The sequence below is a fragment of the Prevotella bivia DSM 20514 genome, assembly GCF_000262545.1.
Lineage (GTDB): Bacteria > Bacteroidota > Bacteroidia > Bacteroidales > Bacteroidaceae > Prevotella > Prevotella bivia.
Genome location: NZ_JH660660.1, coordinates 1,089,030 through 1,146,700, shown reverse-complemented (window position 1 = coordinate 1,146,700; position 57,671 = coordinate 1,089,030). Strand labels below are relative to the sequence as shown.

Genomic DNA, 57,671 nt, shown 5'->3' with positions numbered 1-57,671 from the left:
CATTCTTTGGTAAGGTCTTTACTGCTACTGCTGAACGAGCTGGGAAAGGCTCACTAAAAAACTGAGCATAAACTTCATTCATTGCAGCAAAGTTATCCATATCTGATAAATAAACCGTTGTCTTTGCTACATTAGATAACTCTAATCCTGCCGAACGAAGTACTTCTTGAGCATTGAGAATTGATTGGCGAGTCTGTTCCTTTACGCCACCTTCAGCAAAAACACCAGTAGCGGGATCAATAGGCAACTGACCACTACAAAAAACAAAACCATTCACTTCAATAGCTTGACTGTAAGGTCCTACTGCTGCAGGAGCCTTGTCTGTGTGTAATACTTTCATATTTAAATTTTAATTGTTAATGATAGAGCAAAGTTACAAAACATTTTTTAATACCCACTATCTTCCAATTCTTTTATCAGGAAGCAAGGAAAATTCTTAGAAAAACTGTAACTTTGCACTTTAACAAAACATATTCCACATAAGCAATATGAAAGAACTAGCACTCAAATACGGATGCAACCCAAATCAGAAGCCTTCCCGCATCTATATGGAAGAAGGCGAACTACCTATCGAAGTACTTAACGGTCGCCCTGGCTACATTAATTTGCTCGACGCCCTTAATAGTTGGCAACTCGTTAAAGAGTTGAAGGCAGCTACAGGCTTACCTGCAGCAGCTTCATTTAAACATGTTAGCCCTGCAGGAGCTGCTGTTGGACTACCATTGTCCGACACATTAAAGAAGATTTACTTTGTTGATGATGTCAACTTTGAGCTAACACCATTGGCTAATGCCTATGCACGTGCTCGTGGAGCCGATCGTATGTGTTCATACGGCGACTTCTGTGCATTAAGTGATACCTGCGATGAGGCTACAGCATTATTGATTAAACGTGAGGTTAGTGATGGTGTTATTGCACCCGACTATACCCCAGAAGCGTTGAAAATTCTTCAGGACAAGCGTAAGGGAACTTATAATGTCCTCAAGATAGATCCTAACTTCATACCTGCACCTATTGAGTGCAAACAAGTATTTGGTGTAACCTTTGAACAAGGTAGAAATGAGGTGAAGCTAGACGACCCCACCCTCTTCGAGAACATTCCTACCAAGGCAAAGAATCTCACTCCAGAAGCCATCCGCAACCTTATTATCGCGCTAATCACACTGAAATATACCCAAAGTAATTCTGTGTGCTATGTGAAGGACGGTCAGGCTATCGGCATTGGTGCTGGTCAGCAAAGTCGTATACACTGTACACGTCTCGCAGGAAACAAGGCTGATGAATGGTGGTTACGCCAATGTCCAAAGGTAATAAACTTACCTTTCAAAGAAAGTATCCGCCGTGCCGATCGTGATAACACTATCAATGTTTATATCTCAGATGAGTACGAGGATGTATTGGCTGATGGTGTTTGGCAGAACCTTTTTACAGAGAAACCAGCCCCATTAACACGTGAAGAGCGTAAGGAATGGATTGCAAAAAACACAGGAGTAGCTCTCGGATCGGATGCTTTCTTCCCATTTGGCGACAACATCGAACGCGCACGCAAGAGTGGCGTAGAGTTTATCGCACAAGCTGGTGGCAGTGTTCGTGATGACAATGTTATCGATACTTGCAATAAGTATGGTATCACTATGGCATTTACGGGTGTGAGATTATTCCATCATTAAAAATAATATGAGCGAAATAGACGAAATAATTGAAGGCGGAATGGTATTCCGCAAAGCTTCAAAACCAAAGGATGACGATGGCAAAATAAGAACAAAAGCAAAGAAAAAGAAGTATATCACAGGTGCGCATGGCTCTGATAGTGCTAAGCAAAAGGCTAAGTATCGACAAGCGAGGGCTAATCGACACAGATAAACTTTCTTTATAATCACAAAGATAAAGAAGAGGACTGCACAGCGCGAAAGCCTGCTTGCCCTCTTCTTTATTGTATACCTTAATTCCGCAGTATTTTTTCTTGTGAGAAAATTTTATATGTTGAGGTGTCTTTTGGGGACTCTATATGTTGATGTGAGGTGCTTTGGTGTTTCTTGGGTCTTTTCTAAGCATAAAATCCCCCACCCAAACCAATGGGGAATATTAAAACCACAAAGAAGTGATGTTTATTCAATGAAGACCTCAAAGTAGTAGGTTTTATTTGTATACAGGTTCAGAACGTGCTGCCTTCCCGTTCTCACCCATTTTGCTGGCACGCTGACAAAATGGAGGATAAAGGCTTTCAGCCTGCTTGTCTTTTTCAATGGCTTGACCTTTTCGCTGATATGACGGACGAGATAGAGATAGAAGTTCTTCAGCATGGCGGTAACCATCATGAAAACCATGTTCTCAGCCATAAAGGAAAAGGGCAGATGTGCCCAGCCGAAGTCATTGTTCTGTATGTCGAAGTTCTTTTCACCCGCTCCACGTTCATTATAAAACGTAATGATGTCCTTCTCGGTAGACACCCAGTCGTTGGTGAGGATACAGCGGTATGTGTATATTACTCCGAACATATCCGTCTGCTCACTGCCATCCTTGCCTTTCAAAGGACTACGCTGTACGACGAGCCTGTATGACTTTCCTTCTATCAAGCTGTCTATGCTGACGGATGTGACATCGCATTTCTCATAGCCAACCTCAACGTCTTTCCATTCCTTCAACTGTTGGAAATTCTCGTAGCGACTGCCGCAGTTGGCAGCACGAATGTAGAACGTGTTGCAGCGCTGCTCTACGGTTTGGATGATTTCCTTTGAGAACGACCCGCAGTCAGCACGGAAACGCTCTATTACCACACCAAGTTCTGAGGTTACACGGTCCATAATGCGACGGAGCGTGTCCTCCTGATGGAATTTCACATTGGTGTTTCCGTCACGGTTCTCACCTCCGACTATGATTCCCCCAATGGAAGCCCAACCAGGAAAATAGCCAAGGTCCTGCTTATAAGAATACTTAGCATCGAACTTGTGGGCTGGAACGAACTGGTGGTCAAAGTCCAGGTCAACATGGCTGCCCACCTTTATAAGCCCCATTCTCCGTATCATCCGTAATAGTAAGGTGTTCAGCTTCTCTGCCGTGTTGAAACTATACGACTTGTCGGAGGTTTCGCTCTTATAAATAATGTTCTCTTCAGCAAGCTCCTTTAGTCCGCGCCCCACAGTGTCGGCACCGGGTAACAGCGTATCAGGTCTCTGCTTGAACTGCCCTATAAGTGCATTGATGTCCTCAAGGCATTCTCCACCACAAAGGTAGCTGAAGAAGAGAGAGCCGAAAATACTTCCATGGCTGAATGCCTTGCCGCTACTTCCACGTTTGCCCAATACGGATTCGGTAAGTTTTTCAAAGCCCAACTTTGAGAAAACGTCCATAATGTGATAAATTCCACCGAAAGAAGTGATATTCTCGTTTTTAATTGCTACCTTTGTCATGTCAGATATTTGCTTACTTGTTATGTTTACAGCACTAAGATAGGTGAAATTTCTGACATATCCAAGTGTTTTGAGAACTTTGTTTCTCAGGCACTTGGAGTTCTTACAAGAATTTATGCTGCGGAATTAAGGGTATATACAAAGTATGACTAACAAGACAAGACTCATCTTAAAAGAAAACGAAGGTATCCCACGTTCGCTACTCATTATGATGGCAATAGTGGCAGGTATCACAGTAGGTAATCTTTATTACAACCAACCCTTATTAGAAATTATAAAGAACGACCTACATACAAGCGAAATCCTAACTAATCTTATCACTGTTATTACGCAGATAGGCTACGCGCTAGGATTGTGCTTTATTGTTCCTATGGGAGATATGTTTAGTCGAAGGACGATTATCACCGTTTGTCTTATCACAGCTACTATTATGTGCCTAACTATTAGTTTTGCCACACATATTTATATAATGTGGGGAGCATCTATTGTTTTAGGTATAGTGTCTATAGTACCGCAACTATTTATCCCCCTTGCAGGACAGTATTCACGCCCTGCACATAAGAGTAGAAATATGGGAGTTGTCCTTTCAGGACTTCTAACAGGTATCCTTGCCTCGCGCGTAATAAGCGGATTTGTGGGTCAATGGCTTTCATGGCGTGCTATGTTTCTAATAGCAGCAGGATTGATGGTGGTATGCTTATGGGCAACGCTCCACTTTCTTCCTTTTACGCAGTGCAACTTTGAGAGGAATTACAAAAATCTCATGTTGTCGGTTGTAAGTATCTTTAGGAAAAGCCCACAAATCCGTTACAATTCTGTCCGTGCAGCATTAGCCTTTGGGGCAATGCTTACCCTATGGTCGTGCCTAGCCTTTCACCTAGCTAATGCGCCCTTCTATGCGAGTAGTAATATGGTGGGAATACTCGGACTGTGTGGTGTAACAGGTGCAGTAGCTGCTAGTGGCGTGGGAAAACTTATTCCTCGCGTTGGTGTGCAGAAGTTTTCTGTTCTAGGAGCGATATTACAACTCTGTGCATGGGCAGTAGCTTACTATTTTGGTGATACTTATATAGGACTCATCGTTGCCATTATTATATGCGACCTCGGAACACAATGTATTCAATTGAGTAACCAAGGGGCTTGTATTCAGGATATACCCAATGCAGCTAACCGTGTGAATACTATCTTTATGACCATCTATTTCATTGGCGGATCATTAGGAACATTCTTTGCAGGATTAGGTTGGAAACACGCAGAATGGACTGGGATTTGCCTTATGGGTAGCATCTTCACTATGCTCTCATTACTTATGTCTGGAATAATAGATTGGAGAAAGAAAAGATAATAAAAAAGAAAGGAGCCTTATCGCCCCTTTCATCGAATAATAATCCCCGTGTAAATAGTGCCAAAAGTATCCTTTAGTCGGCGAGCAGAGAAGTAATCTTTGTGCTGATCAAAGGTACAGATGCCTGACTGGTGTATATTTTCTTTCTTCACACCAAGAGCTAATAATTCTAGTTCGTTAGCAAGGGGTAGATTGATATGCCACTTTTCATAGCGTTGAGCTATCTTTTCCATTTCAAATTGAGCTTCCATAAAGCTATCGTACACCTCTTGTCCTACCTCAAAGTTTCTCAAAGATATACAAGGACCAATAACAGCCTTCAAATCTTCAGGTTTTGTTCCATACACATGCGTAAGCTTTTGCACCGTCGCTCTTACGATACGTTTCACGGTTCCTTTCCATCCCGCATGAATAGCAGCAGTGCATTGATGTATCGGATCGTAGAGTAACACAGGAACACAATCGGCAGTAAACACGCCTATGCAAGCATTCTTGAGATTGGTAATCAATGCGTCCGAACCCTCAAGCATCTCTTTTTGCTTATCAATAGGCAAAGAGAAGAACGCTTCTGTTATCTGCCTATTCTCCGTTTCGTGTACTTGATGCTGACGAACAATACGATTGGCAGGGATATTTAGCTCGTTGGCTAGTGCATTAAGATTAGTCTCAACCGCAGCAGGATCATCTCCACGATGTGTATTAATATTGAGTTCGCCTAAACTTCCCTTACTTTCGCCACCATGTCGCGTAGTAGTAAAGGCAGTAATGCCGTCAGCAATATTATAATAATGTAAAATAGGTTTACTCATCGGTATATTCATAATCCTCTAAGTCGTCTACCTCATCAAGCTCGTCATCACCCACCTCTTCTATTTCTTCAAAGTCGGCACCCTCTGCGCGTAGTTCCTGCACAAAGCGAGACATATCCTTATCACGGTGAACAAGCGTATCTTCTGAAGTGATTTCACGAAGCTTATTGCTTTCCGAGTTAAGCTCACGCCATAATACATCTTTCAAATCATCAATACCGAAGCCAGTAACCGACGAAATAAATACGACAGGTAAGTCATCGGGTAAAGTTTCTTTGAGCATTTCTATCAATTCTTCATCCAACAAATCGCATTTTGTAATCGCCAAGACACGATGTTTATCAATCATTTCAGGATTAAACTGCTTTAGCTCATTGAGTAAGATTTCGTACTCCTTCTTAATATCATCAGTATCACCTGGAACCATAAAAAGCAACAAAGAGTTGCGCTCTATGTGGCGAAGAAAACGCAAACCAAGTCCTCTACCCTCACTAGCTCCCTCAATAATACCTGGAATATCTGCCATTACGAAGCTCTGATTATCACGATAGCTTACGATACCGAGTGATGGCTCCATTGTGGTAAACGGATAATTAGCTATCTTTGGCTTGGCAGAAGAGAGCGCAGAAAGCAACGTAGATTTACCAGCATTAGGGAAACCCACTAACCCCACATCAGCCAAGAGCTTCAATTCCATAATAACCGTCATTTCTTGCATTGGCTCACCTGGCTGTGCATAACGTGGAGCCTGATTGGTAGAAGTGCGGAATTGGAAGTTACCTAATCCTCCACGACCACCCTTCAACAATGGTACCACTTGTCCATCGTGCATCACATCACAAACAAACTTACCCGTCTCGGCATCATATACCACTGTTCCACAAGGCACATCAATATATACATCCTTACCATCAGTACCATGACACTTATCACGTCCACCATTACCTCCATGCTCTGCATAGACATGGCGCTGGAACTTTAGGTGAAGCAAAGTCCAATAATTGTGATTACCACGCAGAAAGACACTACCACCTTTACCACCATCGCCACCATCAGGACCACCATTAGGGTTATATTTTACATGGCGTAGGTGCATAGAGCCTCTACCACCCTTACCTGAGCGGCAATATATTTTTACGTAATCTACAAAGTTTGAATCAGCCATTATATATTGGGAGTTAAAGTAGTTATTGCAAGCTAAGCTTGCTAGGGATTTAAAAAAGGGGAATTATATTCCAAATATGGGATACCAAAAATGAAAATACTTAAAACGAATTAGAGGAGTTAAAGAGTTTTTGAGCGTTTCACCAAATATTACATTTGGTTTTACTACCCTAACTCTCCTTTAACTCCTCTAACTACTATACTATTTATAGAGCGTCAATAACTTCTACAATACGACCAAAAATCTCATCAACAGTGCCTAAGCCCTCTACATGATGATGAATACCTTCCTTCTCATACCAATCGATAAGAGGTGATGTTTGTGTATTGTAAACGTTCAAACGCTTTTTAATTGTTTCTTCATTATCGTCAGAACGACCGCTCTGCTGTCCACGAAGGATCAAACGCTTCATCAATTCTTCTTCTGGAACAAACAATTCTATCATAGCAGCAATCTTATGACTGCGCTCTGATAGCATATTCTTCAAAGCCTCAGCTTGTGGAATCGTACGTGGGAAACCGTCAAAGATAACCCCCTTATGCTCCTTACCAAAAGTATCATAAACACTTGCTAGGATATTCACCATTAGCTCATCAGGGATCAACTGTCCGTTATCAATATAACCTTTAGCAGTCTTACCAAGTTCTGTTCCATTTTTAATCTCACTGCGAAGCACGTCGCCTGTAGAAATATGACCGAAACCATACTTTTCAATCATCTTGTCGCTCTGAGTACCTTTACCTGCACCCGGAGCACCAAAAATTACAATATTCTTCATTATTCTTGTACTAATGTATATATATCTCTTAAACTTCTTCCTTGCTGATCATAGTCAAGCCCATAACCCACGATAAAGTCGTTAGGAATTTCCATTGCAACATACTCTACATTCAATGGCACAGCGAGCTTACCCGGCTTCAAAAGCAAGGTGCAAATATGCAAACTGCGGGGATTACGAGTTCCTAAAGTTTCTAGCATACGCTTCATAGTTGAGCCTGTATCTACAATATCTTCTACTATGATAACATCACGACCGCTAATATCTTCGTTTAAGCCTATTACTTCTTTAATCTCACCAGTAGAAGTAGTTCCCTCATAAGAAGCAAGCTTAACAAATGATATTTCGCTAGGAATATTGATGAAACGCATTAAATCGGCAGCAAAGATAAATGAGCCATTTAATACTGCAAGAAAAAGCGGATTCTTACCAGCCATATCTTTATTAATCTGCTCAGCAACACGCTTTACTCTCTCTAGTATTTCAGCTTCTGGAATAGAAGTCTCAAATGTTTTATCTAAAATGGTTACTCGACTCATTTTTCTTAATTCTTTATTTTCCGCAAAATTACGAAAATAATAGCAAACTATCCCATTAGAATACATTATTTTAGCAAATCTAAACCCTTACTAAAGCTTTCTTTTTCCCAAATATAGACAACTTAGCATAAGGAAATAGCGTAATTTTATTTACATAATTGCGCAATATTTTTCGAATATTCAAAAGCCAAAACTCAAACTCGCGTTCAAATACTCCAACGATCGTATTAAAAGGAGAATACCCTCTCCGTCAATTTATGCTTGCAACCTTTGGAAACTCCAAATCTATTATTTATCTTTGTGTTTGACAAATATGTTACGAACAAGAGCTATGACGAATGAAAGAAAAATAGATAGAAAGAGTTTCGTAAAATACTCTATTAACAGGAATTTCATAGCTTAAGAAAGGTTATTACATAGAGATTTAGCAATGAAAATTTTTACAAGTTCCCAGATACACGAGCTGGATAGATACACTATAGAAAAAGAAAATATTAAGTCGATCGACCTTATGGAACGAGCGGCTAAAGCTGTTACGCATGCCATTACAGAACGCTGGAGTAGCCTTACGCCCATTGTGGTTTTTGCTGGTCATGGCAATAATGGCGGCGATGCATTGGCAGTGGCTCGCATGCTAGCAAACGAAGGCTATAAGGTTAAGACCTTTCTTTTTAATATTAGCGATAAGCTGTCTGATGATTGCAATACTAACAAGCAACGTTTGCTAGAAAGTAAGGCTTCTAAAGGTTTTATAGAGGTAACTACTCAGTTTGATCCACCAGAACTTACCGAGGACACTTTGGTAGTGGATGGCTTATTTGGCACTGGACTTAACAAGCCGCTTGCAGGTGGGTTTGCAGCTTTAATAAAGTATATCAATCAGAGCTTAGCAAAGGTTGTGAGTATTGACATTCCTTCGGGATTACTCTCGGAAGATAATTCATATAATGTACGTGCAAACATCATCCGAGCCAACCTAACCCTTAGCTTCCACCAACCTAAACTTGCCTTTCTCTTTGGCGATAATCAGGCATTCTTAGGAGAGGTGAAGATACTTGACATCAGGCTAAGTCAAGAATTTATCAACAAGAAAGAAGCAAACTATTCCATACTAGAGGAAGTTGACATAAGAAAACTTTTACTTTCACGCAACGACTTTGCCCACAAAGGAACAATGGGCAATGCACTTATTATTGCGGGCTGTTATAGTATGGCGGGAGCTGCGATACTCGCTTCGCGTGCCTGCCTAAGAGCGGGTGTGGGCAAAACTACTGTACACACACCTAGAGCTAATAACACCATTATGCAAACAGCAGTACCTGAAGCTATCGTACATCTTGACCATGAGGAAACGGCTTTCTCGGAAGCAATAGACACAGATGGTTTCGACGCACTAGGGATTGGGCCCGGACTAGGCAAACTAGAGAATACAGCTATTGCTCTCATTGCTCAAATAAGAAGAACGCAATGCCCTATCGTGGTAGATGCCGATGCACTAAATATATTGGCTAGCCATCGTGCATGGATGCAACAACTACCGAAAGGCATTATTATGACACCTCACCCAAAGGAATTAGATCGGCTCACAGGTGCCCCTACCAACAACGACTATGAACGATTAGTACGCGCTTCCGACTTGGCAAAATCTATTCAAGGATATGTGCTATTAAAAGGGCATAACAGTGCGCTATGTTTACCAGACGGCAACATTGCTTTTAATAGCACTGGCAATAGTGGTATGGCTACGGCAGGTAGTGGCGATGTGCTAACAGGTATCATTACTGCCCTCTTAGCACGTGGATATTCACAAACAAATGCCTGCCTAGTAGGAATGTACTTGCATGGTTTGGCTGGCGATCTTGCAGCAAGAGAAGTGGGCAAAGAGAGTCTTATAGCAAGCGATATTATCAATTACCTACCTAAAGCCTTCAGACGCTTAGAAGAATAAAAAATATAAACTTTAAATGTATGAAAAAACAATTTCAGTGGATTTGTATGTTGGTAGTGGCATTTTGCTTTACCACAACTTTGTTTGCACAAAATAAAAAAACTATCAGAGTGGGTGTTTTCCAAGGACACGGTGGTGCAGAAACCTGCATTTGGGAAGCCGTGCAAGCCGTCCGATTAGATGGAGATATGACGGTAAGAACTTTTACTACCGCCGATATTGCCAAAGGAGTACTCAACAACCTAGATGCGATCATCGTACCAGGCGGTGGAGGATCGACACAATATCTCAATATGGGTGAGGAAAATGTGAAACGTGTAAAGGAATTCATTGCTTCGGGTAAAGGTGCGGTGGGTATTTGTGCTGGAGCTTACCTCTTTTCTGACACTCCTAACTACGCTTGCTTCCGCATCAACGGTGCTAAAGCCATTGATATAGAACACGATAATCGTGGACATGGCATTGCTAAGTTCTCGCTCACCAATGAGGGAAAGAAGCTATTCCCAGAGCTAGCTACTCGCCCACTTTCATACGTACTATACTATGAGGGTCCCGTTTTTATTCCTAGCGAAAACAGTCAGATAAAATATACTTCCTTTGCTACAATGGAGAGCGATGTGCATGAAGAAGGCAATGCACCTATAAATATGACAAACAACAAACCTTTCTTCATCGCTAACACTTATGGTAAAGGAAGGGTATTCAGTAGCATTGCTCACCCAGAAGCTACACCTGGCATGGAATGGATGATACCACGCATGGTGCGCTGGACACTAGGTTTACCTATCAAGCAATATAAGAAAAATGTTGTTCGCCCTGATGTGTATAACCAAGAATATTTGATGACCAAAGCCGATCTCAAACAAGAACACAGCTATTACGAAACCTTCCTTTATGGCTCATCTGAAGAAAAAATAGCTGCATTAGATTGGTTACAAGTGCGTCGTTCGTGGGATGCCAAACGTTGGGTGCAAGGATTGTTATTCGATAATAGCCCAAAAGTACGCATTCGTGCAGCAAAATTCATTGCCGAAACCGATTATCTACAATATCTTCCCGATATGGAAACTGCTATGAATGCAGAAAAAGATATGCAAACAAAACAAGCTATTACGAGGTATGTAGAGCAACTAAAAGCATTACTACCATAAGCAATAACGCTTTATGAACGAAAAAAACGGTGGTAACCATCAAAAGGTTACCACCGTTATTATTTTATAGATCTTATAATCTAAACAAATTAGTCAAGATTAGACAATTTGTTATCTGAACCAAGAACATCTGTAATCTTTTCCTTATAAAGTTCTTCCATATACTCACGAGCCTTACCACAATACTGGCGTGGGTCGAAGTACTCTGGGTGTTGAGTAAATGTTTCGCGAACACCTGCGGTGAAAGCTAGACGAGAGTCTGAGTCGATGTTAATCTTACATACAGCACTCTTAGCAGCTCTACGAAGTTCCTCTTCAGGAATACCTACAGCGTTTGGCAACTTACCACCGTTTGCATTGATAATATCAACATACTTCTGAGGAACAGAAGAAGAACCGTGAAGTACGATAGGGAAACCTGGAAGCTCCTTTTCGATAGCTTCAAGAACATCGAATGCCAATGGAGGAGGGATCAAACGACCTGTCTTAGGATCGCGTGTACACTGCTCTGGAGTAAACTTGTAAGCACCGTGTGAAGTACCAATAGAGATTGCCAAAGAGTCGCAACCTGTACGTGTAGCGAAATCAACTACTTCTTCTGGCTTTGTATAGTGAGAAACCTCAGCAACAACATCATCTTCAACACCTGCAAGCACACCAAGTTCGCCTTCTACAGTTACATCGAACTGATGAGCGTAGTCTACAACCTTCTTTGTCAAAGCTATGTTCTCTTCGTATGGAAGTGAAGAACCATCGATCATCACTGAAGAGAAACCTGAGTCGATACAGCTCTTACATGTTTCGAAGCTATCTCCATGATCAAGGTGAATTACGATTTCAGGATGCTTGCAACCAAGCTCCTTAGCGTATTCTACTGCACCCTCTGCCATATAGCGAAGCAATGTAGCATTTGCATATTTACGTGCGCCCTTTGATACCTGAATAATAACTGGTGATTTTAGTTCTGAAGAAGCCTTAACAATAGCCTGAAGCTGCTCAAGGTTATTGAAGTTGAATGCTGGAATTGCATAGCCACCATCTACAGCCTTCTTAAACATCTCGCGAGTGTTTACAAGACCTAATTTTTTGTAATCTACTGCCATAACTTTTTATTATGTATTTAAATTAAATGAATATTTTAATCCTTCTTTCTTTTTACCGATACAAAAGTAATATTTTATTTTGTCTTATCCAAAATAGGATACTAACAAAAACATCGACAAGTGTTAAATAATTGATTTTTGCAGTGGCAGTATGCTGCTAAAAATAAAAGTTAAGATATAAAAGTACTGTGATAATAATTCAAAATCTTACCTTTGTACAAGATAAAAAGATACTCAAAAAGGTAAAAAGTATGAGACAAGTATATAAAATGATAGTGCTCGACTTAGATGGCACATTAACAAATAGCAAAAAGGTTATTACTCCTAAAACAAAAGAAGCACTGATACAAGCACAGAAGAAAGGTGTACGCATCGTTTTAGCTTCGGGAAGACCCACTTATGGTATCAAAAACCTTGCGGAAGAGCTCTGCTTGAACCAGCATCATGGTTATATCCTTGCTTTTAATGGTGGCAAGATAATTGATTGCTCGAATAACGAAACCTTATTTGAGCAAACACTCTCCCCAGAGCTTGTTCCAACGCTATATAACAGTGCTATGAAAGGTGGTATGCAGATCCTAACCTACCAAGGTAAAGGCATTGCAGCTACTTCTACAGAAGATAAATATGTTAAGGAAGAGGCGTTCATTAATAAATTGCCCATTACGTTATATTCAAACTTTCTCGAACAGATAGTTTACCCTATCAATAAGTGCTTAATAGTAGGCGATCCTACCCCACTCCATGAAGTAGAAATACAACTCGCTAAAACGTTAGAAGGAAAAATGAGTGTATATCGTTCTGCCGACTATTTCCTAGAGTGTGTTCCACTGAATGTTGATAAGGCACAATCGCTTGCAAAACTCCTTAAACTAACAGGTATCAAACGCGAGGAAATAATAGCGTGTGGCGATGGTTACAACGACCTTAGCATGATATGTTTTGCAGGCTTAGGAGTTGCAATGGCAAATGCTAACGAGGATATTCGTATTCAAGCCAACTATGTAACTCTCGCCTCTAATGAGAAAGACGGTGTGGCAGAGGTAGTGGAGAAGTTTCTACTTTAGACAGTGGCATAAAAAGAGGTAAGAACTCCTTTCACTCCTAAAATATCCGAAAATTACACCTTTTTTCAAAGGTTTTCCTTAATTTTGCAATATAAATAATTAAACAAAAATATGGCAACTGTTGACGACAAGAAGGTTATCTTCTCCATGATGGGAGTAACAAAGATTATTCCTCAAAACCAAAAACAAATTCTCAAGAACATATATCTATCGTTCTTCTACGGAGCTAAAATTGGTATTATAGGTCTTAACGGTGCAGGTAAATCTACGCTGATGAAAATTATCGCTGGCATAGAACAACCTACACAAGGCGAAGTAGTATGGAGTCCGGGGTATACCGTGGGCTATCTTGAACAAGATCCACCACTTAACGAAGAGAAAACTGTTAAGGAAAACATTATGGAAGGCGTTCAACATGTGTATGACGCCTTAAAAGAATATGACGAAATCAACCAAAAGTTTGGGCTAGAGGAATACTATGGCAATCCTGACAAGATGGATAAGCTGATGCAACGCCAAGCAGAAGTGCAAGATATTATCGATGCTACCGATGCTTGGAATATGGATTCTAAACTAGACCGTGCAATGGCAGCATTGCGTTGTCCTGCTGGCGACTCAGCCGTTACACACCTCTCTGGTGGTGAACGTCGTCGTGTGGCACTTTGTCGATTGCTGCTTCAGAAACCAGATGTACTCTTGCTGGATGAGCCTACCAACCACCTTGATGCTGAAAGTATCGACTGGCTGGAACAACATCTTCAGCAATACGAGGGTACTGTCATCGCTGTTACCCATGACCGCTACTTCCTTGATGATGTTAGCGAGTGGATATTGGAACTTGATCGTGGTGAGGGCATTCCATGGAAGGGTAACTACTCTTCATGGCTCGACCAAAAGACAAAGCGTATGGCGCAAGAAGAAAAAACAGCTTCTAAACGTCGCAAAACCCTTGAGCGAGAGCTTGAATGGGTGCGTATGGCACCAAAAGCACGCCAAGCAAAGGGCAAAGCACGTCTGAAATCATACGACCAAATGCTTAACGAGGAACAAAAAGAGCGTGAGGAAAAATTGGAAATCTTTATTCCTAATGGGCCACGTCTCGGCAACAAGGTTATTGAAGCACAGCATGTGCAGAAGGCTTTTGGCGAGAAGGTACTCTTCAAGGATCTCAACTTTATGTTACCTCCTAACGGTATCGTGGGTGTTATTGGTCCGAATGGTGCTGGTAAAACTACTCTTTTCCGCCTTATTATGGGCTTAGATCAGGCTGATGGCGGTACCTTTGAAGTGGGTGAAACCGTAAAACTAGCATACGTTGATCAGCAACATAAGGACATCGACCCTAAGAAGAGTGTTTATGAGGTAGTTTCTCAAGGCAATGAACTCTTCCGCATGGGTGGGCGCGATGTCAACGCACGTGCTTATCTCTCTCGTTTCAATTTTGGGGGTACCGATCAGAGCAAGCTTTGCGGAGTGCTTTCTGGTGGCGAACGAAATCGTTTGCAACTAGCATTGGCATTAAAACAAGAGGGCAACGTACTATTGCTCGATGAGCCTACCAATGATATTGACGTAAACACTTTGCGCGCTTTGGAAGAAGGTTTGGAGAATTTTGCAGGTTGTGCAGTAGTGATCAGCCACGACCGTTGGTTCCTCGATCGTATCTGTACGCATATTCTTGCCTTTGAAGGCGACGGCGAAGTGGTATTCTTCGAAGGCGATTACTCTGAATACGAAATCAATAAGGCACGCCGATTGGGCAATGAGGAAATTAAGAAAGGAAGATACCGTAAGTTAATGGAGGATTAAACAAACTTCCCTAACTTTCGCAAAGATATAAAAAGAAGCCAGCTTTAAGGATTGCAATAATCTTTGAAGCTGGCTTTATTAGAACAGCTAATATAGCTTTTATATTGCCCCTAAAAGGATAGTATGCCTAGCAAGCAAGTATCTAGTGGGATTAAGTAAAGTTAATTATTTTTACTTACAACAACATAGCGAATTAACAAAACACGAAACAACTTATCAAGCTGATTAGCAACGACTTAAAAGCATAAAATAAAAAGGTCATCGTTTAACATACGAAAGGTCATCGTTTACACGGCAAAAGATGACCTTTTGCTCCCCAATACATCACCTTTTGCAATTGAAAAGATGACATATTAGTTTGCTGTTAAATATTTTCTAAGAGATTTCACTCATTCTTAATCTGCAAGAATATCTTTCAGTAAATAGGTTGCATTCTGATTACGAGCCACACCAACACCTAGTTTATACGAATAACCAATGTTACTTCCTAATTCTATCTCGAAACAGAAATTATGGAAACGAGAATTGGCATCCATCTTCGAAAGTTCAAGGTCATGGGTGGCTATAACACCTGTAACATTGCGCTCAGAAACATATTCGAGGAAGAGCCGCGAACCATTGAGTTTATCAAGCGAATTGGTACCCTTTAATATTTCATCTAAAATAATAAGATTGGGCATAGTGGGCTGTAAAGACCCTATCAACCGTTTCAGACGAAGCAGTTCTGCATTGAAATAAGAAATTCCATTGGCTAGATCGTCAGTGGTGCGCATACTTGTAAAGAGATGGAATATAGAAATGGTGAAGCGAGTAGCAAAAACAGGAAGTCCATTCATTGCTAATACATAATTAATACCGAGGGTACGTAGAAAGGTACTCTTCCCTGCCATATTCGCACCTGTTATAATATAATAATGTAGATTCTCCACAGAGAAATTGTTTGTTACTGCCTTATCGCCTAAGAAAGGATGATAAAGCCCTTCGGCTTCAAACACGACCTCATTGCTCTCCACTACTCTAGCCTCTGTAGCTTTATCCTCATTTAGGCGGAAATTTGCCATACTTACCAAAGCATCAAACTTGCTAACAGCATCTAACCACTGGCGTGTACTCGCCTTAAAGTGGTTTTGTAAACTTACAAACGAGCTGATGATAGAAAGGTCGATTAACCGTAAGACATTGAAGAGTATAACACCAAACTCGTTGCTACGTCCATCTATCTTTTGTGAAATCCGTTCTAGGTGTTCAAAGGCTGCAAGTGCATTCGCAAGTCGTCTTTTTATCTGTTGTAGCTCTTCAGAAGAACCTGCATTAATGGTTTCAATCAACTGCATTACGCGCACATAGTTCTGTACCTGATGTCTAACACGGTCAAAGGCAACTGTGATTTTCTTCAAATAGCGATAGGAGGCAAAGAATGAGATATTGAAATTGGCTGCAGCCCATATAGAAGGTATAGAGTAATCACAATAGCCCAACACTGCTAAAACAAGGGAAACGTAAAAGCCCACTAAACTCGTATTAAGCAATATCTTGAACCATTGAGTACCAAAAAAATGAGGTACACGAATAGTTTCTACCTTTGCTAATGCTTGCTGGATAGCCACCGTATCAATGATTTTCTCTACACCAAGTGCCTTAAATTGTGTAACAAGCTTCCTATCTTGCGCCAAAGTTCGAATACTCTCACTTCTTCTTCCTATCTGTGCGAGTTTGGCTTTTTGCGAATGCTCAAGGTTTTCCTCAGAAAGACAAAGTGCTAAATAGTCAGCACCACCAGTAGTAACACATCGATTAATACGCTGATAAAGGGAAAGCTGACCAAAGATATCAAGATCGAAAGTAAAAGAATGCCGAGCATCCACAAATTGCTCACCTGCAGCAAACTGATCAAAGTAACCTTCATGATACCTCACTTCGCGTTTATAAACATTAAGCAAAGCTGTAAGCGCTTCTATTTGTTTAGTATTCTTCGCATCAAAATTACGAATGAGCATATACAATATTAAACTAAGGAGAGAAGAAAGTAGCACCCAAAAAGAACTTTGATTCATTACATAAAATACCATAAAGCCTATAATTCCAGCAAAAGTGATAACCTCCCCAAGAACAAAATAGGTATTTTTGCCTTTTAAGTGTATCATTATGTTATTGACCTCAGCAATGCGATTTTTATAATATGTATATAGCTCGGTATTCATAATTTGAGATAATATTATAAGGAAGAAATGATTTTTGTGAGCTTACAAAGCTAGCAAAAAGCTCATCAATAGCTCCCTAAAATAAATGAAATAAAGAGAGTTGAAAGGTAAAATTGCGTTAAAATAAGCAACAAGTACAAACTTACACTGTTTCTTTAATTTTCGACAAAAATACAAAATAAATACTTGTAGACATACATTTCAGTTGCATTAATAATATTTTTTTTATTAATTTGCAGCATAATTATCTTTTCATAGTACATTAATAAGTGTATATCTGTAAAGAGAAGCGAATATTTTTTTCGACAAAATCTTTGGTGGTTTGCGTAATATTGGATATATTTGTCGCATCATTTAACAAAGTGATATAACTAACATAAACAATAAAAGCATAAACTACTATGGAAGTCAAAAAAATTATGCAAACCTTGGAGCAGAAGCATCCAGGTGAGTCTGAGTACCTACAGGCAGTACAAGAAGTTCTCGAGTCAATCGAGGAAGTTTACAACCAGCATCCTGAGTTTGAAAAAGCTCAGATTATTGAAAGAATGGTTGAACCAGAGCGTATCTTTACATTCCGTGTAACATGGATTGATGACGCTGGTAAGGTACAAACAAACCTTGGCTATCGCGTACAGTTTAATAGCGCTATTGGCCCTTACAAAGGCGGTTTGCGTTTCCACAAGGCTGTAACTCCTTCTATGTTGAAGTTCTTAGGTTTTGAGCAGACATTCAAGAATGCGCTAACAACATTGCCTATGGGCGGTGGTAAGGGTGGTTCAGACTTCGACCCAGTTGGTAAGTCAGACGCTGAAATTATGCGTTTCTGCCAAGCATTCATGCTAGAGCTACGCCATAACATTGGTCCAGATCAGGACATCCCTGCTGGCGACGTTGGTGTTGGTGGTCGTGAAATCGGTTATATGAATGGTATGTACCAAAAACTTACACGTCAGTATCATACAGGTGTTTTGACTGGTAAGGGTATTACATGGGGTGGTTCTTTCTTCCGTCCAGAAGCTACTGGTTACGGTGCTCTTTACTTCACACAACACCTTCTAAAGAAGGCTGGTAAGGACATCAAGGACAAGAAAGTTGCTCTTTCAGGTTTCGGTAACGTTGCTTGGGGTGCTGCTTTAAAGACACTTGAGCTAGGTGGTAAGGTTGTTGCTATCTCTGGTCCTGATGGTGTTTGCGAAATCCCAGAAGGTATCACAAAGGAGATGATCGACTATATGCTTGAGATGCGTGCTTCTAACCGCAATAAGGTAGAAGATATGGCTACTAAGTTCCCTGGTAAGGCTAAGTTTACTGCAGGCAAGAAGTCTTGGAGTGTTCCTGTTGACATCGCTCTTCCTTGTGCATTCCAAAACGAGCTAAGCGAAGAAGATGCTAAGGAATTGAAGGCTAACGGTTGCTGGTGCTGCTGTGAGGTTTCTAATATGGGTTGCCAGCCAGGCGCTATCCACTTCTTCCAAAACAACGGTATATTGTTCGCTCCAGGTAAGGCTGTAAATGCTGGTGGTGTTGCGACTTCTGGTCTTGAAATGACTCAGAATGCTGCTCACTTGAATTGGGCTCCTGCTGAAGTTGACGCTAAACTACATTGGATCATGGAAAGCATCCACGAGCAGTGTGTTAAGTTTGGTACACAACCAGATGGCACTATCGACTACGTTAAGGGTGCAAACATCGCTGGTTTCATGAAGGTAGCTGAGGCTATGCTAGAACAAGGCGTAATTTAATAAAGTTCTCTCCATCTCTCCCACAACAAAGTGGGAGAGATATAAAAAATACTTGGGAGAGGACTGAATATATACATTATGGATAAATTCAGAAATCTCCTGATAGTAATATTATCAGTAATAGGCTTTACCACCTCGTTTGAATGCTATGCGCAAACGAGTGGTAAAGCCTCTTATTATAGTAATGCACTTCATGGAAGACGCATGAGTAATGGACAACCTTATAATAAGAATGATTTTACTTGTGCGCACAGAACACTTCCTTTTGGTACTCAACTAAAAGTTACAAACACGCGAAATGGTAATACGGTTATTGTACGTGTAACCGATCGTGGTCCTTTTGTTCGTGGACGCATTATTGATCTTTCATACGCTGCCGCTCGAGCCTTAGGCACAATTTCTAGCGGTATAGGCTATGTAAGAATAGAGGTGATGCGCAAAAATACAGAAGTCCCCTATCGTAGCCCTAATACCGAGAAACCTATTGAGGTTCCAGAAGTGGAATACGGTATGGCTGGTGTATGTTATGAGTTTATACCTGAATGGGAGAAACCACAAGAGGATAAACCTGAAGAGGTGGAACGAAAGGTAAATACCAAAGTCCTACCTAGAAAAAACGCTCAAAAATCTAGTGGGAACAAAGTCCCTGCTCGTCCTCAGCAACAAGTTACTACTACAGCCAAATCGAAAGAAGGTGCAAGCAAATCGTGGACCGACTTCTTTAAACGTGTAAAGGACAATGTTACTGGTATCTTTGAATAAAAACAAAAATCCCTCATAAGTTTTTACTGACCTATGAGGGATTTTTAGTGTAATCATTGATTCTCAAAAGCGATTACTTCTTTGTCTGGACAACAAATTCTGTTACCTTACTAATACTTTTACGTCCCTGAAGAACGGTAATAGCAAACTTTACTAAGCCATTTTTAAGCTTATTATCTGCCTTAACAATAGCTGTATAACGAACACCGCTACTAGGCATAAGACTTTCTATATGGACAGAAGGGCTGATATAAATATGGGTGTTGCCACTCGTCTCTAACACAGAAGGCTGAACATCAATTAGCTCATGATCTCCATTATTCATTATTTCAAAGATAATCTTACCAAGCTCTCCACGAGAAAGGACTCCATCTTGATTATCATCGACAAATCGAGCATTGACAATACTAATGTTCGGTGTATATTCATATCCATCAGCTAAACGGACTACACCTGACTGTGATGGAACTTTTGTTACGGGCTGTACCGCACTATAATTGCCTGCATAATCACTACCGTTAAAATTATAGAGACGATCATCGCCTGTATTCAAGGAATCAAAACCGCTAGGATCAGTAGAGGGAGAAACACGGGAAAAAGGTTCTGAAGTGATGTTACTGTACATATCATCTGTATCTAAAGAGATACCGTTATATGAGTTATATCCATGTTCCTTATTTTGCATGACACGCTCATAATGATCGTGAACTTCCTGCCGCTCACGCTGCTGAACGCGATTATCAGCGGCTGCACCTATTATAGCCCCTCCAGCCATTCCGATAATAGTCCCTATATCAGAACCTCGACCACCACCAGCAATACCCCCGATAGCACTTCCTAGAATTCCTCCTAGAGAAGCCCCAGTACTAGTATATGTTCCGCAGCTAGTTAACAAAATTAAGCTAGCCATCCCTACAATTATCCCCTTTTTCATTCTTTTTAGCGTATTTTAATATGCAAAGATACGCAAACTATCAAACTTTTAGCAGAGACATTCCCCTTTTTATATAGGGATTTCCCTAAAAATAGTCACTAAAAGGTTTATCGGACAGCAATATAAATTTATAAAGGAAAGTTTAGCTGTGCATTTTTACATATCAAATATTATTTCTATGTTTTGTAACAGACAAAATAACTAAAAACGAATAGCAGTCCGAAAAAAGATCAGCCGTTATTAATTACTTTATAGTCGTCAAATATGATCAAAATAACAATGGACAACAATAGTTATTTATATGCTGTATGAAATAGCATATAAAGCTGTAAGATACTAAAACTCCTCGACATAAAAAAATGCCGAGGAGTTTAATATTTGGTGATAAATAATTATTCAGCCTTTGCTTCTTCTGCTGCATCAGCCACAGGAGCATCTTCAACTTTCTTTGTAGAACGACGACTACGGCGAGTTTTCTTAGCTTCTGCCTTAGGAGTCTTAGCCATATTCTCATCAAAGTCAACAAGCTCGATGAATGCCATCTCTGCAGCATCACCCTGACGAGTTCCAAGCTTAATAACACGTGTATAACCACCAGGGCGATCGCCTACCTTTACAGAAATATTCTTGAACAATTCTGTAACAGCTTCCTTATTCTGTAGATAACGGAAAACAACACGACGTGAGTTTGTTGTATCTTCCTTACAACGTGTAATCAATGGCTCAACGAACTTTTTAAGAGCCTTAGCTTTTGCTAGTGTCGTAGTGATTCTTTTGTGCTCGATCAATGCTATTGCAAGATTTGAAAGCAATGCAGCACGATGTGGAGCAGTACGACCTAAATGGTTGAATTTTTTATTATGTCTCATTATTTTTGTCTTCTTGTGAACAAGCTATAAGCAATTTATAAACTCTTCTTTAACCTTAAGAGAATAAAGAAGAGCTAATAAAAAGTCTTATTCTTTGTCCAATTTATACTTTGTAATGTCGGTTCCAAATGATAGATTCAGACCTTCGAGCAAATCATCAAGCTCAGAAAGCGATTTCTTACCAAAGTTGCGGAACTTCAAGAGGTCTGTCTTATTGTATTGTACTAAGTCTCCAAGTGTTTCCACATCAGCTGCTTTCAAACAATTAAGTGCGCGAACACTCAAATTCAAAGAAGCATCTGTTAGCTTAGTCTTCAATAATTGACGCATATGCAAGATCTCCTCATCGAACTCTTGATTATTTTCTTGATCTGAAGATTCCAATGTAATCTTTTCATCAGAGAATAACATAAAGTGATAAATAAGAGTCTTAGCAGCCTCTTTCAATGCATCCTTTGGATGTATGGAACCATCCGTTGTAACTTCAATAACTAACTTATCATAGTCAGTCTTCTGCTCAACACGATATGGCTCAACAGAATATTTTACGTTACGTATCGGGGTGTAGATTGAATCGATTGGGAGTACATTTACATCTGTGCAGAATTCGCGGTTCTCATCAGCTGGGACATAACCACGACCCTTATTGATTGTAAGTTCAATTTGCATAGATGCTTTTGAATCTAAATGACAAATCACCAAATCAGGGTTTAACACTTCAAATCCAGTCAGATAATTGCTAATATCACCTGCTTTGAATTCTGTAGAATTCTCAACAGTGATACTAACTTTCTCATTCTCGAATTCTTCTACTACTTGCCTAAATCTAACTTGTTTTAGATTCAAGATGATGTTGGTAACATCTTCCTTAACACCTGGTACTGAAGAGAATTCATGTTCAACACCTGCTATACGTATGGTGTTGATTGCAAAACCTTCAAGAGATGAAAGGAGGATGCGACGTAAAGCGTTACCAATAGTAACACCGAAGCCAGGCTCTAAAGGACGAAATTCGAATTTACCGAAAGTATCATTTGCCTCCAGCATCACAACTTTATCAGGTTTTTGAAATGCTAATATCGCCATTAATTGAATGATTTTTAATTATTTAGAGTACAACTCAACGATCAACTGTTCTTTAATATTCTCAGGAATATCAGCGCGGTCTGGTCTGTGTAGGAACTTACCTGCCTTAGCATTCTCATCCCATTCTAACCAAGGATACTTACTATGGTTAAAGCCAGCCAAAGCAGCTTCAATAACCTCTAGCGACTTAGCCTTCTCACGAACACCAACGACATCACCAGCCTTTACATTGTAAGAAGCGATATTTACGACATCACCATTTACAGTTATGTGCTTGTGACCTACAAGCTGACGCGCAGCTGCACGAGTTGGAGCTATACCAAGACGGAATACAACGTTATCAAGACGTGCTTCTAGACTTTGTAGAAGAACTTCACCAGTGATACCACTAGACTTAGCTGCCTTTTCAAACAGATTGCGGAATTGACGCTCTAAAACTCCATAAGTATATTTAGCTTTTTGCTTTTCAGCCAACTGTGCACCGTATTCAGAAACCTTACGACGACGGTTATTTCCATGCTGTCCAGGAGGGAAATTTCTCTTAGCCAACACTTTGTCTGCGCCGAAAATTGGCTCACCAAAACGGCGTGCAATTCTAGTTTTTGGACCTATGTATCTTGCCATATTTTTTTTGCTTTAAACTTTTATAAGATGTGATTATACACGACGACGCTTAGGAGGACGACAACCGTTATGTGGTAATGGAGTTACGTCTACAATTTCTGTAACGACAATACCTGCAGCGTTTACCGCACGAATTGCGCTCTCACGACCATTACCTGGTCCCTTAACAAACGCCTTAACTTTACGTAGACCTAAGTCGAATGCTACCTTAGCACAATCCTCTGCAGCCATTTGTGCTGCGTAAGGAGTATTCTTCTTAGAACCACGGAATCCCATCTTACCTGCAGAAGACCAAGAAATAACCTGACCTTCATTATTAGCCAAAGATACAATAATGTTATTAAAAGAGCTATGCACATGAAGTTGCCCCATAGCATCTACTCTTACATTTCTTTTCTTAGATGTTGCTGTTTTTTTTGCCATAATTAATTTTCCTCCTTAAAATTACTTAGTAGCCTTCTTCTTGTTAGCAACAGTCTTTTTCTTACCCTTACGGGTACGAGCATTATTCTTTGTACTCTGACCGCGAACAGGAAGACCGTTACGATGTCTAACACCACGATAGCAACCAATATCCATTAGGCGCTTAATATTCATTTGGACCTCAGAACGGAGATCACCTTCTACTTTGAATTCAGCACCGATAATTTCACGGATTTTAGCTGCTTGATCATCAGACCACTCGCTAACCTTAAGGTCGCGGCTGATACCAGCTTTATCCAATATCTTTGCTGAACTACTTCGACCTATACCGTAGATATAAGTCAATGCGATTTCGCCACGCTTATTTTGGGGCAAATCTACTCCAACAATTCTTATTGCCATTGTAAAATAATTAATTAAATTAATTGTCTGTTTACGCTAAAAAGTATGCAAAGGTAATCATTATTAAGTACAATATCATACCTTTACTCTTTTTTAACTTAACCCTGACGTAATTTGAACTTAGGGTTTTTCTTGTTGATAACGAACAAGCGACCTTTTCGACGAACGATCTTACAGTCGGCTGTACGCTTCTTTAATGATGCTCTTGTCTTCATATATCTTATGATATTTATTTGTATCTGAAAACGATTCTACCTTTCGTAAGATCATAAGGACTCATCTCGACCTTTACCTTATCTCCTGGTAAAATTTTAATGTAGTGCATTCTCATCTTTCCTGAGATATGAGCGATGATTTCTACACCATTCTCTAACTCTACGCGAAACATTGCGTTGGAAAGTGCTTCTAGGATTGTGCCATCCTGTTCTATTGCAGTTTGCTTTGCCATATATAATTTTTACTTTATTTTTCTAATTGTAGATATAACAAGTGATGCTTGTTCAGCCTATAAGTAACTGAACGAAGCGTCTCTTATATATTGTATTACATCATTTTTAGAAATCATAGTTAAAGACAAAGAATTAATAGGCAGATACACTATTACGTGTATGACCAGAATTCAATAGACCATCATAATGGCGCATCATCAAATGTGATTCTATTTGCTGCAAAGTATCTATAACAACTCCAACAAGAATCAATAGTGAAGTACCACCAAAGAACTGTCCAAATGCATCTTGTACATGAAGAAATCCTGCAAATGCTGGCATAATCGCAATAAAAGCAATAAAGAGAGAACCTGGCAGAGTAATACGAGACATAATTGTATCAATATAATCTGCAGTATCCTTACCTGGACGAACTCCAGGAATAAAGCCATTATTACGCTTCATATCTTCAGCCATTTGAGTAGGATTCAATGTAATAGCAGTATAGAAATATGTAAATGCAATGATAAGGATAACATAAAGAATATTGTATGGAAGGCTCTTTGTATTCATCATTGACTGAAGAATAGAGCTTGCGCTATCAGTTGAATATTGAACTATTGCTAATGGAATAAACATCAAAGCCTGCGCAAAGATGATAGGCATTACATTTGCAGCAAACAATTTCAAAGGAATGTACTGACGAGCTCCACCATATTGTTTATTTCCTACAACCTTCTTTGCGTATTGCACAGGAACCTGTCGAGTTCCTTGAACAAGAAGAATCGCAGCACAGACAACAAGATATAAAACAATGATCTCAACGATAAACATAACAAATCCACCACCAGTAATTGCTTCGAAGCGGCTTGTAAGCTCTTGGAAGAAAGCTTGTGGAAGACGTGCTATGATACCTAACATAATAATTAAAGAGATGCCGTTGCCTACACCTTTGTCTGTAATACGCTCACCTAACCAAAGGATAAACATTGAACCTGCAGCTAGAATAACTGTAGCTGGAATTGCAAATGCTGTCCAAGTTATACCAGAAGCAAGTGCTCCTGCAGCTTGAGCCTTTAGATTAGTTAGGTACATAGGTGCCTGAAACAATAATATAAATACTGTCAAGGCACGTGTGTACCAATTTATTTTCTTTGTTCCACTCTCGCCTTCACGCTGTAACTTTTGGAAATAAGGAACAGCAACAGCAAGAAGTTGCATAACGATAGAAGCTGAGATGTAAGGCATAATTCCTAATGCGAAAATTGACGCATGAGAAAATGCACCACCTGAGAACATGTCCAAAAGCGACATTAAGCCACCCGCGGTCTGTGACTGCAATTTTTCCAACAATGCTGGATTAATACCAGGAAGAACCACAAAAGATCCAAAACGGTAAATAGCTGCGAACAGAATAGTGATAAGAAGACGCTGACGCAAATCTTCTACCTTCCAACAGTTCTTCAGAGTCTCAATAAACTTCTTCATTAATTTAGATTATAGTTGTGTTACCACCTACTGCCTTGATTGCCTCTTCAGCAGTTTTAGAGAATGCGTTTGCTTCAACTTCTAGTTTAGCTTTCAACTCACCATTGCCAAGTACCTTTACAAGATCCTTGCCTCTAACAAGACCAGCAGCTTTTAGTTCTACCAATCCTACCTTAGCTAGGTTGAGTTTATCTGCCAAAGCCTGAAGAGTAGCTAGATTTACAGCTGTATATTCCTTATGGTTGATATTCTTAAATCCACCCTTTGGTACACGACGCTGTAGTGGCATCTGACCACCTTCGAAACCAATCTTTCTCTTATAACCAGAACGTGCCTTAGCACCCTTGTGTCCACGAGTAGAAGTACCGCCTAATCCAGAACCTGTACCACGACCAAGGCGACGACGAGTATGTGTAGAGCCTGCTGCTGGTGTTAAATTATTTAATTTCATATTAACCTAATCGTTTAAAATTTAATTAATCAACTACTGATACCAAGTGATGAACCTTAGCTATCATTCCACGGTTACTAGGGGTATCTTCTACCTCTATAACTTGTGAAATTTTGCGGAGACCTAAAGCTAGCAATGTGGCTTTCTGATCTTTAGGAGCACCGATACGGCTCTTAATTTGCTTTACCTTAATTGTTGCCATAATTTAATATCCCCTTTGATTAACCGTTAAAAACTTTGTCCATACTGATACCGCGCTCACCAGCAATAGTATAAGCATCACGCATCTCTGCTAATGCAGCGATAGTTGCCTTTACCAAGTTGTGAGGGTTAGAAGAACCCTTTGATTTAGCAATCACGTCAGTAATACCAGCGCTCTCCAATACGGCACGCATAGCACCACCAGCCTTCAAGCCAGTACCAGCTGCAGCTGGTTTCAATAGAACCTGTGCTCCGCTGAAGCGAGCTTCTACTTCATGAGGAACAGTTCCTTTCAATACAGGAACCTTAACTAGGTTCTTCTTTGCAGAATCTGTTCCCTTTTGAATAGCAGCTGTAACTTCTCCAGCCTTACCTAGACCCCAGCCAATAACACCGTTACCGTCACCTACAACAACGATAGCAGCAAATGTGAAAGTACGACCACCTTTAGTAACCTTAGTTACACGGTTGATAGCAACCAAGCGATCCTTAAGTTCAACGTCATTATTTACTTTTACTTTATTCAATGCCATAATCGTTTAGAATTTAAGTCCTCCTTCACGTGCAGCTTCAGCTAATGCCTGAACACGTCCGTGATATAGATAACCGTTACGGTCAAAAACTACTTGTTCAACACCTGCAGCCTTAGCATGGGCAGCTACTAGCTCACCAACTTTCTTAGCTTGCTCTATCTTAGCTAATTTTTCCAAGCCAAGAGATGAAGCTGAAGCAAGAGTAGTACCTGTAAGGTCATTAATAACCTGTGCATAAATCTGCTTATTGCTACGGAATACACTTAAGCGTGGACGCTCAGCGCTCCCAGTAACATTCTTACGAATGCGAAACTTTATCTTAAGTCTTCTTTGTTCTTTCTTTGTTGTCATAATCGTAATGAATTATTAAAGTTACTTAGCTGCAGCTGTCTTACCAGACTTCCTGCGAATAACCTCACCCTTAAATAGGATACCCTTACCCTTATATGGTTCAGGCATACGGAAAGAACGGATCTTAGCACAAACAAGACCAAGCAACTGCTTATCAGCTGATTCTAAAGTAATTATAGGGTTCTGATTACGCTCACTTTTTGTTTCAACTTTGATCTCAGCAGGAAGCTGAATAAAAATTGGGTGAGTATAACCTAGAGAAAACTCTACGATATTACCTTGATTAGAAACACGATAACCAACACCAACAAGCTCCAAAGTTTTTGAGTATCCTTCACTAACACCAATAACCATATTATTGATCAAAGAACGATACAAGCCATGAAAAGCTTGTTTCTGCTTATAATTTACTGGACTTTTTTCATCAACCTCAAGAGTGATTTCACTGTCATTGATAACAGTCTTAATAGAAGCATCAACTTTCTGTGAAAGTTCACCCTTAGGACCCTTTACAGCTACTACACCATTATTGAAAGTTACTGTAACACCAGCAGGAATACTAATTGGTAATTTTCCTATTCTTGACATAATGTAAACCTCCAATTAATAAATGTAACAAAGAACCTCACCACCGATTTTTTCAGCAGCAGCCTCTTTATTAGTCATTACACCCTTAGACGTAGAGATGATTGCAACACCTAGTCCGTTAATAACTCTCGGCATATCCTTATAACCAGTATACTTACGTAGACCTGGTGTAGAAACACGCTTCAAACTCTTGATAGCGTTCTTCTTTGTTATAGGATCGTACTTTAAGGCAACCTTAATAGTACCTTGTGGTCCATCTTCGATGAACTTATAGTTCAAGATGTAACCCTTCTCAAAGAGAATCTTGGTAATAGATTTCTTCAAGTTTGACGCAGGAACTTCAACAACACGATGATGTGCCATGATCGCGTTTCTGAGTCTAGTCAGATAATCTGCTATTGGATCTGTCATAATATATAAATGTTTAATTAATCGGGACTACCCCGACAATATTAAAGAATATCCATTAAAATGATTAGCAAAAGTAATGCCAAACATCACCTTTAGCCAATCATTATCTGCATATCTAAATTACCAGCTTGCTTTCTTTACTCCTGGGATAAGACCTTGTGAAGCCATCTCACGGAACTGGATACGAGAAAGACCAAACTGACGAATGTAACCCTTTGGACGACCAGTAATCTTACAACGATTGTGTAGACGAATTGGATTAGCATTCTTTGGAATAGACTGCAACTTACGTGCAGCCTCGTAAGCCTCTTCAGGATCATTAGAAGTAGCGATTACTTTCTTTAGAGCTTCACGCTTTTCAGCATAACGAGCAACTAGCTTAGCACGCTTTACTTCACGAGCCTTCATTGATTCTTTTGCCATATCAATTAATCGTTTTTAGCATTCTTGAATGGAAGACCGAAACCTTTTAGCAGAGCAAAACCTTCTTCGTCAGTCCTAGCTGATGTTACAAAAGTGATGTTCAAACCTTGGATACGATCAACCTGATCGATATTAATTTCTGGGAAAATAATCTGCTCAGTGACACCGAGTGTATAGTTTCCACGACCATCGAATTTACTTTCGATACCCTTGAAGTCACGAATACGTGGCAAAGACACACGTACTAGCTTCTCTAAGAATTCATACATACGTTCACGACGTAGTGTAACCATAACACCGATAGGCATCTTCTTACGAAGCTTGAAGTTTGCAATATCCTTCTTAGAGTAAGTTGCAACAGCCTTCTGACCTGTGATTGTAGAGATCTCATTAATAGCTACTTCGATAATCTTCTTATCTTGTGTAGCATCACCAAGACCTTGGTTAATAACGATCTTCTTCAATACAGGAACTTGCATAGCAGAAGAATAATTAAATTGCTTCTGTAAAGCAGGAACTATCTGTTCCTTATACTGTTTCTTTAATTGAGCTGTATTCATTATTTAATTTCCTCCCCAGATTTTTTAGCGATACGCTTAACGGTTTTGCCTTCACGCTCAATTTTGATACGTGTAGCCTTTCCGCTCTTTGGATCGATAAGACTTAAATTTGAGATATGAATTGGAGCTTCCTGCTTAACGATGCCACCTTGTGGATTAGCAGCAGAAGGCTTTGAGCTCTTAGAGACAATATTAACACCCTCAACAATAGCGCGTTCTTTGTCAGCAATCACTTTGAGTACCTTACCAATTTTGCCATTATCCTTACCTGTTAGGACAATTACCTGATCGCCTTTCTTTATATGAAATTTTGCCATTTTATTGTCAATTTATAAATTAAAGAACCTCAGGTGCTAATGAAACAACTTTCATATTAACTGCACGCAATTCACGAGCAACAGGACCGAAGATACGGCTGCCACGAATTTCGCCTGCGTTATTTAGCAACACACATGCGTTATCATCGAAACGAATGTATGAACCATCAGCACGACGAATTTCCTTCTTAGTGCGTACTATCAAAGCTTTTGATACTGCACCCTTTTTCAATTCACTTGATGGGATGACGTTCTGTACAGCAACTACGATAACGTCACCAACACTTGCATAACGACGGCGAGTACCACCTAGTACACGAATGCACTTTGCTTCACGAGCGCCGCTATTATCACATACTGTAAGTTTTGATTCTACTTGTATCATAATTACTTAGCTTTTTCAACAATTTGAACTAATCTCCATCTCTTTGTCTTAGAAAGAGGACGAGTTTCCATGATCATTACGGTATCACCGATATTTGCCTCATTCTTCTCGTCATGAGCATGGTACTTTTTTGTTTTCTGGACAAACTTACCATATATAGGGTGCTTCTCTTTGAACTTAGCAGCAATAACGATGGTTTTATCCATTTTGTTGCTGATAACGACACCCTGTCTTACTTTTCTTAAATTTCTTGTTTCCATCTGGACCATTGTTATTTATTAAGTTCTCTTTGACGGAGTTCTGTCTTCATACGTGCGATATCACGACGAGCAACCTTAATTTGAGATGGATTCTCAAGTGGAGTAACCTGATGATTAAGCTTCATTTTATCCAAAGCTATCTCAGCATTTTCTAACTTCTCAACCAAATCCTTGGTTTCAAGCTCTTTTACTTCTTTAATCTTCATCTTACTTAAGCGTTTTTATCGAAATCACGTCTAACAATAAACTTTGTCTTTACAGGTAGTTTCTGAGCTGCAAGGCGAAGAGCCTCTTTAGCGATATCGAAACTTACACCTTCTACTTCAAAGAGGACACGACCTGGAGTAACTGGTGCAACCCATCCTGCAGGATCACCCTTACCTTTACCCATACGCACATCAGCAGGCTTACGAGTAATTGGTTTATCAGGGAAAATACGTATCCAGACTTGTCCTTGACGGTTCATGTAACGGTTTACGGCTACACGAGCTGCCTCAATCTGACGGCTATCGATCCATTTAGCTTCAAGTGTCTTGATACCAAACGATCCAAAAGCCAATTGTGTACCTCTGTGGGCGTTTCCTTTATTTCCACGTCCATCTTGAGGTCTTCTATATTTTACTCTTTTTGGCTGTAACATGATAGCTTTTACTTTTAACGGTTATTGTTTCTTCTGCGATTACCTCTACCAGAACGACCATTGCCGTTACCATTATGTGAACGAGCATTTGTCTTTTCCTGAGTAAAGTTAGGTGTTAGATCTACCTTGTTGTAAACTTCACCACGGCAAATCCAAACCTTAATACCCAAAAGACCTACTTTTGTAAGTGCTTCTGTTGCACAGTAATCGATGTCTGCACGGAGTGTATGTAAAGGAGTACGTCCTTCCTTAAACATCTCCTTACGTGCCATTTCAGCACCGTTCAGACGACCAGTAATTTGAACTTTAACACCTTCAGCTCCAGCACGCATTACATTTGCAACAGCCATCTTGATAGCACGACGGTAAGCAACCTTACCTTCTACCTGGCGAGCGATGTTGTTACCAACAATGTTTGCATCGAGATCAGGTTTCTTAACCTCAAAAATATTAATTTGAATTTCCTTTTTGAAAAGGTTCTTCAATTCTTCCTTTAGCTTATCAACATCTTGACCACCTTTACCAATAACAATACCTGGACGTGCAGTACAAATAGTAATGGTAACGAGCTTCAAGGTACGTTCAATGACAATACGAGAAATGCTTGCTTTCTCTAGGCGCTTATTCAGATAAGCACGGATCTTGCGATCTTCAACAAGACTTTCTCCAAAATTTTTGCCACCGAACCAATTTGATTCCCAACCGCGGATAATACCTAGACGATTGCTAATTGGATTAACTTTCTGTCCCATTCTACTATTTATTTATCATTATTAGCGTCAGCCTTCGAATCAACGAAAAGTGTGACGTGGTTAGAACGTTTACGAATTCTATAGCCACGGCCCTGTGGTGCAGGACGCATGCGCTTCATTGTAACACCTTCATCAACGAAGATCTTAGAGATATAAAGTTCACCGTCTTCAGCTTTGCGGTCATTTTTATTCTCCCAGTTAGCTATTGCTGAACGTAGCAACTTTTCTACATTTTGTGCAGCAGCCTTCTTTGAGAATCTTAGCACGCCAAGGGCACGATTTACTTCCATTCCGCGTACCATGTCTACAACATAGCGCATCTTACGTGGAGAAGAAGGACAGTCCTTGAGCTTTGCAAAATACTGGCTTTTTAATGCTTCTTTACGAGCTTCAGCCTTTATATGTTTTCTTGCTCCCATTATTTATATTATTCTATTTTCTAAATGGATAATATGACCTGCTTAACGCTTATTACCAGAGTGACCACCAAAACGGCGTGTAGGGCTAAACTCACCTAGTTTATGACCTACCATATTCTCAGTAATGTAAACAGGGATAAATTTGTTTCCGTTGTGTACTGCAACAGTGTGTCCCACGAAATCTGGGGAAATCATTGATGCTCTAGCCCAAGTCTTAACTACATTTTGCTTGCCACTTTCATTCATAGCGAGAATTTTTTTCTCAAGCGACACGTTAATGTATGGACCTTTTTTTAATGAACGACTCATAATTTACTCTTAATTACTTTGTTTACTTCTTGTTAGCTCTCTCAATTATATACTTGTTTGAAAGCTTCTTAGGCGCACGAGTCTTGAGACCCTTAGCGTACAAGCCCTTACGAGAACGTGGATGACCACCAGACTGGCGACCTTCACCACCACCCATTGGGTGATCAACAGGGTTCATAACAACACCACGGTTGTGAGGACGACGACCTAACCAACGTGAGCGACCAGCCTTACCAGACTGCTCTAACGCGTGATCAGAGTTACCAACACTACCAACAGTTGCTTTACAAGCTGATAAAATCTGACGAGTTTCGCCAGAAGGGAGCTTGATTACACAATAACTGCCTTCACGAGAAGTAAGCTGAGCAAAGTTACCAGCCGAACGAACTAGCAAAGCACCCTGACCTGGACGTAATTCAATATTGTGAATTACAGTACCAACAGGAATATTTGCAAGAGGAAGAGAGTTACCAACCTCAGGAGCAGCTTCTGCCCCTGACATTAGAGTAGCACCAACCTGCAAGCCGTTAGGAGCAATAATGTAACGTTTTTCACCATCAGCATAGTATAACAGCGCAATACGAGCTGATCTGTTTGGATCATACTCAATTGTCTTCACTACAGCTGGAACACCATCTTTCTCTCGCTTGAAGTCGATAAAACGATACTTCTGCTTGTGACCACCGCCAATATAGCGAACAGTCATTTTACCAGTGTTGTTTCGACCACCAGTAGAACGTTTACCGTAAACGAGAGACTTCTCTGGCACGGATGCAGTAATATCCTCGAACGTGCCAATAATCTTGTGTCTTTGACCCGGAGTTACCGGTTTTAATTTACGTACTGCCATTTTTTATTTAAATATTGCTGTAAAAATCAATTGTATCGCCAGCCTTCAAAGTGACGATAGCCTTCTTGAATGCGTTTTTCTGACCTTTCACAAGACCTGCCTTTGTATAGCGAGCTTGACGCTTACCAGCATAACGCACCGTATTTACGTCAACAACTGTAACGTTGTACAGACTTTCAATTTCCTTCTTAATCTCAAGCTTGTTAGCCTCAGGCTTACAAATAAAGCCGTACTTAGGCTGAGCTTCCTTAGTGTAAGTATACACTGTCTTCTCTTTCTTCACGCCTTCTGGATGAGCCTTTGACTTTACAATATAGCTACGAACTTCCTTCTCTGCGTTATTAGCCTTTGCAATTTTTTCGCTGCGAGTACTAAACTTCTTACTTTCAGAAGACTTGTCTGTAATTTTGGTCATCTTTTCAGTGACCACTGGTTTAATAATAAATCCCATAATTGCTACTGTCTCCTACTTATTACTTGGTTAAGATTTCATCGATCACTTTCAAAGAATTCTCTGTAACAACAAGCACATCAGCATTCAAAACTTTATACGAATTAACTTGTGCAGCAGTCATTACCTCAGCCTTCTTTAGATTGCGAGCTGACAAATATACACTTTTTTCTACTTCTGGCAAAACAAGAAGAACTTTCTTTCCATCAACTTTAAGATTTTTAGTAATGTTTACGAAATCTTTTGTCTTTGGTGCCTCTAAGTTGAAGTCTTCTACAACTACAACTGCATTCTCTTGAGCCTTGTATGACAAAGCAGACTTACGAGCAAGAACTTTTACTTTCTTGTTCAATTTAAAACTATAATCACGTGGTTTAGGTCCAAAAACGCGACCACCACCAACAAGAACAGGTGAGTTAATATCACCACGACGAGCACCGCCGCCGCCCTTTTGGCGTCCAAGTTTACGAGTAGAACCTGCATGTTCGCTTCTTTCCTTTGACTTAGCAGTACCCTGACGTTGGTCAGCTAGATATTGCTTAACAGCTAGGTAGAGGACATGATCGTTTGGTTCAATACCGAAGATATTCTCGTTAAGAGTTACCTTACGGCCGGTCTCCTGACCTTTGATATCTAATACGTTAATATCCATTACTTTTCTATTATTACGGTTGAACCATTGCATCCAGCTACACTACCCTTAACAAGGAGAATATTGTGTTCTGGAATAACCTTTAACACTTGTAGATTTTGAGTTGTTACACGGTCACCACCCATTTGGCCACCCATGCGCATACCCTTAAACACCTTAGCTGGGTAAGAACAAGCACCAATAGATCCCGGCTTACGTGCTCGGTCATCCTGACCGTGAGTAGATTGTCCTACACCGCCGAAACCATGACGCTTAACAACGCCTTGAAAACCCTTACCCTTTGAAGTACCTACAACATCAACAAACTTTGTGTCGTTGAATAGTTCTACAGTAATGGTGTCGCCGAGGTTATACTCCTCGTCAAACTTGAACTCGGCCAAGTGCTTCTTTGGTGTTGTGCCGGCTTTCTTAAAGTGTCCCTGCTGTGGCTTAGAAGTTCTCTTCTCTTTAGCCTCGCCGAAACCTAACTGAACAGCCTTGTAACCATCTTTTTCTACAGTTTTAACCTGGGTTACAACACAAGGACCAGCTTCGATAACAGTGCACGGTACATTCTTACCGTCGGCACTGAAAACGGATGTCATTCCGATTTTCTTTCCTAATAATCCTGGCATTTCAATTTAATATTTAAAATGATAAAATAATCTTTTAATTCGTTATTAGTATAACACTAAACTACACCTTGATCTCAACTTCTACACCTGAAGGCAAATCAAGCTTCATCAAAGCGTCAACAGTCTTAGCGGTAGAGCTATAAATGTCGATCAAACGTTTAAAACTTGAAAGTTGGAATTGCTCGCGCGACTTCTTATTAACGAAAGTTGAGCGGTTTACAGTGTAAATACGCTTGTGGGTAGGCAATGGAATAGGACCACTTACAAGAGCACCTGTTGCCTTAACTGCTTTAACAATCTTCTCAGCTGATTTATCTACCAACTGATGATCGTAAGACTTTAGTTTAATACGAATCTTCTGACTCATGTTTTTTAAAATTTAATTTGTTTGTATATGAACATAAGGAAGCCCTCCTATAAGAGTCATACGCTATAGGAGGACAGCCTTATTATTTATTTTACAAGATCTGCGTTACCCTTTAACTCATCCAAGATTTCCTTAGCAAGACTAGCTGAAACTGGAGAGTGGTGATCATACTCCATTGAAGAAGTAGCACGACCAGAAGTGATAGTACGCAAAGCTGTTACATAACCGAACATTTCTGACAATGGAACCATAGCTTTAACGATACGAGCACCACTACGAGCCTCTTCCATACCCTGTACGAGACCACGACGCTTGTTCAAGTCGCCAATAACATCACCCATATTCTCTTCTGGAGTAACTACCTCCACCTTCATAATAGGTTCCATCAAAACTGGTCCTGCCTTAGGTGCCAACACCTTGAATGCTTGGTGAGCTACCAATTCAAATGACAACTGATCAGAGTCTACTGGGTGAAAAGATCCATCTGTCAAAGTAACCTTGAAGCCTGTCAATGGGAAACCACCAAGAACACCATTTGATAAGCAATCCTTGAAGCCTTTTTCTACTGCAGGGATAAATTCTTTAGGAACATTACCACCCTTAACAACGTTAACAAACTGCAAATCGCCCTCTGTGTAATCTTCATCCTTTGGTTCAAGAGTTACATCAATACAAGCAAACTTACCACGACCACCCGACTGCTTCTTATAAGTTTCACGGCTTTGAGCAGCCTTAGTGATAGCTTCCTTATAATTAACCTGTGGCTTACCTTGATTACACTCTACCTTAAATTCACGCTTCAAACGGTCAATAATGATATCCAAGTGAAGCTCACCCATACCAGAGATAATAGTCTGACCACTCTGCTCATCTGTACGAACAGTAAATGTTGGATCCTCTTCTGCAAGCTTAGCAAGACCATTGTCTAGCTTAGCAACGTCAGCTTGACTCTTAGGTTCTACGGCGATAGAGATTACAGTATCAGGGAAAGTCATTGACTCAAGAACGATAGGTGCATTCTCATCACACAAAGTATCACCTGTACGAATATCCTTGAAACCTACACCAGCACCAATATCACCTGCATCAATAGACTCCATAGGAATTTCCTTATTAGAGTTCATTTGGAACAAGCGACTAATACGCTCCTTCTTACCAGAGCGTGGGTTGTAAACATAAGAACCAGCTACAACCTTACCAGAGTAAACGCGGAAGAATACTAGACGACCCATGAATGGATCTGTAGCAATTTTAAATGCAAGAGCAGCTGTTGGTTCGCTTTCACTAGCCTTACGCTCTTCTTCCTCTTCTGTATCAGGGTTAGTACCAGTGATAACCACAGTATCAACAGGAGAAGGTAAGAATGCACAAACGTAATCAAGCAATGGTTGTACGCCCTTATTCTTATAAGAAGAACCTAGAAGCATTGGGCAGCATTCCATTGCGATACAACCCTTACGTATTGCAGCAATAAGCTTATCCTCTGGAATATCCTGACCTTCTAAATACATTTCCATCACTTCGTCATCGAAACTAGCAGCACCTTCCAACAATTTCTCGCGCCATTCAGCAGCTTCATCAGCTAGATCAGCAGGAATATCCTCTACATCATATTCAGCACCCATAGTCTCATCATGCCATAGGATAGCTTTCATTTTAATAAGGTCAACAACACCCTTAAAGTTTTCTTCAGCACCAATAGGAATCTGAATAGCAATAGGGTTTGCACCTAAGATATCTTTCATCTGAGACACTGTCTCATAGAAGTCAGCACCAGAACGGTCCATCTTATTAACGTAACCAATACGTGGTACGTTATACTTATCAGCTTGACGCCATACTGTTTCAGACTGTGGCTGAACACCATCAGCAGCCGAGTATGTAGCAACAGCACCATCAAGAACACGAAGAGAACGCTCTACTTCAGCAGTAAAGTCAACGTGTCCCGGAGTATCAATCAAGTTGATTTTATAAGAATTGCCTAGATAATTCCAATTACAGGTTGTAGCAGCAGAAGTAATAGTAATACCACGCTCCTGCTCCTGAGCCATCCAGTCCATAGTAGCAGCACCATCGTGCACCTCACCAATCTTGTGAGTTTTACCAGTGTAGAAAAGGATACGTTCAGAAGTTGTCGTCTTACCAGCATCAATGTGAGCCATGATACCGATGTTACGAGTCAAATGTAAATCGCGATTTGCCATTTTTTATTTTTTACCTATTTATAATATCAGTACTTGATTAAAATCTGAAGTGAGCGAATGCACGGTTTGCCTCAGCCATACGGTGCATATCTTCCTTACGCTTATAAGCACCACCTTGATTATTAAATGCATCAACGATTTCAGCTGCAAGCTTTTCAGCCATACTCTTACCACCACGCTTACGTGCGAAAAGTATCATATTTTTCATAGAAACACTCTCCTTACGATCAGGACGAATTTCCGTAGGTACCTGAAAAGTAGCGCCACCGATACGGCGACTCTTTACCTCTACCTGTGGAGTAATATTATCAAGAGCCTGTTTCCATACCTCTAGAGCAGACTTCTCTTCATCCTTAACCTTACCCCCAACAATGTCAAGAGCATCGTAGAAAATTTCGTATGAAGTATTTTTCTTACCATCATACATCAAGTGATTCACAAACTTAGACACCTTCTGATCGTTAAACTTTGGATCTGGAAGGATCACACGCTTCTTTGGTTTTGCTTTTCTCATTTTATTTTAAAATTTAATATTCTGCGGAGGCTGTCGTCTTTTCTCGTTCTTCAAAGTTCACTCTTGAACATTTACTCAACCTTGTTATTAACAATTCTCCAGCAAAACTATTTTAATTATATTTTATTTCTTTTTTAAGCCTTGAACTATCGATCATCTCCGATCGTTAGCTCTTGGCTTTTAGCTTATTATAAACCTTTCGGATTACTTCTTAGCTGCTTTAGGACGCTTAGCACCATACTTAGAACGGCGTTGTGTACGATTAGCTACACCTGCTGTGTCTAGGGTACCGCGAACAATGTGATAACGTACACCAGGGAGGTCCTTAACACGACCACCACGAACAAGAACGATAGAGTGTTCCTGCAAGTTATGACCTTCTCCAGGGATATATGAGTTAACTTCCTTCTGGTTTGTCAAACGTACACGAGCAACCTTACGCATTGCTGAATTAGGCTTCTTAGGAGTTGTAGTGTAAACACGAACACAGACACCACGACGCTGTGGACAGTTATCCAAAGCTGGCGACTTGCTCTTATCTACAATGTCCTTTCTGCCTTTTCTTACTAACTGTGAAATAGTAGGCATGATTTTACTTTTTTAATTTATATATTTTATTTTATTTATTATCAGCTTGTTATAGCGATTAGCACACCTCTTTTCTTCACTAAAAGGTACACCACACCATTTCAGGGTGCAAAGGTACAAACTTTATTTCTAATAGAGGTATGGCATGAATGAGTAATATTTTTACTAAACGCATAATTAACAAAATATAACTTTCATTTAAATTATACAGCACTCTATTTTGAATATCTATGAGAATTATATAGTTTTTTTGATTGCTAAATATAATGTTCTCTCTATTAAACATTGATGTGAACTTGGGGAGCTAACGTTAAAGTAAGAAAAATAGTGTAAGCTCGACTAATTCAAGATAAAATCACAGTGTATTAACTTTAAGGGAAAAGTGTATTAACTTTTTTGAGAAAGTTAATACACTTTTTTTTGCTACGATAAGGAATAACCTCTTCTATTATTCTTTTCAGCTTCGTTCTTATATCTAGAACCCTTTAGTACGACCTACTCATATCCTCGGGGACAACAATGTAGCAATCGGCTAAATCTTTATAAGCCTCATCTAAACGTGTTATATCTTCTTGCTTCACAGCCATTATAACAAAGGTGGTTGCTAGGGGTTTATATCCTTTGAGATAAGGAATGATGCCTTCATGATGAGAGGTATGGAAACTACCATTATAATGTATCATTTGCCTTCCACCTATATGCTTTGCTATATTCCAAGCCATAGTGGCGTCCTTTAATGCTTGTGCCATATGCATCCGCTTTGGGTCATCTTTCTTACCATTCAGTGCCGACATCATAGAAAAAGCTTCATTATCTTTCCCTTCCATTGTAAAGGGGATGGGTAGTGGTGGTAGTAAGGTTTTAGCGTCTTCGGTCAAGCTATCTAAATAGTTTAGCCCTTTATTTTTCACTACATTAGCATACCTTCGTGGCACATTGGTGGCAATAAAGGGAAGGTTATGCTCCTTGGCAAACATTACCAATGGTTCATAATCGGTTTCATAATTAGGCCAGAGGCGCATCTCATTAGTAAATTGCTCATAGTTGATCACGCCGTTTAGATATTCATTAAAGATAAGTTGGTTATCTGCTTCAAACATTTCGGCACCCAATAACAAGCTATCCTTGTGTTTTTCATACAGTCCTTCTGTTATTTTTAATTCTAACCAATGGGTAATGGGACAATTATGCATCTCCCCTATAAAGACTACATTACACTTTGCTGCTTTTTCTATCATTGCATCAAAGGTTATTACTTTGCCTTGATTGTTGTAAAGAGCAAAAGCTCGTAAGTCGTTTTTAGCCGTTAGTACTAAAGGCGATAACAATAGCAGGAGAGAGAGAATTTTTGTTTTCATCATTATTATGCTTTATCGTGTTATAATCCTAGAATAATAAATTTATCTGGGTTGAGGTATTTTGTAAATCCCTCTTGTATTTTCTTTGGCGTAATACTATCTAGAATAGCATCATATTGATTAAAATCTGACAGCATTTCACCATTCTTTATCTTATTAACAAGTTCGGTACGCCATACAGCGGTAGCATCGTCTGACAATACTTTTGTCTTTGTTGCCTTAAATGATAATTTCAAACGATTTAGTTCTGCAATGCTTATTGGCTTCATTTGTAAGGAACGCACTATCTCCGCAAGAAGATCTTGGGCTTTCTTTACATTCTTTCGATCGAGTGTAAGCATCATATCAAAATAATATCTATGCCCATCCAAGCCATGATACGCCAAATCTGTAAAAGGCGAATAGGTAATATTCTCACGCTGCCGCAACACTTCTAACAAGCGATTTTGTATCACATCGCGCATCAACTTTAAGATAAGTGTTTCGTGCAAGCTAGGAAAAAAACTACCAGCTAATATAAAGTGTAAGTCGAGCTGTTGCTCATCGGGGCTACTCACCATAGATCTATAAGGCTGTTGGGGCATAGAGTGATAAACCATAGCAGAAGAACTAGGTTTTCTTTGTTGCCATTTACTAAAAACGCCTACCACCGTTTCTTTCATCGGTTGCAATTCATAGTCGCCTGTAAGCACTAAGGTTAGATTGTGCGTATCATCGTATAATGACTTAAAGTAATTAGCCATTTTGTAGATATCCAATTGCTTTATATCCTCAAGCGTCCGCTTTTCTCGTACCATAGAAGGAGCATCTCCCATTATAGAATCGCGCATATTAATAATTACCCTATCCTTATCATGCTTTATACGCTCTTGCAACGGTGTAGTCTTCCCAAAGGAAGCCATCTCTTCTTGTACTGTTTCCTTAAACTCTTCTACGTTAATCTCTGGAGCAGTAACCTTCTCTGTTATGAGATTAAATAAATGATGCGCCTTTTTTGTAGGCGCTACTCCTATGAAGCCGTGCCAATAGGAAGAGATATTAGTATCTAAAGAGATGTTGTTTTGTGCCAGATAATTAAACAACGTGTCTCTATTTACCTTTTGTATTCCGCCCATCTCTATATAAGCGGCAGCATTTTCGTATTGGTAGTAAACAGAGTCGGGCAAATCGGCTGTACCTCCTCTACCAAATCCTTCTATCGAAAAGGCTTTAGAACCATCCTTTGTAGGACGTAACAAAATACGAATACCATTACTAAGCAAGATATCGCGCACACCTATATTAGCATAACTCTGCTCTGATCTAATCTGCTTATGATCATAAAGCGCCTTCTTAGCCAAACAAGGAGGTGTCGAGGCTAAAGTCTCTTCTACAGTCTTTGTAGCCTTATAGGTATAAGACAATGGGGCCTTAGCTAATCCTTTTTGCCACGCTCCTTGAATAGCTTGAACAGTAAGCTTATGGGCTTCTTCTTGCGGAACTGTATATGCTACTAATACGGTCTGCTCTGCAGCCTGTGCCCAACAGCTCAATATCCTCTGTGCTGATTGCGAAGAGCAAGTGGAAAGATACGCCTTTATAGCCTCAATATCTTCTGGGCTGGTAGGAGAAATATCGTGCATTATAATATAATCGATAAAATCATCACACCACTCTGCCGATGTTTTCTCTCTTTCTTCCACTTTTATTGCGGCTATCTTATCGTGCAATGCAGCAACAAATTCATCACTATCAAAGCCTTTTTGAAGTATGGTATTCCACTCATTGGCAAAGCACGTTACACTATGTAACAAAGCAGCAGTATCTGCTTCTTGAAAGGTAACACTAAAAAAGTTTTTATCTGCAAGGTACCAAGTATCAGAACAATCTACTCGTATATTTCTACTCTTCATCCGATTATTAAGTAGATGCACTACAATATTACCAAGATGCTTTTCACTGCTATGCTGAATGCTTTTTTCTGTAATGCCTTGATGCGGAATAATCAGTTCTACTTTATGTTCCTTTTCTAAAGGAGAAAGCAGGGTATGCATATCCCATCCCTTTTTATGTGTAAAGGAATAGGCTGGAAGCACTGTATGATTAGTATTAAGAGCACTTGTAAAAGCATCCTTTAACATACGCTCTACCATAGTAGGATCTATATCACCAACTACTACGACTGTAGCAAAACGAGGTTGATACCATTTAGTATAGAAATCGTGCAACATAGCTTTCGACACTGCCTTTATATCATTAACAGATCCTAAAGGCATTCTACGACTATAATGATTATCTCCTATCTTCAGCGTATAAAAGTCATCATGCGTATCATATTGCTTTAGTTCTTCAAGGATAATGCCACGCTCTTTCTCTATATAGTCTGGGGCAAAAGTAAGTCCGTCGAGCCATTCACGCATCATTCCTAATACCTGACGTGTTTCTTTTGTCGTATTAGACTGCGTTGGAACAGAAAGACTATATATCGTTTTATCAAAGCTGGTATAAGCGTTAATATCACGACCAAACTTCATACCTTTCCCTTCAAGCGCATGAACCATACTAAAGCCATGATAACTTTTAGAGCCTGCAAAAGCCATATGCTCTAAGAAGTGAGCCGTACCTCCTTGAGCATCGGTTTGTTGTAAAGCCCCTATACGCATCACTAACCTAAACTCTGTAGTATTTCGAGGATGTGCATTACGCTTTATAATATAAGAAAGTCCGTTAGCAAGCCTACCTTTTATAGTTCCCTTCGGAATTTTAATGGCAGTATGAACACCTGCCATAGATAATAACAAACTGGCAAAAAATATAATAACTACAAAAAAAAATCTTATCTTATTAACAATTCTCATTCCTTTTTAAGTGTATATATTACCGTTACATTTGTATGACCAGAACAATAATCATGATCATATGGGAAATGAAATATCATCTTATTGCCATCTAAATCAAGTTTAGCAGATGCTTTAAACCAATCGGAAGGAGTGTTTTGATAACTATCTCTATTCAAAGGACTATAATGAAAGTATATATCTGGATTAAAAGTAACTCCCATTCTTATCAAATCAGACATAGTTTCATCTGACCAAGCATAGTCTCCATTAGGAACTCTTACAGTTTTACCTTCCTTTGCCATCTTTTTTTGACGCTCCCATGCTGAATAATAGAACTTAAAAGGAATGTTGAACACTCTCTCATCATATTCATTTATAACATAATCCATAAAACTTACTTCCATCGTCTTAGGATTTATTCTTATACTATCAAGTTCCATCTTAAAGACTTCCTTACTGGCATCATAACCTATAGCTTTTGTTGTATAGTAACCATAAGTAGTAGGATTTGACCATTGATAACCTTTATCTGTTACCAATCGTAACCTTTCATAACACCATCCTCTTAATCCTAAAGGGTTTTGTACCATTTTTAACATAGGAGTTTTAGGAGTAGAATACTTGCTTAATGTAATAATTGTCGTTGTTTCAAATGAGCTTGTTTCTGGTCCAGGAAAAGTTTCTTTATAATCTCCTGGAGGGAATATTAAGTCTACACTACATTTTAATTCTCCAAGAACACGATACAAATTTATATTATAATCTCGCTTATATCCTTCTATTAATTTCTTTTGTTCGTCTGTTAACATTGCATTTACAACATCAGGAATGACTGTTATCATAAGATCAGAAGATAACTGCATACGCTTATCTGAAGAGCTTTCTACTGTAAGGGCTACACTCTGAGGCTCTTTATAAACATCTTTATGGGTAGACTCAATATCTATTATAACAGTCTTTTCTCCCTTCTTCATAGTAAGATATTCTTCTTTTAACCTTACAGCTCCCTTCTCATTTTTCTTCAAAGCAAACTTTATAACAACATCTTCCTTAGCTTTGCAACTAGCTAAAAGCTTCACCTTTAAAGGCTTTTTAGCATTCTCATTAATCTGATTATCACCTATCGCAGATAACATAATATAATTTTTCCCTTTATATTCGTTACTATCTTCTTTGCTGCAAGAGGTTATCATACACCCAATTAACATTGGTAGTAATAATAATATTTTATTTATTGATTTCATATTAACCAACTTTTAATACTTATTTATATTATCTTCCCTTAATCTTTCCCCAACCTTCGTTTTGTACAATATTATCATTATATCTATACTCTGACTTAGGTATAGGAAAATTCCAACGATAGTCATTAGTCTTTATCCTACTAGATACGCCATCTCCCCATTTGTTTAGTCGTGGTAAAGCTGATATATGAGTCCGCTTCAAATCGAAAAAGCTAATGCCTTCTCCTACAAACTCTTTTTGCTTTTCTATTAAAATCTTATCTATAAAATCGTCTTTAAGATATCCATCACTAATAGGCTCAGCTTTTACAGCTTTAAGATAAGAATTAATCACCTCAGTAGCTTTTGGCAAATTATTCAATCTTGCATAAGCTTCTGCTACAATAAAATATGCTCCTGCATATCTAATCATATCAATATACCTACTATCCTTGCCTTCTTTAGTATTAAGATTATATTTCCCCAAGTGCATAGTTTGCTTATCATCTTGCTTCATTTTCTTAATATATGTTGCTGCGCGAAGATCAGTTTTAGAATATTCTATTTGTGGATTAACACTAAACATATCTCCTTCGCTTATTGAATATTGTAAACTTTCCATATATTTACCATCATGATTAAAAGCAAATACTCGTACTTTTGATGTTCCTTCACCCCAAAGTTGCTCAATACCATTAGCCGTAAAATACTCTGGCTTTGCATTAGCTATAATCTTCTCTCCATATTTTATTGCTGCTTCATAATTACATGTATATAATTCTAATTCAGCTAACAAGTAAAATATTGCATCTTGAGATAACCAACCATTTTGTATAGGATGATTATCTGCCTTAACAGCCTCTTGTAATAATTTACGTATAGCCTTTACACATTCTTCCGTTGTAGACCTCTTAAGGAATTGAAGCTTTAGAATATCTTTTAATATTATACCAGGAGCATTCTTATCTATATCATATGCAGGTGCATATAAACGTAACAAGTTAAAATAACACATAGCTTTTAAAGCTTTCACTTCACTTGCTATCGCTTGCAACTCTTGCTTCTCTTCTTTTTCATTTGTCTTTACATAATCAAGCCTCTCTATTAATGCATTACATGAAGATATTGTTGCATAATAATTTGACCAAACATCTTCAGAAAGATTATTCATCTCTTTATTTTGCCACAAATAAAGATTTATCTGACTTACATCTTTAGTTGTCATATTATTAGAACAGAAATCATTTCCCAATATAGATAGTTCATACTCATAATGTGGATATTGTGCATACGCAGATGCTAAAAGCGACCGTGCAGACTCTATATCAGTAATTGCATCAGGGTCACTATACTGATCAGCGGGTGGAATATTAAGGGAACAAGATATACAAAATACTACTGAACAATATGCTAAAATTGTTTTCTTTAGGATATTCATACGCTTTAATCTAGTCATACAAGCTACAATTATTAAAATGTAAGATTTATATTGAGCGAATAAATGGGTTGTAACGTACCTGCTAATGTTCCACTTTCAGGATCTGATTCTTTGTAATATGTCCAGTTAAATAGATTTGAACCTTGCAAAGCTATCGTAGCATACTTCACTACAGGTACATATTTCTTCAGCCATACATGCGGGAAACGATACCGTAATGACAAAACTGATAAGCGAAAATAATCGCTCTTTCCAACTGTATTTGAGTTAGGATAAAGCACTAAATTATCCTCTGCAGTAGAAGAACTATAATAAGGCGTATGATAAACCTTATCTTCATCACCGGGATTAAACCACATCTTACTTGCCTGGCCAGCTACTGCGTTCTTTGTTATTTTATCCTTATCTCTAACATAACTATAATTAAACCTATTTATTCCACCCAAAACGTAATAAAAGCTCATATTAAGCTCTAATGATTTATAGCTTATATTAAGCCCCAAACTACCAGAATAAGGGGGAGTGCTATGCCCAAGGGCTACTACATCTTCTCTATTCAACACTTCACTTGCTTGCTTCTCACCTGCAGGAGTACTAAAAACAGGATAACCTGTTAATGGGTTTATTCCTAACGACTTAGCGCCATATATAACATCATAAGCCTTACCAACCTCATAGTCTGGTACCACAGATTTATCATCTGTATATATCGCATTAGTATAATAAAGGCTTATTACCTTATTTTTATTATATGCAATATTACCAGATATGTCAAAATGACAATTATTTGTTTCTATAATAGTAATGGAACTATTTGCTTCTATTCCATTATTCTCAAGAACACCTATATTACGCTTTAAAATATTAAAACCATTTGAAGTAGGTATAGGAACATCAAGTAAAGCTTGCTCTGTACGACGATTATATAGATTAACACCAAATGTAAACCTCTTAAAAAACTGTGCAGACAAAGACAGATCGAAAGACTTTGTTTTTTCAGCTTTCAACTCCTTATTTACTAATCCCATTAAAAAGAGTTGTCGTTGCTCCTCATAGCTTTCATTAGCATAAGCAAATGTTGCTACTGTTGTAGAGGTAGACACACCATTTAGATTAGCAATAACACCATAAGATGTCTTTAAATTAAGACTTGTAAGAACCTTATTATCTTTTAAAAAAGCATAATTCGTAGGCGTCCACCCTGCTCCAACTGCCCAAGCATCATTCCACCTTTTATCCGAAGGAAGTATAGAAGAAGCGTCTCTCTTATAAGAAGCATAAGCATCATATAAACCATTATAGGTATAGCCCATAACTATTCCCATTCCTAACTGCGCACTAATATCTTTAAATCCTGACACTCGCTCACGACGCGATCCTTTTATATAATGATTAATAGCAGCTGCCGATTTTATATTACCTACTCCATATCCTGTTATTCCAATATCGTCATATATTGTTTTATAATAATCCATATTTGCACCTATAGTGAAATCGTGTACATCGGCAAATGTATGTGCATATGTAACACGAAGATTAGAAGAGATATTGGTAGTTGTATTTTTAGTCTTTCTATAAATACCACGCTGCGTTTTAGGTACTCCTTTTTTAGCTTCTGAGTATGCTGTGCCTGGCGTAAAGTCCTCTGTTTCACTAATTAAATAATCTATTCCTCCTACCCAATCAATATTCAAACCTTTTAAAGGCTCTAATGTTAGGTTAAAACTTGCCCCTCCAGTTTTACAAGTATTATTTCTTTCATATTGATGAAGTAAGTCGTTAAAAGTTCTATCTGGGAAAGAATATAATTTTCCTTTAGTTTTCTGTTCATAAGGATTAAGGTCATACACCAATTGAGTAGGATCATAGTCGGAACCAACAGGTGTATTTGTTTTAGAATAATCGCAATTAACACTAAACATGGTATATCCTATCTTTCCTATTGTCTTATCTAAATTAAGACGCACACCATAGCGACTCTTATCATTACCCTTAATGCGTCCTCCTTGATGAGCATAGTCGAATGATATATAATACGAATTATCTGTATTTCCACCACGCAAACTTAGATTATGCTTAGTATAGGTACTATTATGCACCAATTCATCAAACCAGTCGGTATTAATCATACGAAGCGAGTCTAAAAATTGTTCTCCTTCTTTAATAAGCTGTTCTTTAAGCGGATTATGTTTCTCATATTTATTATAATAATCGGCACTATATCTATAACCAGGAGCAATAGGATTTCGCATTAACCGTTCTAATTCTAATTTCTCCTTAGAGTCCATTAAGCGCATACCACGCCTTCCTCTACTTGTTATACCCATATTAAAGCTATAAGTAAGTGAAAGGCCATCATTACTACCACGCTTAGATGCTATTTCTATTACACCGTTGGCTGCTTTTATTCCATATAAAGCACAAGCTACTGCGTCTTTCAATACCTTTATATCTTTTATATCTATAGGATTAAGATTATAGAAAGTTTCAGCACTTATTATCTTTCCATCAAGTACATATAAAGGCTCATTCGTTGCATTCCCTCTTCGCAAAGAAGCATTACCACGGATACGCAATGTGGGATTTTTACCTAATTCTCCCATATTAGTAACCATTAGTCCTGGTACTGATCCTTGGAGTGCTAACCCTAAATCGATAGATGGCTTTTCGTTAAGCAACTTAATATCAACAACATCAACAATACCCGACCTGGCTCTGATGTCTAGAGCATTGATATTTGTTTTTGCTTTAACTACGACTTCATTTAATACCTTATTATCTTCCTGCAAAGTAATGGTAAGGATGGACTGCTCACCAACAACCACTTTTTTACGCTTCATTCCAAGAAAAGATACTGATAGCATTTCGCCAGAAGCTATATCTAAGGTAAAAGTTCCCTCTGCATCGGTATAAGCACCTGTACGTTTGCCCATAACCTCCACTAGTGCACCTGCTAATGGTGCACCAGTGGAATCGATAACTTTTCCGTGTATTCTGTGTTTCTTAGGCTGTTGAAGCAACTGTTTATAAACGATTATAGGACGTGCGATAACACTATCACTGCTTCCAAACACATAAGTACACAATATTCCTAAAAGGAATTTACTATAAAAAGAATGAGCCATATACTATTTTTACTTCCTTTCTATCTTCTGCCAATTAGTAGCACACTTAATAATCCAGTCGGCAACATCCTCATTGGCGTCTGGTATAAGTCCCTTTTCACTATATACTATCTCTACATTTTTATCTTTTATAGCCTCAGCAATAGCTTGTGGCAAACCAAATCGTTGTGCCATCGTCTTAACACCTGATACTAAATAAATGCCTTGCAGAATAATACGCTTCTTTTTCTTAGATGCTTCTACCACCGTAGGGATGATCTTTTTAGCAAACTCTTGTCCCATCTCTACAAAACCATGATAAGTATAACTAAAGCCTAAAGCTTTCTTTACATCATCATCTGTCTGTTGTATCAATACATTCCAAAAATCCATATATCCTTCATCGCCATGTGCTAAAAGAATAAGAGCTTCATCTTTAGGATTTTTACTTAAAGCCTTTACTTGCCTTATAATAGCATTACTTATAACATCGCTATAAATAAGTGTAGGTCCTAAGACTACCGGAACTTTTGAACTCACAAGAGTAGTACCCTCTTCTATAAGGTCGTGAAGGGTTGCCAGGTTATACTTATGTCCCAAAATATTAGGTAAATCTTCCTCTGTATGCGATGAAGGACTTATAAATATAGGCATAGCAAATATACGATCTACACCCTCTGCCTCCATTTCTTTAATAACGTTTGCTACACTTGGCTGGCTATATTCCATTAATGCTGCCCTTACACATGCAAAACTTGTTATTCCTCGCTGCTTTAACAAATTCCGAGTAACCCCTTCCAAAGCTAATGCAGGCTGATTCCATTGAGGTATTCGCGCCCCATGCGCAACGATAAGAAGCCCATCTTTAGCACTTATCGTTGTCATGGCGCAAATAAAAGAAAGTAATATTAACAATATTCTTTTCATCTTATAATGTCATTTTGTTTTTACTATTCTATAGTAAAAGGTTTAGACTTATAATCATTAACTGAATTATTTAAAATATCATTAAAGCTTTCAGAAGATAGCTTATAAGTACCAGCTTTGCTAAAAGTAAAGATACCATTATTATAAGTATAACCATCTGTAACAACATCTTCACCCAGTGTAACTTCAAAACTTAATTTCTTTCCCTTATTAGTAAAGAAACCATTAACCATACTATAATCTACCGTTTTATTATCTTTTACATTTACAGCAAAAGTTTGATAGCCAAGTTTTAAAGAAAGGCCATCAAAGCTCTCAATAGACTTAGCTATATTTACCATACCAATAGGATTTATAGCATTATATTCTGCCTCTAAAGTGCCTAAAGAAGGGTATACGGTGTTACCATCAAAGACAGAAGCCAAAGAGTTATTATTCACTCTTACCGATTCAAGGTCTGTAAGCCCATTTAAATTGATATTAGCAAAAGAAAGCGGATTGTTATGGTCAGCAACATCTTGTCCACGCTTATAACCATTTACATTAACTATCCATAGTTTTTTATATGGTGTCAAATCTACCTTCTGTAAGTTTTCATTACCTTGCAATGGAAGCTTTTCTGCAGCTGCAGATAAAGTAATATTATCAGTGGTAGTAAATTTATTATTAGTTAAGTCCAAATTCTTAACCTTTTTAAGCTCACCTATATTAAGAGCAGAGAAATTATTACCTTGAATGTCAAAAGTAATAAGTTCAGGTAAATTGCTCAATTTACAAGTGTTTTCAGACAGATTACAGTCGCTTAATATTAATTCTTTTAGCTTAGCACAGTCGGTTACTTCAGCCTTTGAAAGCCAGTTATCATGAAAAAGATTTACATTAGTTAGATTATCTAAACCGCTTATAACTAAATCTTTCGACTTACCTCCACTTAGTTTTTTTAGGTTTAACACTTCCAGTTTAGGATATGTTTCCTTAGTAAATGTAATATCGTTAAGTGATACTTCTTCCAAAGTTAATGATGTAATATCTTTATTACCAGATAACACCAATTCCTTCAAAGGCTTCTCAGGCTCTACCTTAAGTTCCTTTATACCCGTATTAACAACACCTACATACGATAATTTTGGATATTGATAATACAAGCTTATGTAAAACAAATCATCTGTATTGCTTTTAATTAACTTTGGAAAATTCTCTACATGAATAGAGTCAAGCTTTGGCAAATCGTGTATCTCTACCATAGTAAGATCGTTATTCGAAGCGTCTAAGCTCTTTCCATTTATAATAATCGTACGTAACAAAGGAACATTAGCTATACCAAACTTTCCTAATTGAGCACTCTTAATATCAATACGCTCTAAATGTTTGAAAGTCTCCTTATCATCTGTTAAAGTAAAATCTTTTAGACCTTTCTCCTTCCCCTCTGGACCTCTTAACTCCTTTACGATGTAAGTTTTCTGTACAGATTTTGGTATAGTATCCCAAACTATCTGCAAATGATCATACTTCCATTCAGAAGGATTATCAGAAGCAAAATCGGAAGAGATGTCGTTTTTTGCAGCTATTTTCCTAAGTAAAGCCACCTCTTCCTTTACACAATTATTAACAGAAGATGGCATAAGAACCACTTTTGTATTTGTAGTTGAAGGTAACTCGTCTTCACTACCACACGACTGAAATGACAACATTGCGAGTGATGTCATACAACCTAACAAGAATAAATTTTTCTTCATTTTTATTGCACTTTAATAATTATTTCTTTTAAATAAGGCACAAAAGTACAGCATTCTAAGAGCTCTAGCAATACTTAAAAAAGATGATTTGTAATAACAACGATAATCTAAGTAATAATAAAAAGACTTCTTTTTGTTGTTAATCTATAATTTTAAGGTCGTTTTACTTACAACTTGTAAATATACCTATAACGTATTAATACTTTTTAGGTATCTTTCAAGGGATAACCTTAGCATAACCCCAAAGCAAATAATATGGTTTCCATCCTCCTTTATTGCTAACTTTACTTGACACAGCTCTTATTAGGCTACTAATTTTTCTATCTCTTGCTGGCAATAATAAGGGTTATCACACCTTATCAGTCCAAGTATCGTTTGTGAATAAAGCATCAGAGGGAGATCAATAGCGGTTTGTTCTACAAACTGTCTAATATCTTTACCTAAATCAGTAGATTGTTATCGCAAAGCTTCTTGATAAACATAAGTAGCTTCTTCATATGAATACAGAAAGATGTAAAAAACATAAACCTCTTTTTTACAGTAAAACATCATCATATATCAAGTGGTAAAAGGTTATGCTTTGTCGTGAAAAGTCTAGTGTATTTATCCTAAAAACATAGCCAGTTTGCCTTTTTTTTAATTTATTTTTATTCCATTTTTAATTTATTTTTGCATCAAAAATAAATTATTTTTTCGAGCAACAAGTTAGCTTTATACTCACAAAATATTATAAATTAGTATTAAAAAGATAACTACTTGATGATAAAAAGATAAGGCATAAACGAAAAAAATAAAAGCGTAAGCATACATAAAACTGTACGCTTACGCTTTTATTCGATTACGCTCAAACAACTAAGACTGATGATGCTGTTCGAAAGGAGCTATAGTGCGAGGTCCTTCTAACTTAGCTTCGGGCAAATTGATCTTACCAAATTCTTGTTCATAACGTACGACATTCTCCTGCAAAGCCTGAATAAGACGTTTTGCATGCTCTGGAGCCATTAGCACACGACTTGTTACGGTAGCCTTTGGAAGTCCTGGGAGTAATGTTGCGAAATCGAGAACAAACTCTGAACTAGAATGAGAAATAATTTGGAAGTTACTATACACGCCACCAGCAACTACTGGATTAAGGTCGATTTGGAACTGCTGTCCTTCTTGGTTTTGATCTTTATTTTCCATCTTTAGTTATCTTATAATTATTAATATGACAAAGGTAACATTTTTGTGCTAAATAACAAGGAAGATAAACCAAAAAAGCGCGCTATCCAAAATGGACAACGCGCTTTAATTATTATTTAATGTGTAAAACCTTAATCATTAGTTACACCTTCATTTTCTTTTTCAGCAAAGTCAAGAACATTCTTCTTGTTTGCCTCCATACGCTCATGTTCTTCTTTAGAACCTACGATAATCTTCTGCCACTGACGAAGACCAGTACCTGCAGGGATTAAGTGTCCACAGATAACATTCTCCTTCATACCAAGCAATTGATCGCTCTTACCACGGATAGCAGCTTCGTTAAGCACCTTAGTTGTTTCTTGGAAGGAAGCTGCACTCATAAAGCTCTTAGTACCAAGTGATGCACGAGTGATACCTTGTAAGACCTGAGTAGCAGTAGCTTGCACAGCATCGCGTACCTGTATAGGTTTCATATCGCGGCGCTTCAAAGCAGAGTTCTCGTCACGCAACTTACGAGCAGAAAGGATCTGACCCTTGTAACAGTTCTCACTATCTCCTGGATCAGTAACGACTTTCTTTCCCCAAATACGATCGTTCTCCTCTGCAAAGTCGAGCTTATCTACAAGATCTTGCTCTAGGAAGGTAGTATCTCCTGGATCGTCAATGCGAACCTTACGCATCATCTGACGCACGATAATCTCAAAGTGCTTATCATTGATCTTCACACCCTGCAAACGATATACATCTTGTACTTCGTTTACAATGTATTCTTGAACAGCAGTAGGACCCATAATAGATAGGATGTCCGCAGGAGTAATGATACCATCAGAAAGAGGTGTACCTGCACGTACAGCATCGTGTTCCTGAACAAGGATTTGCTTAGACAAACTTACGAGGTACTTACGCTGTTCTCCGGTCTTAGAAGTAACAATGATTTCGCGGTTACCACGTTTTACTTTACCCATTGTAACCTCACCATCAATTTCAGAAACGACAGCAGGATTAGAAGGATTACGTGCTTCGAACAACTCAGTAACACGTGGAAGACCACCTGTAATATCACCTGCACCACCTACAGAACGAGGGATCTTAACAAGCGTTACACCTGTCTTTATTTCCTGACCCTCTTGAACTAGTTGTTCCAAGTGACCACCTACAGGAAGATTGTATGTTCCAAGAATATCCGCCGCAGCATAGTTCCCATCAGCTTCCTTCTTAGCCCCCTTCTTAACAACATCTAGTGTTGGAACACGTGTTTTATCACGTGAGTCGGTAATAATACGCTCTGTAAGACCAGTAGCATCATCAGTCTCTGCCTTATAAGTAAGACCTTCTACTACATCGTGTAAGTGAAGAATACCTGCATATTCAGAAACGATAACCGCATTGAAAGGATCCCACTTACAGATAATATCGCCCTTCTTAACCTTATCACCATTCTTGAAGTATAGAGAGCTACCATAAGGTACGTTATCATTCAACAAGACAATACCAGTATTAGGATCGACGAAGCGGACTTCAGCCAAACGGCTCACTACCATCTCACATTTCTTCTCATCATCATCAACAAAAGGTACGGTACGAAGTTCGTCAAATTCGATCTTAGCATCGTTCTTAGCGGTTATAGTTGCATTAGCTGCTGCGTTAGATGCAATACCTCCAGCGTGGAAAGTACGAAGTGTAAGCTGAGTACCAGGCTCACCAATAGCTTGAGCAGCGATAACACCTACAGCTTCACCCAACTGCACCATACGAGCAGATGCAAGGTTACGTCCATAACACTTCTTACATACCCCCTTCTTACTTTCGCAAGTAAGCACTGAACGAATTTCAACCATCTCGATAGGAGAAGCTTCAATTAACTTCACCTTAGGCTCTGTAATTTCCTCACCTGCAGCAACAATCACCTCACCTGTTGTAGGATTGATAACATCGTGTACAGACACGCGACCAAGGATTCTCTCTCCAAGAGAAGCAATAATTTCATCTCCACTCTTCAAAGCGCGACACTCAAGACCACGTAGTGAACCACAATCGTCCTCTGTGATAATAACATCGTGAGAAACGTCAACCAAACGGCGTGTCAAATAACCAGCATCAGCTGTTTTCATAGCGGTATCAGCAAGACCCTTACGAGCACCGTGAGAAGAAATAAAGTACTCAAGCACTGACATACCCTCTTTAAAGTTAGAGATGATAGGATTTTCAATAATCTGAGCACCTTCAGCACCTGCCTTTTGAGGTTTAGCCATCAAGCCACGCATACCAGCAAGCTGAGCAATCTGATCGGCAGAACCACGAGCACCAGAGTCAAGCATCATATACACAGCATTGAAACCTTGATCGGCTTCAGTCATGTGCTTCATAACGCTTTGCTTCAAATTATTATTTACGTGAGTCCACGCATCAATAACTTGATTATAACGTTCCTTATCGGTAATGAAACCCATTTCATAGTTAGCCTTCACTTGGTCTACTTCCTCCTGACCCTTACCAACGATATTTACCTTCTCTTCTGGAACAATAATATCATCAAGGTTAAATGAAAGACCTGCAACGTATGCCATACGATAACCAAGGTTCTTAATACCATCCAAGAATTCGCAAGCGCGAGCCATACCTACAGCTTTAATAACATCGGCGATCAAACCACGAAGTGATTTCTTTGAAATGATGCCATTGAAGAAGCCAATCTCTGTTGGGATCAACTCATTAACAATAACACGACCTACAGAAGTTTCTACCATACGCTTCTGAATCTGACCATCTACCAAGTCATCAACGATTACCTTCACTTTAGCATGTAGCTCGCAACGCTTTTCATTGTAAGCAATAACAGCCTCTTCAGGTCCGTAGAACGTCAAGCCTTCTCCCTTTACCCCTGCACGCAACTTAGTAATGTAGTACAAACCAAGTACCATATCCTGAGAAGGAACGGTAATAGGAGCACCATTAGCAGGGTTCAAGATATTATGGCTTTGAAGCATCAAGACTTGTGTTTCCAAGATAGCCTCATTGCTCAATGGAAGGTGAACAGCCATCTGGTCGCCATCGAAGTCGGCATTGAACGCAGTACAAGCTAATGGGTGAAGCTGAATAGCTTTACCTTCTATCAACTTAGGTTGGAAAGCCTGGATACCCAAACGGTGCAATGTTGGGGCACGGTTTAACATCACAGGATGACCTTTCATCACATTCTCTAAGATATCCCAGATAACTGGTTCGCGACGATCAACAATCTTCTTAGCACTCTTTACAGTCTTAACAATGCCACGCTCTATTAACTTACGAATGATAAATGGCTTGTAAAGCTCTGCAGCCATCAACTTAGGAAGACCACACTCACCCATCTTCAATTCTGGACCTACAACGATAACAGAACGAGCAGAGTAATCGACACGTTTTCCAAGAAGGTTCTGACGGAAACGTCCTTGCTTTCCTTTCAAAGAGTCAGAAAGTGATTTCAAAGGACGGTTGCTCTCACTCTTAACAGCAGACGACTTACGGCTGTTATCGAATAAAGAGTCGACAGCTTCTTGAAGCATACGCTTTTCATTACGTAAAATAACTTCAGGTGCATGGATCTCTATCAATCGCTTCAAACGATTGTTACGAATAATAACACGACGGTAAAGATCGTTTAAATCGGATGTTGCAAAGCGACCACCATCCAATGGAACCAATGGACGCAACTCTGGAGGAGTTACAGGTACGATCTTCATGATCATCCACTCTGGCTGGTTAATACCAACAGACTGACGGAAGCCTTCTACCACCTGCAGACGCTTCAAAGCTTCAGTCTTACGTTGCTGACTAGAGTCTGTAGTAGCACGGTCGCGTAGTTCTCCTGCAAGACGATCAAGATCTATATTCTTTAATAAATCATAAACTGCCTCTGCACCCATCTTAGCGATAAATTTCTTAGGATCAGCATCATCCAAATGCTCATTTCCCTCAGGCAACTTATTATCAAGAATGTTTAGATATTCTTCTTCAGAAAGAAGATCAAACTTATGTGAACCGTTCAAATCTTCGTCTGTATCGCCAGCTTTCATACCTTCTACAACACCTGGCTGAATAACAACGTAACGCTCATAGTAGATAATTGAATCTAGCTTCTTTGTAGGTAAGCCAAGTAGGTAACCTATCTTGTTAGGAAGGCTACGGAAGTACCAAATATGAGCTACAGGTACTACAAGTTCGATGTGTCCAGCACGCTCACGGCGCACCTTCTTTTCTGTTACTTCAACACCACAACGATCGCAGACAATACCTTTATAACGGATTCTCTTATATTTACCGCAGGCACATTCATAATCCTTAGTAGGACCAAAAATACGCTCGCAGAACAAGCCATCACGTTCAGGCTTGTAAGTGCGGTAGTTGATAGTTTCTGGTTTAGTAACCTCACCGAAAGAATTCTCAAGAATTTCCTCTGGTGAAGCCAAACCTATAGTAATCTTATTAAAATTACTCTTTACTTTATTATCTTTTTTAAAAGCCATGTTTACTTTTATTTGGGGTGTTCAATTTAATCAAGTTTGATACTCAAGCCAAGACCGCGAAGCTCGTGCAACAATACGTTGAGAGATTCTGGAATACCTGGTGTTGGCATTGGTTCGCCCTTAACAATAGCTTCATAAGCCTTAGAACGTCCAACAACATCGTCAGACTTAACTGTCAAGATTTCCTGTAGGACATGTGATGCACCAAATGCTTCAATGGCCCAGACTTCCATTTCTCCGAAACGCTGACCACCAAATTGTGCTTTACCTCCAAGAGGCTGTTGCGTAATCAAAGAGTAAGGACCGATGCTACGTGCATGCATCTTATCTTCTACCATGTGCCCCAACTTCAAGAAGTATGTAATACCTACTGTAGCTGGCTGATCAAAACGTTCACCAGTTTCACCGTCATAAATGTGAGTTGAACATAGGTTTGGAAGTCCTGCTTTATCA

General features: G+C 39.0%; 60 protein-coding genes (2 of these 60 cut by a window edge). 9 read left to right on the top strand and 51 right to left on the bottom strand.

What is annotated here, in order from left to right; translation table 11 throughout:
* Positions 1–340, bottom strand: the 5' portion of a protein-coding gene (locus tag PREBIDRAFT_RS07215; protein WP_004337167.1) for a RidA family protein. The gene continues 35 nt to the left of window position 1, outside the view; 340 of the gene's 375 nt are visible here — the first part of the coding sequence; it begins with the start codon at positions 338–340; its stop codon lies off the left edge, out of view.
* Positions 341–488: 148 nt separating this feature from the next.
* Between PREBIDRAFT_RS07215 and PREBIDRAFT_RS07210 the strand changes: the two genes are divergently transcribed.
* On the top strand, positions 489–1,670 hold the full coding sequence (locus PREBIDRAFT_RS07210; RefSeq protein ID WP_004337169.1) for a phosphoribosylaminoimidazolecarboxamide formyltransferase: 1,182 nt from the start codon (positions 489–491) through the stop codon (positions 1,668–1,670).
* A gap of 7 nt (positions 1,671–1,677) precedes the next feature.
* Entirely contained in the window at positions 1,678–1,863 is a 186-nt protein-coding gene (locus tag PREBIDRAFT_RS07205) for a hypothetical protein (RefSeq protein ID WP_004337171.1), read from the top strand.
* A 245-nt stretch (positions 1,864–2,108) separates the two neighbouring features.
* Here PREBIDRAFT_RS07205 and PREBIDRAFT_RS07200 read toward each other — a convergent pair whose 3' ends face one another.
* Positions 2,109–3,410 (bottom strand): IS1380 family transposase, encoded by a 1,302-nt coding sequence (locus tag PREBIDRAFT_RS07200; protein WP_004339183.1) that lies wholly within the window; start codon positions 3,408–3,410, stop codon positions 2,109–2,111.
* Positions 3,411–3,555: 145 nt separating this feature from the next.
* Between PREBIDRAFT_RS07200 and PREBIDRAFT_RS07195 the strand changes: the two genes are divergently transcribed.
* Positions 3,556–4,755 (top strand): MFS transporter, encoded by a 1,200-nt coding sequence (locus PREBIDRAFT_RS07195; RefSeq protein ID WP_004335752.1) that lies wholly within the window; start codon positions 3,556–3,558, stop codon positions 4,753–4,755.
* A gap of 29 nt (positions 4,756–4,784) precedes the next feature.
* Here the strand turns inward: PREBIDRAFT_RS07195 and pgeF are convergent, their stop codons facing one another.
* From pgeF to hpt, 4 genes are all read right to left on the bottom strand, one after another.
* Complete coding sequence (pgeF, locus tag PREBIDRAFT_RS07190) at positions 4,785–5,564, bottom strand: peptidoglycan editing factor PgeF (RefSeq protein WP_004335753.1); 780 nt, start codon at positions 5,562–5,564, stop codon at positions 4,785–4,787.
* Entirely contained in the window at positions 5,557–6,729 is a 1,173-nt protein-coding gene (gene obgE / locus PREBIDRAFT_RS07185) for a GTPase ObgE (RefSeq protein ID WP_004335754.1), read from the bottom strand. The genes pgeF and obgE overlap by 8 nt, the downstream gene beginning before the upstream one ends.
* 205 nt (positions 6,730–6,934) lie before the next feature.
* Positions 6,935–7,507, bottom strand: coding sequence for an adenylate kinase (locus PREBIDRAFT_RS07180; protein WP_004335755.1), 573 nt, complete (start codon positions 7,505–7,507; stop codon positions 6,935–6,937).
* Positions 7,507–8,046, bottom strand: a complete 540-nt coding sequence (gene hpt, locus PREBIDRAFT_RS07175) for a hypoxanthine phosphoribosyltransferase (protein WP_004335756.1) — start codon at positions 8,044–8,046, stop codon at positions 7,507–7,509. The genes PREBIDRAFT_RS07180 and hpt overlap by 1 nt, the downstream gene beginning before the upstream one ends.
* A 430-nt stretch (positions 8,047–8,476) precedes the next feature.
* Here hpt and PREBIDRAFT_RS07170 point away from each other — a divergent pair, with 430 nt between their 5' ends.
* Together PREBIDRAFT_RS07170 and PREBIDRAFT_RS07165 are read left to right on the top strand one after the other, a co-directional pair.
* Positions 8,477–9,994, top strand: coding sequence for a bifunctional ADP-dependent NAD(P)H-hydrate dehydratase/NAD(P)H-hydrate epimerase (locus tag PREBIDRAFT_RS07170; protein ID WP_004335757.1), 1,518 nt, complete (start codon positions 8,477–8,479; stop codon positions 9,992–9,994).
* A gap of 47 nt (positions 9,995–10,041) precedes the next feature.
* Positions 10,042–11,145 (top strand): BPL-N domain-containing protein, encoded by a 1,104-nt coding sequence (locus tag PREBIDRAFT_RS07165; protein ID WP_230583381.1) that lies wholly within the window; start codon positions 10,042–10,044, stop codon positions 11,143–11,145.
* Between the two features lie 89 nt (positions 11,146–11,234).
* Here the strand turns inward: PREBIDRAFT_RS07165 and PREBIDRAFT_RS07160 are convergent, their stop codons facing one another.
* Complete coding sequence (locus PREBIDRAFT_RS07160; protein WP_004335759.1) at positions 11,235–12,248, bottom strand: class II fructose-bisphosphate aldolase; 1,014 nt, start codon at positions 12,246–12,248, stop codon at positions 11,235–11,237.
* A 251-nt stretch (positions 12,249–12,499) separates the two neighbouring features.
* Here PREBIDRAFT_RS07160 and PREBIDRAFT_RS07155 point away from each other — a divergent pair, with 251 nt between their 5' ends.
* Both PREBIDRAFT_RS07155 and ettA read left to right on the top strand, forming a co-directional pair.
* On the top strand, positions 12,500–13,315 hold the full coding sequence (locus PREBIDRAFT_RS07155; protein WP_174299182.1) for a Cof-type HAD-IIB family hydrolase: 816 nt from the start codon (positions 12,500–12,502) through the stop codon (positions 13,313–13,315).
* A gap of 111 nt (positions 13,316–13,426) precedes the next feature.
* A complete protein-coding gene (ettA, locus tag PREBIDRAFT_RS07150; protein ID WP_004335761.1) occupies positions 13,427–15,124 on the top strand; it encodes an energy-dependent translational throttle protein EttA in 1,698 nt (565 codons plus the stop codon).
* Positions 15,125–15,519: 395 nt separating this feature from the next.
* Here ettA and PREBIDRAFT_RS07145 read toward each other — a convergent pair whose 3' ends face one another.
* The gene (locus tag PREBIDRAFT_RS07145) at positions 15,520–17,325 is read right to left on the bottom strand and encodes a MutS-related protein (protein WP_004335762.1); all 1,806 of its coding nucleotides are present in this window, start codon (positions 17,323–17,325) and stop codon (positions 15,520–15,522) included.
* Positions 17,326–17,726: 401 nt separating this feature from the next.
* On the opposite strand from PREBIDRAFT_RS07145, the gene gdhA reads away from it, so the two are divergent.
* Complete coding sequence (gdhA, locus tag PREBIDRAFT_RS07140) at positions 17,727–19,070, top strand: NADP-specific glutamate dehydrogenase (RefSeq protein WP_004335763.1); 1,344 nt, start codon at positions 17,727–17,729, stop codon at positions 19,068–19,070.
* 78 nt (positions 19,071–19,148) lie between these two features.
* Positions 19,149–19,832, top strand: a complete 684-nt coding sequence (locus PREBIDRAFT_RS07135) for a septal ring lytic transglycosylase RlpA family protein (protein ID WP_004335764.1) — start codon at positions 19,149–19,151, stop codon at positions 19,830–19,832.
* Positions 19,833–19,905: 73 nt separating this feature from the next.
* Here PREBIDRAFT_RS07135 and PREBIDRAFT_RS07130 read toward each other — a convergent pair whose 3' ends face one another.
* The 43 genes from PREBIDRAFT_RS07130 to rpoB form a co-directional block, all read right to left on the bottom strand.
* A complete protein-coding gene (locus PREBIDRAFT_RS07130) occupies positions 19,906–20,766 on the bottom strand; it encodes a hypothetical protein (RefSeq protein ID WP_004339564.1) in 861 nt (286 codons plus the stop codon).
* A gap of 392 nt (positions 20,767–21,158) precedes the next feature.
* Positions 21,159–21,635, bottom strand: coding sequence for a 50S ribosomal protein L17 (gene rplQ, locus PREBIDRAFT_RS07125; RefSeq protein WP_004335766.1), 477 nt, complete (start codon positions 21,633–21,635; stop codon positions 21,159–21,161).
* Positions 21,636–21,722: 87 nt separating this feature from the next.
* Positions 21,723–22,721 (bottom strand): DNA-directed RNA polymerase subunit alpha, encoded by a 999-nt coding sequence (locus PREBIDRAFT_RS07120; RefSeq protein ID WP_004335767.1) that lies wholly within the window; start codon positions 22,719–22,721, stop codon positions 21,723–21,725.
* An 18-nt stretch (positions 22,722–22,739) separates the two neighbouring features.
* Positions 22,740–23,345 carry a 30S ribosomal protein S4 gene (gene rpsD, locus PREBIDRAFT_RS07115; protein ID WP_004335768.1) on the bottom strand — a complete coding sequence of 202 codons (606 nt, stop codon included), beginning with the start codon at positions 23,343–23,345 and terminating at the stop codon, positions 22,740–22,742.
* A 33-nt stretch (positions 23,346–23,378) separates the two neighbouring features.
* Positions 23,379–23,768, bottom strand: a complete 390-nt coding sequence (rpsK, locus tag PREBIDRAFT_RS07110) for a 30S ribosomal protein S11 (RefSeq protein WP_004335769.1) — start codon at positions 23,766–23,768, stop codon at positions 23,379–23,381.
* 21 nt (positions 23,769–23,789) lie between these two features.
* On the bottom strand, positions 23,790–24,170 hold the full coding sequence (rpsM, locus tag PREBIDRAFT_RS07105) for a 30S ribosomal protein S13 (protein ID WP_004335770.1): 381 nt from the start codon (positions 24,168–24,170) through the stop codon (positions 23,790–23,792).
* A gap of 98 nt (positions 24,171–24,268) precedes the next feature.
* Positions 24,269–24,385 (bottom strand): 50S ribosomal protein L36, encoded by a 117-nt coding sequence (rpmJ, locus tag PREBIDRAFT_RS11145; protein ID WP_004335771.1) that lies wholly within the window; start codon positions 24,383–24,385, stop codon positions 24,269–24,271.
* 14 nt (positions 24,386–24,399) lie between these two features.
* Positions 24,400–24,618, bottom strand: coding sequence for a translation initiation factor IF-1 (gene infA, locus PREBIDRAFT_RS07100; RefSeq protein ID WP_004335772.1), 219 nt, complete (start codon positions 24,616–24,618; stop codon positions 24,400–24,402).
* Positions 24,619–24,751: 133 nt separating this feature from the next.
* Entirely contained in the window at positions 24,752–26,086 is a 1,335-nt protein-coding gene (gene secY, locus PREBIDRAFT_RS07095) for a preprotein translocase subunit SecY (RefSeq protein WP_004335773.1), read from the bottom strand.
* 4 nt (positions 26,087–26,090) lie between these two features.
* Positions 26,091–26,537, bottom strand: coding sequence for a 50S ribosomal protein L15 (gene rplO, locus PREBIDRAFT_RS07090; RefSeq protein ID WP_004335774.1), 447 nt, complete (start codon positions 26,535–26,537; stop codon positions 26,091–26,093).
* A 25-nt stretch (positions 26,538–26,562) separates the two neighbouring features.
* On the bottom strand, positions 26,563–26,739 hold the full coding sequence (gene rpmD / locus PREBIDRAFT_RS07085; RefSeq protein WP_004335776.1) for a 50S ribosomal protein L30: 177 nt from the start codon (positions 26,737–26,739) through the stop codon (positions 26,563–26,565).
* 19 nt (positions 26,740–26,758) lie between these two features.
* Positions 26,759–27,271: a 30S ribosomal protein S5 gene (gene rpsE, locus PREBIDRAFT_RS07080; protein ID WP_004335778.1), complete on the bottom strand. Its 513-nt coding sequence runs from the start codon at positions 27,269–27,271 to the stop codon at positions 26,759–26,761.
* 6 nt (positions 27,272–27,277) lie between these two features.
* Positions 27,278–27,622 (bottom strand): 50S ribosomal protein L18, encoded by a 345-nt coding sequence (rplR, locus tag PREBIDRAFT_RS07075; protein ID WP_004335780.1) that lies wholly within the window; start codon positions 27,620–27,622, stop codon positions 27,278–27,280.
* Between the two features lie 21 nt (positions 27,623–27,643).
* Positions 27,644–28,210: a 50S ribosomal protein L6 gene (gene rplF, locus PREBIDRAFT_RS07070; RefSeq protein ID WP_004335782.1), complete on the bottom strand. Its 567-nt coding sequence runs from the start codon at positions 28,208–28,210 to the stop codon at positions 27,644–27,646.
* A gap of 15 nt (positions 28,211–28,225) precedes the next feature.
* A complete protein-coding gene (gene rpsH, locus PREBIDRAFT_RS07065) occupies positions 28,226–28,621 on the bottom strand; it encodes a 30S ribosomal protein S8 (protein WP_004335784.1) in 396 nt (131 codons plus the stop codon).
* A 120-nt stretch (positions 28,622–28,741) separates the two neighbouring features.
* Positions 28,742–29,044, bottom strand: coding sequence for a 30S ribosomal protein S14 (rpsN, locus tag PREBIDRAFT_RS07060; protein WP_004335786.1), 303 nt, complete (start codon positions 29,042–29,044; stop codon positions 28,742–28,744).
* Positions 29,045–29,049: 5 nt separating this feature from the next.
* On the bottom strand, positions 29,050–29,604 hold the full coding sequence (gene rplE / locus PREBIDRAFT_RS07055; RefSeq protein ID WP_004335788.1) for a 50S ribosomal protein L5: 555 nt from the start codon (positions 29,602–29,604) through the stop codon (positions 29,050–29,052).
* Positions 29,604–29,921, bottom strand: coding sequence for a 50S ribosomal protein L24 (rplX, locus tag PREBIDRAFT_RS07050; protein WP_004335790.1), 318 nt, complete (start codon positions 29,919–29,921; stop codon positions 29,604–29,606). Before rplX ends, rplE begins: the two co-directional genes overlap by 1 nt.
* A gap of 19 nt (positions 29,922–29,940) precedes the next feature.
* A complete protein-coding gene (rplN, locus tag PREBIDRAFT_RS07045; protein WP_004335794.1) occupies positions 29,941–30,306 on the bottom strand; it encodes a 50S ribosomal protein L14 in 366 nt (121 codons plus the stop codon).
* 2 nt (positions 30,307–30,308) lie between these two features.
* On the bottom strand, positions 30,309–30,575 hold the full coding sequence (gene rpsQ, locus PREBIDRAFT_RS07040; RefSeq protein WP_036863470.1) for a 30S ribosomal protein S17: 267 nt from the start codon (positions 30,573–30,575) through the stop codon (positions 30,309–30,311).
* Between the two features lie 2 nt (positions 30,576–30,577).
* Complete coding sequence (gene rpmC, locus PREBIDRAFT_RS07035; RefSeq protein ID WP_004335798.1) at positions 30,578–30,772, bottom strand: 50S ribosomal protein L29; 195 nt, start codon at positions 30,770–30,772, stop codon at positions 30,578–30,580.
* Positions 30,773–30,777: 5 nt separating this feature from the next.
* On the bottom strand, positions 30,778–31,206 hold the full coding sequence (rplP, locus tag PREBIDRAFT_RS07030; RefSeq protein WP_004335808.1) for a 50S ribosomal protein L16: 429 nt from the start codon (positions 31,204–31,206) through the stop codon (positions 30,778–30,780).
* Between the two features lie 14 nt (positions 31,207–31,220).
* A complete protein-coding gene (rpsC, locus tag PREBIDRAFT_RS07025; protein WP_004335810.1) occupies positions 31,221–31,958 on the bottom strand; it encodes a 30S ribosomal protein S3 in 738 nt (245 codons plus the stop codon).
* A gap of 8 nt (positions 31,959–31,966) precedes the next feature.
* Complete coding sequence (gene rplV, locus PREBIDRAFT_RS07020) at positions 31,967–32,377, bottom strand: 50S ribosomal protein L22 (RefSeq protein WP_004335812.1); 411 nt, start codon at positions 32,375–32,377, stop codon at positions 31,967–31,969.
* Positions 32,378–32,419: 42 nt separating this feature from the next.
* Positions 32,420–32,686, bottom strand: coding sequence for a 30S ribosomal protein S19 (gene rpsS / locus PREBIDRAFT_RS07015; protein ID WP_004335814.1), 267 nt, complete (start codon positions 32,684–32,686; stop codon positions 32,420–32,422).
* Positions 32,687–32,708: 22 nt separating this feature from the next.
* Complete coding sequence (gene rplB / locus PREBIDRAFT_RS07010; protein WP_004335816.1) at positions 32,709–33,536, bottom strand: 50S ribosomal protein L2; 828 nt, start codon at positions 33,534–33,536, stop codon at positions 32,709–32,711.
* 7 nt (positions 33,537–33,543) lie between these two features.
* A complete protein-coding gene (gene rplW, locus PREBIDRAFT_RS07005) occupies positions 33,544–33,987 on the bottom strand; it encodes a 50S ribosomal protein L23 (protein ID WP_004335818.1) in 444 nt (147 codons plus the stop codon).
* A gap of 22 nt (positions 33,988–34,009) precedes the next feature.
* Entirely contained in the window at positions 34,010–34,639 is a 630-nt protein-coding gene (gene rplD / locus PREBIDRAFT_RS07000) for a 50S ribosomal protein L4 (protein ID WP_004335820.1), read from the bottom strand.
* Complete coding sequence (rplC, locus tag PREBIDRAFT_RS06995) at positions 34,639–35,253, bottom strand: 50S ribosomal protein L3 (protein ID WP_004335822.1); 615 nt, start codon at positions 35,251–35,253, stop codon at positions 34,639–34,641. The genes rplD and rplC overlap by 1 nt, the downstream gene beginning before the upstream one ends.
* Positions 35,254–35,314: 61 nt before the next feature.
* A complete protein-coding gene (gene rpsJ / locus PREBIDRAFT_RS06990) occupies positions 35,315–35,620 on the bottom strand; it encodes a 30S ribosomal protein S10 (protein WP_004335824.1) in 306 nt (101 codons plus the stop codon).
* An 86-nt stretch (positions 35,621–35,706) separates the two neighbouring features.
* On the bottom strand, positions 35,707–37,824 hold the full coding sequence (gene fusA / locus PREBIDRAFT_RS06985) for an elongation factor G (protein WP_004335826.1): 2,118 nt from the start codon (positions 37,822–37,824) through the stop codon (positions 35,707–35,709).
* Between the two features lie 37 nt (positions 37,825–37,861).
* Complete coding sequence (rpsG, locus tag PREBIDRAFT_RS06980; RefSeq protein WP_004335830.1) at positions 37,862–38,338, bottom strand: 30S ribosomal protein S7; 477 nt, start codon at positions 38,336–38,338, stop codon at positions 37,862–37,864.
* A gap of 204 nt (positions 38,339–38,542) precedes the next feature.
* Positions 38,543–38,926, bottom strand: coding sequence for a 30S ribosomal protein S12 (gene rpsL / locus PREBIDRAFT_RS06975; RefSeq protein ID WP_004335835.1), 384 nt, complete (start codon positions 38,924–38,926; stop codon positions 38,543–38,545).
* 485 nt (positions 38,927–39,411) lie between these two features.
* The gene (locus tag PREBIDRAFT_RS06965; protein ID WP_004339560.1) at positions 39,412–40,284 is read right to left on the bottom strand and encodes a ChaN family lipoprotein; all 873 of its coding nucleotides are present in this window, start codon (positions 40,282–40,284) and stop codon (positions 39,412–39,414) included.
* Positions 40,285–40,304: 20 nt separating this feature from the next.
* Positions 40,305–43,052 carry a M16 family metallopeptidase gene (locus tag PREBIDRAFT_RS06960; RefSeq protein WP_004335839.1) on the bottom strand — a complete coding sequence of 916 codons (2,748 nt, stop codon included), beginning with the start codon at positions 43,050–43,052 and terminating at the stop codon, positions 40,305–40,307.
* A 65-nt stretch (positions 43,053–43,117) separates the two neighbouring features.
* A complete protein-coding gene (locus PREBIDRAFT_RS06955; protein ID WP_004335841.1) occupies positions 43,118–44,347 on the bottom strand; it encodes a DUF4929 family protein in 1,230 nt (409 codons plus the stop codon).
* 28 nt (positions 44,348–44,375) lie between these two features.
* Positions 44,376–45,764, bottom strand: coding sequence for a RagB/SusD family nutrient uptake outer membrane protein (locus PREBIDRAFT_RS06950; protein WP_238295886.1), 1,389 nt, complete (start codon positions 45,762–45,764; stop codon positions 44,376–44,378).
* Between the two features lie 32 nt (positions 45,765–45,796).
* Positions 45,797–48,889, bottom strand: a complete 3,093-nt coding sequence (locus PREBIDRAFT_RS06945; RefSeq protein ID WP_004335844.1) for a SusC/RagA family TonB-linked outer membrane protein — start codon at positions 48,887–48,889, stop codon at positions 45,797–45,799.
* Between the two features lie 9 nt (positions 48,890–48,898).
* Entirely contained in the window at positions 48,899–49,795 is an 897-nt protein-coding gene (locus tag PREBIDRAFT_RS06940) for a sirohydrochlorin chelatase (RefSeq protein ID WP_004339558.1), read from the bottom strand.
* Between the two features lie 23 nt (positions 49,796–49,818).
* Positions 49,819–51,531: a leucine-rich repeat domain-containing protein gene (locus tag PREBIDRAFT_RS06935; RefSeq protein WP_004339557.1), complete on the bottom strand. Its 1,713-nt coding sequence runs from the start codon at positions 51,529–51,531 to the stop codon at positions 49,819–49,821.
* Between the two features lie 852 nt (positions 51,532–52,383).
* Entirely contained in the window at positions 52,384–52,713 is a 330-nt protein-coding gene (locus PREBIDRAFT_RS06930) for a DUF3467 domain-containing protein (protein WP_004335850.1), read from the bottom strand.
* A gap of 131 nt (positions 52,714–52,844) precedes the next feature.
* Positions 52,845–57,218, bottom strand: a complete 4,374-nt coding sequence (rpoC, locus tag PREBIDRAFT_RS06925) for a DNA-directed RNA polymerase subunit beta' (protein ID WP_004335852.1) — start codon at positions 57,216–57,218, stop codon at positions 52,845–52,847.
* A 26-nt stretch (positions 57,219–57,244) separates the two neighbouring features.
* A protein-coding gene (gene rpoB, locus PREBIDRAFT_RS06920) for a DNA-directed RNA polymerase subunit beta (protein WP_004335854.1) crosses the window boundary here: on the bottom strand, positions 57,245–57,671 show its end. 3,383 nt of this gene lie beyond the right edge of the window; the window shows 427 of its 3,810 coding nt (coding positions 3,384–3,810); its start codon lies off the right edge, out of view — the gene reads right to left on this strand; its stop codon occupies positions 57,245–57,247.

Excerpts from the sequence above, each read along its gene's own strand:
- PREBIDRAFT_RS07195 (WP_004335752.1), top strand. The coding sequence starts at position 3,556 with ATGACTAACAAGACAAGACTCATCTTAAAAGAAAACGAAGGTATCCCA.
- rpsN (WP_004335786.1), bottom strand. The coding sequence starts at position 29,044 with ATGGCAAAAGAATCAATGAAGGCTCGTGAAGTAAAGCGTGCTAAGCTA.
- rpsL (WP_004335835.1), bottom strand. The coding sequence starts at position 38,926 with ATGCCTACTATTTCACAGTTAGTAAGAAAAGGCAGAAAGGACATTGTA.
- rplN (WP_004335794.1), bottom strand. The coding sequence starts at position 30,306 with ATGATACAAGTAGAATCAAAACTTACAGTATGTGATAATAGCGGCGCT.
- PREBIDRAFT_RS07135 (WP_004335764.1), top strand. The coding sequence starts at position 19,149 with ATGGATAAATTCAGAAATCTCCTGATAGTAATATTATCAGTAATAGGC.
- rplE (WP_004335788.1), bottom strand. The coding sequence starts at position 29,604 with ATGAATACAGCTCAATTAAAGAAACAGTATAAGGAACAGATAGTTCCT.
- infA (WP_004335772.1), bottom strand. The coding sequence starts at position 24,618 with ATGGCAAAGCAAACTGCAATAGAACAGGATGGCACAATCCTAGAAGCA.
- PREBIDRAFT_RS06950 (WP_238295886.1), bottom strand. The coding sequence starts at position 45,764 with ATGAATATCCTAAAGAAAACAATTTTAGCATATTGTTCAGTAGTATTT.
- PREBIDRAFT_RS07145 (WP_004335762.1), bottom strand. The coding sequence starts at position 17,325 with ATGAATACCGAGCTATATACATATTATAAAAATCGCATTGCTGAGGTC.
- hpt (WP_004335756.1), bottom strand. The coding sequence starts at position 8,046 with ATGAGTCGAGTAACCATTTTAGATAAAACATTTGAGACTTCTATTCCA.
- rplO (WP_004335774.1), bottom strand. The coding sequence starts at position 26,537 with ATGAAATTAAATAATTTAACACCAGCAGCAGGCTCTACACATACTCGT.
- PREBIDRAFT_RS06930 (WP_004335850.1), bottom strand. The coding sequence starts at position 52,713 with ATGGAAAATAAAGATCAAAACCAAGAAGGACAGCAGTTCCAAATCGAC.
- rpmJ (WP_004335771.1), bottom strand. The coding sequence starts at position 24,385 with ATGAAGACAAGAGCATCATTAAAGAAGCGTACAGCCGACTGTAAGATC.
- PREBIDRAFT_RS06960 (WP_004335839.1), bottom strand. The coding sequence starts at position 43,052 with ATGGCAGGTGTTCATACTGCCATTAAAATTCCGAAGGGAACTATAAAA.
- rplV (WP_004335812.1), bottom strand. The coding sequence starts at position 32,377 with ATGGGAGCAAGAAAACATATAAAGGCTGAAGCTCGTAAAGAAGCATTA.
- rplF (WP_004335782.1), bottom strand. The coding sequence starts at position 28,210 with ATGTCAAGAATAGGAAAATTACCAATTAGTATTCCTGCTGGTGTTACA.
- PREBIDRAFT_RS06935 (WP_004339557.1), bottom strand. The coding sequence starts at position 51,531 with ATGAAGAAAAATTTATTCTTGTTAGGTTGTATGACATCACTCGCAATG.
- PREBIDRAFT_RS07160 (WP_004335759.1), bottom strand. The coding sequence starts at position 12,248 with ATGGCAGTAGATTACAAAAAATTAGGTCTTGTAAACACTCGCGAGATG.
- rplW (WP_004335818.1), bottom strand. The coding sequence starts at position 33,987 with ATGGGATTTATTATTAAACCAGTGGTCACTGAAAAGATGACCAAAATT.
- secY (WP_004335773.1), bottom strand. The coding sequence starts at position 26,086 with ATGAAGAAGTTTATTGAGACTCTGAAGAACTGTTGGAAGGTAGAAGAT.
- PREBIDRAFT_RS07210 (WP_004337169.1), top strand. The coding sequence starts at position 489 with ATGAAAGAACTAGCACTCAAATACGGATGCAACCCAAATCAGAAGCCT.
- rpsJ (WP_004335824.1), bottom strand. The coding sequence starts at position 35,620 with ATGAGTCAGAAGATTCGTATTAAACTAAAGTCTTACGATCATCAGTTG.
- PREBIDRAFT_RS07170 (WP_004335757.1), top strand. The coding sequence starts at position 8,477 with ATGAAAATTTTTACAAGTTCCCAGATACACGAGCTGGATAGATACACT.
- rpsS (WP_004335814.1), bottom strand. The coding sequence starts at position 32,686 with ATGAGTCGTTCATTAAAAAAAGGTCCATACATTAACGTGTCGCTTGAG.
- PREBIDRAFT_RS07205 (WP_004337171.1), top strand. The coding sequence starts at position 1,678 with ATGAGCGAAATAGACGAAATAATTGAAGGCGGAATGGTATTCCGCAAA.
- rpmD (WP_004335776.1), bottom strand. The coding sequence starts at position 26,739 with ATGGCAACAATTAAGGTAAAGCAAATTAAGAGCCGTATCGGTGCTCCT.
- PREBIDRAFT_RS06945 (WP_004335844.1), bottom strand. The coding sequence starts at position 48,889 with ATGGCTCATTCTTTTTATAGTAAATTCCTTTTAGGAATATTGTGTACT.
- PREBIDRAFT_RS07200 (WP_004339183.1), bottom strand. The coding sequence starts at position 3,410 with ATGACAAAGGTAGCAATTAAAAACGAGAATATCACTTCTTTCGGTGGA.
- rpoC (WP_004335852.1), bottom strand. The coding sequence starts at position 57,218 with ATGGCTTTTAAAAAAGATAATAAAGTAAAGAGTAATTTTAATAAGATT.
- PREBIDRAFT_RS06965 (WP_004339560.1), bottom strand. The coding sequence starts at position 40,284 with ATGAAAACAAAAATTCTCTCTCTCCTGCTATTGTTATCGCCTTTAGTA.
- rpsQ (WP_036863470.1), bottom strand. The coding sequence starts at position 30,575 with ATGGTCCAGATGGAAACAAGAAATTTAAGAAAAGTAAGACAGGGTGTC.
- PREBIDRAFT_RS06955 (WP_004335841.1), bottom strand. The coding sequence starts at position 44,347 with ATGAAATCAATAAATAAAATATTATTATTACTACCAATGTTAATTGGG.
- rpmC (WP_004335798.1), bottom strand. The coding sequence starts at position 30,772 with ATGAAGATTAAAGAAGTAAAAGAGCTTGAAACCAAGGATTTGGTTGAG.
- rplQ (WP_004335766.1), bottom strand. The coding sequence starts at position 21,635 with ATGAGACATAATAAAAAATTCAACCATTTAGGTCGTACTGCTCCACAT.
- pgeF (WP_004335753.1), bottom strand. The coding sequence starts at position 5,564 with ATGAGTAAACCTATTTTACATTATTATAATATTGCTGACGGCATTACT.
- PREBIDRAFT_RS06940 (WP_004339558.1), bottom strand. The coding sequence starts at position 49,795 with ATGAAAAGAATATTGTTAATATTACTTTCTTTTATTTGCGCCATGACA.
- PREBIDRAFT_RS07120 (WP_004335767.1), bottom strand. The coding sequence starts at position 22,721 with ATGGCGATATTAGCATTTCAAAAACCTGATAAAGTTGTGATGCTGGAG.
- rpsH (WP_004335784.1), bottom strand. The coding sequence starts at position 28,621 with ATGACAGATCCAATAGCAGATTATCTGACTAGACTCAGAAACGCGATC.
- rplD (WP_004335820.1), bottom strand. The coding sequence starts at position 34,639 with ATGGATATTAACGTATTAGATATCAAAGGTCAGGAGACCGGCCGTAAG.
- rpsM (WP_004335770.1), bottom strand. The coding sequence starts at position 24,170 with ATGGCAATAAGAATTGTTGGAGTAGATTTGCCCCAAAATAAGCGTGGC.
- rplC (WP_004335822.1), bottom strand. The coding sequence starts at position 35,253 with ATGCCAGGATTATTAGGAAAGAAAATCGGAATGACATCCGTTTTCAGT.
- rplP (WP_004335808.1), bottom strand. The coding sequence starts at position 31,206 with ATGTTACAGCCAAAAAGAGTAAAATATAGAAGACCTCAAGATGGACGT.
- fusA (WP_004335826.1), bottom strand. The coding sequence starts at position 37,824 with ATGGCAAATCGCGATTTACATTTGACTCGTAACATCGGTATCATGGCT.
- rpsC (WP_004335810.1), bottom strand. The coding sequence starts at position 31,958 with ATGGGACAGAAAGTTAATCCAATTAGCAATCGTCTAGGTATTATCCGC.
- PREBIDRAFT_RS07180 (WP_004335755.1), bottom strand. The coding sequence starts at position 7,507 with ATGAAGAATATTGTAATTTTTGGTGCTCCGGGTGCAGGTAAAGGTACT.
- rpsK (WP_004335769.1), bottom strand. The coding sequence starts at position 23,768 with ATGGCAAAAAAAACAGCAACATCTAAGAAAAGAAATGTAAGAGTAGAT.
- rpsG (WP_004335830.1), bottom strand. The coding sequence starts at position 38,338 with ATGAGAAAAGCAAAACCAAAGAAGCGTGTGATCCTTCCAGATCCAAAG.
- ettA (WP_004335761.1), top strand. The coding sequence starts at position 13,427 with ATGGCAACTGTTGACGACAAGAAGGTTATCTTCTCCATGATGGGAGTA.
- rpsE (WP_004335778.1), bottom strand. The coding sequence starts at position 27,271 with ATGGCATTGAATAAAGTAAAAGTAAATAATGACGTTGAACTTAAGGAT.
- PREBIDRAFT_RS07165 (WP_230583381.1), top strand. The coding sequence starts at position 10,042 with ATGTTGGTAGTGGCATTTTGCTTTACCACAACTTTGTTTGCACAAAAT.
- obgE (WP_004335754.1), bottom strand. The coding sequence starts at position 6,729 with ATGGCTGATTCAAACTTTGTAGATTACGTAAAAATATATTGCCGCTCA.
- rplX (WP_004335790.1), bottom strand. The coding sequence starts at position 29,921 with ATGGCAAAATTTCATATAAAGAAAGGCGATCAGGTAATTGTCCTAACA.
- rplR (WP_004335780.1), bottom strand. The coding sequence starts at position 27,622 with ATGACAACAAAGAAAGAACAAAGAAGACTTAAGATAAAGTTTCGCATT.
- rplB (WP_004335816.1), bottom strand. The coding sequence starts at position 33,536 with ATGGCAGTACGTAAATTAAAACCGGTAACTCCGGGTCAAAGACACAAG.
- PREBIDRAFT_RS07155 (WP_174299182.1), top strand. The coding sequence starts at position 12,500 with ATGAGACAAGTATATAAAATGATAGTGCTCGACTTAGATGGCACATTA.
- rpsD (WP_004335768.1), bottom strand. The coding sequence starts at position 23,345 with ATGGCAAGATACATAGGTCCAAAAACTAGAATTGCACGCCGTTTTGGT.
- gdhA (WP_004335763.1), top strand. The coding sequence starts at position 17,727 with ATGGAAGTCAAAAAAATTATGCAAACCTTGGAGCAGAAGCATCCAGGT.
- PREBIDRAFT_RS07130 (WP_004339564.1), bottom strand. The coding sequence starts at position 20,766 with ATGAAAAAGGGGATAATTGTAGGGATGGCTAGCTTAATTTTGTTAACT.